General features: G+C 69.6%; 46 protein-coding genes, 1 pseudogene and 1 riboswitch (1 of these 48 running past the window's edge). Of the genes and pseudogenes, 23 read left to right on the forward strand and 24 right to left on the reverse strand.

All coding sequences use genetic code 11. The features are described 5' to 3' along the window. Positions 1–463: 463 nt before the first annotated feature. A complete protein-coding gene (locus tag ACFYO0_RS39705) occupies positions 464–865 on the reverse strand; it encodes a hypothetical protein (RefSeq protein ID WP_388686230.1) in 402 nt (133 codons plus the stop codon). Between the two features lie 669 nt (positions 866–1,534). Here ACFYO0_RS39705 and ACFYO0_RS39710 point away from each other — a divergent pair. The 3 genes from ACFYO0_RS39710 to ACFYO0_RS39720 all read left to right on the forward strand — a co-directional run bounded on the left by ACFYO0_RS39710 (position 1,535) and on the right by ACFYO0_RS39720 (position 3,803). After that, positions 1,535–2,365: a hypothetical protein gene (locus ACFYO0_RS39710; RefSeq protein WP_388686231.1), complete on the forward strand. Its 831-nt coding sequence runs from the start codon at positions 1,535–1,537 to the stop codon at positions 2,363–2,365. A gap of 365 nt (positions 2,366–2,730) precedes the next feature. After that, on the forward strand, positions 2,731–2,940 hold the full coding sequence (locus ACFYO0_RS39715; protein ID WP_388686232.1) for a hypothetical protein: 210 nt from the start codon (positions 2,731–2,733) through the stop codon (positions 2,938–2,940). A gap of 86 nt (positions 2,941–3,026) precedes the next feature. Beyond that, entirely contained in the window at positions 3,027–3,803 is a 777-nt protein-coding gene (locus ACFYO0_RS39720) for a hypothetical protein (protein WP_388686233.1), read from the forward strand. Between the two features lie 122 nt (positions 3,804–3,925). Here the strand turns inward: ACFYO0_RS39720 and ACFYO0_RS39725 are convergent, their stop codons facing one another. Then, positions 3,926–4,219, reverse strand: coding sequence for a hypothetical protein (locus ACFYO0_RS39725; protein ID WP_388686234.1), 294 nt, complete (start codon positions 4,217–4,219; stop codon positions 3,926–3,928). A 1,216-nt stretch (positions 4,220–5,435) separates the two neighbouring features. Here ACFYO0_RS39725 and ACFYO0_RS39730 point away from each other — a divergent pair. The 3 genes from ACFYO0_RS39730 to ACFYO0_RS39740 all read left to right on the forward strand — a co-directional run bounded on the left by ACFYO0_RS39730 (position 5,436) and on the right by ACFYO0_RS39740 (position 9,201). After that, on the forward strand, positions 5,436–5,675 hold the full coding sequence (locus tag ACFYO0_RS39730) for a hypothetical protein (RefSeq protein WP_388686236.1): 240 nt from the start codon (positions 5,436–5,438) through the stop codon (positions 5,673–5,675). A 462-nt stretch (positions 5,676–6,137) separates the two neighbouring features. Continuing rightward, positions 6,138–7,718 carry an AMP-binding protein gene (locus ACFYO0_RS39735; protein ID WP_388686237.1) on the forward strand — a complete coding sequence of 527 codons (1,581 nt, stop codon included), beginning with the start codon at positions 6,138–6,140 and terminating at the stop codon, positions 7,716–7,718. A gap of 376 nt (positions 7,719–8,094) precedes the next feature. Then, positions 8,095–9,201: an alpha/beta fold hydrolase gene (locus ACFYO0_RS39740; RefSeq protein ID WP_388686239.1), complete on the forward strand. Its 1,107-nt coding sequence runs from the start codon at positions 8,095–8,097 to the stop codon at positions 9,199–9,201. A gap of 607 nt (positions 9,202–9,808) precedes the next feature. On the opposite strand, the gene ACFYO0_RS39745 is transcribed toward ACFYO0_RS39740, so the two are convergent. Together ACFYO0_RS39745 and ACFYO0_RS39750 are read right to left on the reverse strand one after the other, a co-directional pair. Continuing rightward, the gene (locus ACFYO0_RS39745) at positions 9,809–10,273 is read right to left on the reverse strand and encodes a hypothetical protein (protein WP_388686241.1); all 465 of its coding nucleotides are present in this window, start codon (positions 10,271–10,273) and stop codon (positions 9,809–9,811) included. A gap of 169 nt (positions 10,274–10,442) precedes the next feature. Next, positions 10,443–10,700 carry a hypothetical protein gene (locus ACFYO0_RS39750; protein ID WP_388686242.1) on the reverse strand — a complete coding sequence of 86 codons (258 nt, stop codon included), beginning with the start codon at positions 10,698–10,700 and terminating at the stop codon, positions 10,443–10,445. Positions 10,701–10,928: 228 nt separating this feature from the next. Here ACFYO0_RS39750 and ACFYO0_RS39755 point away from each other — a divergent pair, with 228 nt between their 5' ends. Continuing rightward, the gene (locus ACFYO0_RS39755; protein ID WP_388686244.1) at positions 10,929–12,296 is read left to right on the forward strand and encodes an FAD-dependent monooxygenase; all 1,368 of its coding nucleotides are present in this window, start codon (positions 10,929–10,931) and stop codon (positions 12,294–12,296) included. A 56-nt stretch (positions 12,297–12,352) separates the two neighbouring features. Here the strand turns inward: ACFYO0_RS39755 and ACFYO0_RS39760 are convergent, their stop codons facing one another. Further along, positions 12,353–13,585 carry an alpha/beta fold hydrolase gene (locus tag ACFYO0_RS39760; RefSeq protein ID WP_388686246.1) on the reverse strand — a complete coding sequence of 411 codons (1,233 nt, stop codon included), beginning with the start codon at positions 13,583–13,585 and terminating at the stop codon, positions 12,353–12,355. A 124-nt stretch (positions 13,586–13,709) separates the two neighbouring features. On the opposite strand from ACFYO0_RS39760, the gene ACFYO0_RS39765 reads away from it, so the two are divergent. Beyond that, a complete protein-coding gene (locus tag ACFYO0_RS39765) occupies positions 13,710–13,934 on the forward strand; it encodes a hypothetical protein (protein ID WP_388686248.1) in 225 nt (74 codons plus the stop codon). 630 nt (positions 13,935–14,564) lie between these two features. Next, positions 14,565–16,088, forward strand: a complete 1,524-nt coding sequence (locus ACFYO0_RS39770) for a hypothetical protein (RefSeq protein ID WP_388686250.1) — start codon at positions 14,565–14,567, stop codon at positions 16,086–16,088. A gap of 214 nt (positions 16,089–16,302) precedes the next feature. Here the strand turns inward: ACFYO0_RS39770 and ACFYO0_RS39775 are convergent, their stop codons facing one another. Both ACFYO0_RS39775 and ACFYO0_RS39780 read right to left on the reverse strand, forming a co-directional pair. Then, a complete protein-coding gene (locus ACFYO0_RS39775) occupies positions 16,303–17,724 on the reverse strand; it encodes a sensor histidine kinase (protein WP_388686251.1) in 1,422 nt (473 codons plus the stop codon). Continuing rightward, entirely contained in the window at positions 17,721–18,437 is a 717-nt protein-coding gene (locus ACFYO0_RS39780) for a response regulator transcription factor (protein WP_388686253.1), read from the reverse strand. Before ACFYO0_RS39780 ends, ACFYO0_RS39775 begins: the two co-directional genes overlap by 4 nt. A 194-nt stretch (positions 18,438–18,631) precedes the next feature. On the opposite strand from ACFYO0_RS39780, the gene ACFYO0_RS39785 reads away from it, so the two are divergent. Both ACFYO0_RS39785 and ACFYO0_RS39790 read left to right on the forward strand, forming a co-directional pair. Next, on the forward strand, positions 18,632–19,171 hold the full coding sequence (locus ACFYO0_RS39785; protein WP_388686254.1) for a hypothetical protein: 540 nt from the start codon (positions 18,632–18,634) through the stop codon (positions 19,169–19,171). Positions 19,172–19,356: 185 nt separating this feature from the next. Beyond that, positions 19,357–19,740, forward strand: a pseudogene (locus ACFYO0_RS39790) (S8 family serine peptidase); the annotation flags it as partial. 138 nt (positions 19,741–19,878) lie between these two features. On the opposite strand, the gene ACFYO0_RS39795 reads toward ACFYO0_RS39790, so the two are convergent. From ACFYO0_RS39795 to ACFYO0_RS39810, 4 genes are read right to left on the reverse strand one after another with little or no spacing between them, the layout of a single operon-like run. Further along, complete coding sequence (locus ACFYO0_RS39795) at positions 19,879–20,529, reverse strand: thymidine kinase (RefSeq protein ID WP_388686255.1); 651 nt, start codon at positions 20,527–20,529, stop codon at positions 19,879–19,881. A 58-nt stretch (positions 20,530–20,587) separates the two neighbouring features. Beyond that, positions 20,588–21,781 carry an alkaline phosphatase family protein gene (locus ACFYO0_RS39800; protein WP_388686257.1) on the reverse strand — a complete coding sequence of 398 codons (1,194 nt, stop codon included), beginning with the start codon at positions 21,779–21,781 and terminating at the stop codon, positions 20,588–20,590. Beyond that, the gene (locus tag ACFYO0_RS39805) at positions 21,781–22,368 is read right to left on the reverse strand and encodes a DUF5998 family protein (protein ID WP_165339181.1); all 588 of its coding nucleotides are present in this window, start codon (positions 22,366–22,368) and stop codon (positions 21,781–21,783) included. The genes ACFYO0_RS39800 and ACFYO0_RS39805 overlap by 1 nt, the downstream gene beginning before the upstream one ends. Positions 22,369–22,409: 41 nt before the next feature. Further along, entirely contained in the window at positions 22,410–25,214 is a 2,805-nt protein-coding gene (locus ACFYO0_RS39810) for a GNAT family N-acetyltransferase (protein WP_388686259.1), read from the reverse strand. Positions 25,215–25,384: 170 nt separating this feature from the next. On the opposite strand from ACFYO0_RS39810, the gene ACFYO0_RS39815 reads away from it, so the two are divergent. Continuing rightward, positions 25,385–25,666, forward strand: coding sequence for an HPr family phosphocarrier protein (locus ACFYO0_RS39815; protein ID WP_189324765.1), 282 nt, complete (start codon positions 25,385–25,387; stop codon positions 25,664–25,666). A gap of 220 nt (positions 25,667–25,886) precedes the next feature. On the opposite strand, the gene ACFYO0_RS39820 is transcribed toward ACFYO0_RS39815, so the two are convergent. The 4 genes from ACFYO0_RS39820 to ACFYO0_RS39835 form a co-directional block, all read right to left on the reverse strand. Further along, positions 25,887–26,582: a GntR family transcriptional regulator gene (locus ACFYO0_RS39820; protein ID WP_388686260.1), complete on the reverse strand. Its 696-nt coding sequence runs from the start codon at positions 26,580–26,582 to the stop codon at positions 25,887–25,889. Positions 26,583–26,801: 219 nt separating this feature from the next. After that, positions 26,802–27,590, reverse strand: coding sequence for a M23 family metallopeptidase (locus ACFYO0_RS39825; protein ID WP_388686262.1), 789 nt, complete (start codon positions 27,588–27,590; stop codon positions 26,802–26,804). A gap of 12 nt (positions 27,591–27,602) precedes the next feature. Beyond that, positions 27,603–27,761: riboswitch (cyclic di-AMP (ydaO/yuaA leader) on the reverse strand. Positions 27,762–27,976: 215 nt separating this feature from the next. Beyond that, positions 27,977–29,368, reverse strand: a complete 1,392-nt coding sequence (locus ACFYO0_RS39830; RefSeq protein ID WP_388686263.1) for a M16 family metallopeptidase — start codon at positions 29,366–29,368, stop codon at positions 27,977–27,979. Further along, positions 29,365–30,708 carry a M16 family metallopeptidase gene (locus tag ACFYO0_RS39835; RefSeq protein ID WP_388686265.1) on the reverse strand — a complete coding sequence of 448 codons (1,344 nt, stop codon included), beginning with the start codon at positions 30,706–30,708 and terminating at the stop codon, positions 29,365–29,367. Before ACFYO0_RS39835 ends, ACFYO0_RS39830 begins: the two co-directional genes overlap by 4 nt. 236 nt (positions 30,709–30,944) lie before the next feature. On the opposite strand from ACFYO0_RS39835, the gene ACFYO0_RS39840 reads away from it, so the two are divergent. Beyond that, on the forward strand, positions 30,945–33,395 hold the full coding sequence (locus tag ACFYO0_RS39840; protein WP_388686267.1) for a DNA topoisomerase (ATP-hydrolyzing) subunit A: 2,451 nt from the start codon (positions 30,945–30,947) through the stop codon (positions 33,393–33,395). Positions 33,396–33,402: 7 nt separating this feature from the next. Here the strand turns inward: ACFYO0_RS39840 and ACFYO0_RS39845 are convergent, their stop codons facing one another. Then, positions 33,403–34,554: a CobW family GTP-binding protein gene (locus ACFYO0_RS39845; RefSeq protein ID WP_388686269.1), complete on the reverse strand. Its 1,152-nt coding sequence runs from the start codon at positions 34,552–34,554 to the stop codon at positions 33,403–33,405. Between the two features lie 325 nt (positions 34,555–34,879). Between ACFYO0_RS39845 and ACFYO0_RS39850 the strand changes: the two genes are divergently transcribed. From ACFYO0_RS39850 to ACFYO0_RS39880, 7 genes are all read left to right on the forward strand, one after another. Continuing rightward, positions 34,880–35,383: a DUF6082 family protein gene (locus ACFYO0_RS39850; protein WP_388686271.1), complete on the forward strand. Its 504-nt coding sequence runs from the start codon at positions 34,880–34,882 to the stop codon at positions 35,381–35,383. Positions 35,384–35,752: 369 nt separating this feature from the next. Beyond that, positions 35,753–35,989, forward strand: a complete 237-nt coding sequence (locus tag ACFYO0_RS39855) for a hypothetical protein (protein ID WP_388686273.1) — start codon at positions 35,753–35,755, stop codon at positions 35,987–35,989. A 218-nt stretch (positions 35,990–36,207) separates the two neighbouring features. Beyond that, complete coding sequence (locus tag ACFYO0_RS39860; protein ID WP_388686275.1) at positions 36,208–36,825, forward strand: DUF6082 family protein; 618 nt, start codon at positions 36,208–36,210, stop codon at positions 36,823–36,825. A gap of 66 nt (positions 36,826–36,891) precedes the next feature. Continuing rightward, positions 36,892–37,842 (forward strand): sucrase ferredoxin, encoded by a 951-nt coding sequence (locus ACFYO0_RS39865; protein WP_388686276.1) that lies wholly within the window; start codon positions 36,892–36,894, stop codon positions 37,840–37,842. A 71-nt stretch (positions 37,843–37,913) separates the two neighbouring features. Beyond that, complete coding sequence (locus tag ACFYO0_RS39870) at positions 37,914–39,620, forward strand: ATP-binding protein (RefSeq protein ID WP_388686277.1); 1,707 nt, start codon at positions 37,914–37,916, stop codon at positions 39,618–39,620. Further along, the gene (locus ACFYO0_RS39875; protein ID WP_386344779.1) at positions 39,617–40,297 is read left to right on the forward strand and encodes a response regulator; all 681 of its coding nucleotides are present in this window, start codon (positions 39,617–39,619) and stop codon (positions 40,295–40,297) included. The genes ACFYO0_RS39870 and ACFYO0_RS39875 overlap by 4 nt, the downstream gene beginning before the upstream one ends. Before the next feature lie 284 nt (positions 40,298–40,581). Beyond that, entirely contained in the window at positions 40,582–41,274 is a 693-nt protein-coding gene (locus ACFYO0_RS39880; RefSeq protein WP_388686279.1) for a response regulator, read from the forward strand. Between the two features lie 167 nt (positions 41,275–41,441). Here the strand turns inward: ACFYO0_RS39880 and ACFYO0_RS39885 are convergent, their stop codons facing one another. Then, positions 41,442–43,565 carry a type IIA DNA topoisomerase subunit B gene (locus ACFYO0_RS39885; protein ID WP_388686280.1) on the reverse strand — a complete coding sequence of 708 codons (2,124 nt, stop codon included), beginning with the start codon at positions 43,563–43,565 and terminating at the stop codon, positions 41,442–41,444. 444 nt (positions 43,566–44,009) lie between these two features. On the opposite strand from ACFYO0_RS39885, the gene ACFYO0_RS39890 reads away from it, so the two are divergent. Beyond that, the gene (locus ACFYO0_RS39890) at positions 44,010–44,240 is read left to right on the forward strand and encodes a hypothetical protein (protein ID WP_165255467.1); all 231 of its coding nucleotides are present in this window, start codon (positions 44,010–44,012) and stop codon (positions 44,238–44,240) included. A 189-nt stretch (positions 44,241–44,429) separates the two neighbouring features. On the opposite strand, the gene ACFYO0_RS39895 is transcribed toward ACFYO0_RS39890, so the two are convergent. The 6 genes from ACFYO0_RS39895 to ACFYO0_RS39920 all read right to left on the reverse strand — a co-directional run bounded on the left by ACFYO0_RS39895 (position 44,430) and on the right by ACFYO0_RS39920 (position 52,861). Then, complete coding sequence (locus tag ACFYO0_RS39895) at positions 44,430–45,248, reverse strand: S1 family serine peptidase (RefSeq protein WP_388686283.1); 819 nt, start codon at positions 45,246–45,248, stop codon at positions 44,430–44,432. Between the two features lie 131 nt (positions 45,249–45,379). Beyond that, positions 45,380–46,951, reverse strand: coding sequence for an RNA polymerase sigma factor (locus ACFYO0_RS39900; RefSeq protein ID WP_388686285.1), 1,572 nt, complete (start codon positions 46,949–46,951; stop codon positions 45,380–45,382). Between the two features lie 405 nt (positions 46,952–47,356). Further along, positions 47,357–48,244 (reverse strand): FadR/GntR family transcriptional regulator, encoded by an 888-nt coding sequence (locus ACFYO0_RS39905; protein ID WP_388686287.1) that lies wholly within the window; start codon positions 48,242–48,244, stop codon positions 47,357–47,359. 153 nt (positions 48,245–48,397) lie between these two features. Continuing rightward, positions 48,398–50,170 carry an ATP-binding cassette domain-containing protein gene (locus ACFYO0_RS39910; protein ID WP_388686289.1) on the reverse strand — a complete coding sequence of 591 codons (1,773 nt, stop codon included), beginning with the start codon at positions 50,168–50,170 and terminating at the stop codon, positions 48,398–48,400. 90 nt (positions 50,171–50,260) lie between these two features. Next, complete coding sequence (locus tag ACFYO0_RS39915; protein ID WP_165339202.1) at positions 50,261–51,019, reverse strand: NUDIX domain-containing protein; 759 nt, start codon at positions 51,017–51,019, stop codon at positions 50,261–50,263. A 267-nt stretch (positions 51,020–51,286) separates the two neighbouring features. Beyond that, positions 51,287–52,861, reverse strand: coding sequence for a DUF4192 domain-containing protein (locus ACFYO0_RS39920; RefSeq protein ID WP_388686291.1), 1,575 nt, complete (start codon positions 52,859–52,861; stop codon positions 51,287–51,289). Positions 52,862–53,493: 632 nt separating this feature from the next. Between ACFYO0_RS39920 and kstD the strand changes: the two genes are divergently transcribed. Then, the gene (gene kstD / locus ACFYO0_RS39925; RefSeq protein ID WP_388686293.1) at positions 53,494–55,293 is read left to right on the forward strand and encodes a 3-oxosteroid 1-dehydrogenase; all 1,800 of its coding nucleotides are present in this window, start codon (positions 53,494–53,496) and stop codon (positions 55,291–55,293) included. A 234-nt stretch (positions 55,294–55,527) separates the two neighbouring features. Here the strand turns inward: kstD and ACFYO0_RS39930 are convergent, their stop codons facing one another. Further along, a complete protein-coding gene (locus ACFYO0_RS39930; RefSeq protein WP_388686295.1) occupies positions 55,528–55,728 on the reverse strand; it encodes a hypothetical protein in 201 nt (66 codons plus the stop codon). A gap of 724 nt (positions 55,729–56,452) precedes the next feature. On the opposite strand from ACFYO0_RS39930, the gene ACFYO0_RS39935 reads away from it, so the two are divergent. After that, positions 56,453–57,671 carry the 5' portion of a RecQ family ATP-dependent DNA helicase gene (locus ACFYO0_RS39935; protein WP_388686297.1) on the forward strand. Its footprint extends 956 nt past the window's final position, so only the first 1,219 of its 2,175 coding nucleotides appear in the window; it begins with the start codon at positions 56,453–56,455; its stop codon lies beyond the right edge, outside the window.

The raw sequence follows: 57,671 nt of genomic DNA on the forward strand, positions 1-57,671 counted from the left end.
CGCAGGGCACCGGTGAGGGCGTCGGCGACCCGGTTGTCGTCCTCGACGAGAAGTATCCGCACACGGCCTCCCGGTTACTGAAATCCGGCGGGCCCCGGGGCCCGGCGGCAGGGGTGCCGAGGGAGCGCACAGGTCACAGCCGTTGCGATGAGCGTAGAAGTGACGGCCGTCACCGAACCCTAAACCTACGAACGTCGGCGCGGAGCCCAGGTGTGGCAGTCTTCCCGGCCGCAGCAGGACATCGCCTGGCCAGAATCCGGAAGTCTCCGCCCGTCCGGACTGTGCGGGTACCGCAGCCCGCCACCGGGCCGCTCACCTGGTCCGTCAGGGACCGGGGCCGGCGCGACGGGACCTGCTCCTGTTCAGCGGCAAGGACACCAAGAAGGGCGGCGAAGCGGAAACACAACGAGCCCGCCGAGCCGGACCGGAAGGCTGCTCGAGTCGCAGCCGTTCACAAGCTCGGCTACATGACCGAGCAGTTCCTCCAGACCGCGGCCAGGGCCACGGGAATCTGTGGGACATCGCCGCAGCCCTGCGGCCCACGGGGGAAACCGTCACTGGCGACGTAGCTCCAGTTCCCTGCGGACGTACTGCGGAAGTACTTCGTGGCACCGCCCTCGTCCTGCATGCTCACAAGTTCCTCGTACGTGGCACCAGGGGTGGACTCGAAACGGGTGGCGGCGTAGCGGACGCCGCCGCACTGGCCGTAGAAGAACTGCCCCGGCACCGGCTGGATATGGGCGAAGCGGGGAAAGCTGCGCTGGTATGCCGCCGTCACAGCGGCCTTCACCGCGTTGGGGGCGGTCAGGTTGTGGCAGCTGGAGCGGTCTGCGGAGGCAGCGGTTCCGGCGGGAGTGGGGGACATCGTCGCCCCGGCCGGGGCGGCAGAGGTGCGCGATGGCGTGGGCGTGGTGCCGGCAGATGCCGAGGGCGTGGTGTCGGCAGGGACGTGCGAAGAGGCGCCTGCCGAGGCAGAGGCATTCACGGAAGGCGACGTGGAGGGGGCCCCCGATCCGGCGTGCGAGCCTGACGAATCCTCGCAACCTGTCAGCACCAGGATGCCGCCCATCACCGCCATCACCGACACACCTCTGAGATCGAGCATGGCGAGTCCTCTTCTCCACAGATGAAGCCTCTGCCACGACCTGCGGCAGAGAGTGCGACCGCCGGGCGTCCGGCCACCACCCCGTTCCTGGACACGCTGGGCAGCTCTGGGGTTGCAGGAGATAGGGGCATACGATGGTCTCAATTCCGTATACGCGCCCTGGTCCACCTGTCGGCGACGCCGGGCACAGCATCGACTGGCACACCACCATCGGCTCCACCTCGATCCGCGCCTACCAGCACGCTGCCGGGGCCCTGAAGTCCCCGCCATCGACACCGTCCGATGCATCAAGAGAAGCCCCACAAAGGCCGGTTCAGGTACGCACGCACCTGGATATCGAGACGGATCCAGATTGTGAGAATGTGGCCCTTGGGTGAAGAGCGCATCGGCTCATGGTGAGGCGCGGGCACTGGTGGAGCGGGGGTAGTCGTGGGGTTGGCCATGTGCCCGTTGTGCAGCGACGACGAGGACATCGAGTTGGTGCGCACCCTCGATGACGGACGTCGGGTCGTCAAGCACCGGTGCGGTTACGAATGGGAGCACCGGCAGCCCACGCCCCCGACGAAAAGGCCGTCCCATTCCTTCAGCGACCTCAAGGCTCGTTTCCCGAAAGCCGAGGACGTCGAGCCCCAGTGGCTGGAACGGGCGGCTCGGCTCAAGTCGCAGTACCTTGCCACCAAGCCGGACTTCGACATTCACGTAGCGGCCTACTGGGCGAAGTACCAGAGGATCTTCTCCCCCGACGGGTTGCGGACGTGCCACCCGAGAGTGCTCAAGGACTTCGCCAACTCCGACGTCGGCGCCCGCCCCGGCAACCAGGCCACCTTCAACTCCGCGTGGAACGACATGGGCGACGCCGCTGCCGGGAAGGCGACCCGCGAGACGATCGCGTACCTCCTGTACGGACCTGATGACGTACCGCTCGAAGACCGGATGCAGCATCTGCTGGACGGCACCAAGCCGTTCGCCATGACCGGCTTCAAGGAAGCACTCCTCACGAGGGTTCTCTGCGTCATGCAGTCCGACCGGTTCCTGTCGATCCTCAAGTACACGACGGAGGCGGGCGGCAAGCGCGAGATCGCGCGGATGGTCTACGGACTGGAGCTGCCGGCGCCCGAGTCGGTGAACTGGACTCTCGGGCGGCTGATCCTGTGGAGCAACGACCTCCTCCACACGCTGGCCGGGGATGGCTTCGCCAACCAACAGCACTCCGCCGCGTTCCTATGGTGGGCAAAGGATCAACCCGGCGGGTTCCATTAGGCGAGACTCCGTCGGACGCCGCTGCGAACGGCCTGCCGAGGTTCCATGGGGCAACCCGCTTCGTGAGCACGGCCGGTCATGGGCCTCGCCCCGTCTCCTCAAGGACACTGAGGGGATGAGGAACCAACCCCTGCCGGCGCTGGTCCGGTTTGGGGGCAGGTCACGTTCGCGGGCGACCCGGCCGAAAACGCGGTCCTGGCCACCGGCAGGCTCTGCTTCGGCAGGATGTACCGCTCCGCGGCCTCGACCGGCCGGTGCCTCTCCGTCACCTGCGGCATGGGCGAACACCCCTTCCGTCATTCGCACTCCCGGCGGCGTGGTTCCCCGCCTGACAGTGTGACCGTCAGCGCCCGTACGCTCCCGCCATGAAGTCCGTCATCACGGCCATCGAAGCGGCATCGCCCGACAACGACCGCACGTGCAGCATGCACACTTCGCCGAGCCCCAACTGCAGCGGTCTGGTCGTGGCCGTCGTGACGTTCGACGACGCCGGGAGCAAGAACAATCACTGGAACGTGTGCCACTGGTGGGTCACCAACAACCCTGACGCAGTCGCCTTCCAACAACACCGGTAACCCGAAGCATGGGAGACAACTGTCCAGAGACTCAGCAGGCTCCGCAGACCTCTGGGTAGGGTCGTCGGCCGAGGAGACTGGACCGCATGTCCTCACTGTTCTCACGCCCCGCTGTCACGCCCGTCGAGCTGTCGGAACCGCCCGTCCTGGAGAGCTGGGACGCGACCGCACACCCGAGCCAGCAGCGTCTGCGCGGCTACCTGGACTCCGTCGCGGCCCTGTTCGGCCCCATCCTCGCCGAGGACACCACCCACCTGGCCTTGGCGCTCGATGTCGGCCTCGCCGACCACGTGGCGCTGACTCGCGGCGGCCACGACCTCGACAACTACCTGTTTCCCCTGGCACGCAGATTCGGGGCCGGGCGATTCGACGCCGTCTTCGCCCGCAAGCGCCATGACGCCTCCTCCACGATCGCCGTCGGACCGGCCCTGCGGCAGGGGCCGGACCGTGCCGCAGGGCCGCCCCTACTGTCCGTGCGCACCAGCGTGTCCGCCACCTCGGCCGCGTGGAAAGAAGCCATCCACCAGGCATGCCGGGCGGCGCACCCGGAACCGGCTCCGGAGGGGCCGCTGCAGGTCCAGCTCTGCTTCCGGGTGTCCGCCGGACGCAACTGGTCAACACTCTGGAAGCCGGCGATCGATGCATTGGGGCCGCTGCTCGGCATGCCGGATCCGGACCGTCCCTTCCGGCCCAGCGATGATCGAATCGTCGATCTCGCCCTGCATCGCAACGTCGATGACTCGCTGGGCCACGATGTCGTGATCGCCGTTTGGTGCAACCGCGTCACGCCATCCATCGCTCAGGTCGGGCAGGGTGAAGAGACCAACATGCACACCAGTGGTGGAAGCACACGCTCCAACTGATCCATTTCTTCGAGGAAGAAGATTGGTTTGTACTCCTCATCGTTGTGATCTTCCCGCTCACGGGGTCCTGGTGAGCTCACGGCAGGGCCTGGGCAAAGTGACGGGTTGTCTGGTTCGCCCGATTACAGGTGTTTTGCTTCGCACTCGGGCGGGAGGAATTTGCGCGAACGATGCGCCCCGTCCGGTAGGCGGAGAGCTTGGGCCTGGTCCGGGAGCGGCATGCGGGTGCGGACGTACTCCCTCGTCTGCGACGACACCTCGGGGCTGCAACACTGGGAGGCGAAGGAGTCGATGGGCGCGTCGGCCTGGTCACACCCCTTACCGCCGGTGGCGTAGCGGCCGCCGGCGCTCAGGGCGCCACCCCTCCCGCGCCCGAAGAGATGGGCCGTGCTGCCGTCGAGCTCGTTGCCCTGCATGAACACCGCGTGACCCGCCCCGGCTTGACCGGCCCCGCGGAGTTACCGCCGGGTCCATGGCCGAGGCGACGGTCACCGTCGCGACCGCCGCCGCCATGGGCCGGCGAACGGCAGTCCGGGATTGCTTCTCTGCGGGGCAGGGCTCCCGCGGCACAGCCCGAAGCGGCATTCCGGCCTTCCCGGCTGTCGATTCAGGTCAGCCGCGACCGTGGCTGCACGACCATGTCCGAAACCGATACCGACAGTACCGATGGTCGACCTGAGCGGTAATGACCTGCCAGCAGGCGAAGGCGCCGGGCTCATGCCACTCCACAGTCACCCTGCACCAGCGACTGGACGGCCCTCGCCGACACGAGCCGCTGACGTTCTTCGCCGACACGACCTGTTGGCCGAGTTTGCCCTCAGCTGCTCCTCAGAAAAGCCTCAGAGTTCCACCAAGCGGTGGCCTGGCGGCAGGCCCGACCATCGGAACACACGCGCTGCGACGGTCCTGGCAAACCGTTTCGCGCGGGCCGGCGCCGCCGGTCCGACAGGACACCGCTGACCGAGCCGGCAAGGTCCTGACAGACGTGACGGAATCCTGCCGGAAGACCCACAGGGGGACAACCAGATGATCACTCAACGCTACGGCGACCTGGAGATCGGATACACCACCCAATGGAACGGCTTGTTCCATGCCGGAATCGCTTCCCGGACCGGGAAATGGCGCACACTGGGAAGCCTCTACGGGGGCTTCGTCGTGTCGATTCGGCAGGGCAAGTACGGCGAGTTCGTGGTCGGGGACCGCTCTGCCGGCCAGGACCTGCTCAAGCCGCCCGCCGGCTTCCAGTTGGTGGGGCGTATCCCCACCCTCCCCGGCTTCCTTGACACCGTGGTGTGGCGTCCTGTCCCGCCGCCGGGTACGTGGCTCCGGGAGACGTGGCGACGGCGGTCGCCGCCGGGCAGATGGAGAAGCCCGGCACCTCCGCCCTGGGCATCGTGTGCGTGGAGAAGGAGCACAACGGACGCCCCTACGTACGCCGCGCGGAACTCGGACGCCTTCCCCTTCGGACGATCGACAACGGGAAGGGCCTCTGGGCCATCACGCCCCCGCTGTATCCGTTCGACGACACCGAGGAGCACCTGTTCCTGCCCGCCGGTACGTTCAGCTGCGGCCCCAACACGCCTGGTCACCAACGCGAACCTGAGGCTGAACGCCGGCGACTCCGGTTCCTACGTGGGCCGCACCTCCCCGGAGACCGCCCGCGGCAAGGTGTCCGTCGTCCGCAAGGTCTCCGACGAGGAGATCAAGGCCGCGGAGGAACTGGGTATCGACCCCCGAGATCCTGGCCGACGTCACCGAGATCACGCAGTAACCCCGCCCGGCGGCCGAGGGGGCACACCGGCCGACGCCCTGCCGGTGTGCCCCCTCGGCCGCCGCGTGGTGGAGGAGCGCGGGGCCACGCGGGCATCCTGATCGTCTTCGGCGCCGGTATCCGTCCCCGGCTCGCCAGCTGTTCGGCCTGGATCGGCTACCACGGCGAACTCCCTGTCATCGAGGGCAGGTTGATCCGGCTGAAGCCTGCGGATTCGGCCCGGAACGCACGTTCCGGATGGCCGAGCAGACACCGGGGCCCCGACGATACGTACTCCGAGGGGGCGGACCGCTGGGTGTGTGGCTGGTCGTCACCGTCCCACATCCACCTGCGGCCGGGCCGCCCACTCGTCGCAGATTCCGCGGCCCCTCGGATCGGCCCGTGGACCCCAGCCGGCTCACCCCGGCCCGGGTCCGCGCGGGTTCGGAAACCTCCGTCTGTACATGCCACCGAACCCGCACGACCAGGCCCCGGCAGACCGTTCGGCTCCCCAACCAGTGGTCGCCCGGACAGCGACCAGCGGCTGTTCCGACCGATGCAGCAGACCAAGAAGCGGAGATTCAATGATCTACAAGAGCAAGTACCCGGAAGTCGCCGTCGTCGATCGCCCCGTCCATGAATGGGTGCTCGGCGAGGCCGCACGACGCGCAACGCGGCCGGCCATGGTGGACGTGTCCAGCGGACGGACACTCACCTACGGGGAGTTGGCCGCGCTGGTCCGCCAACTGGCGGCGGGCCTTGCCGTCGAGGGCATCGGCAAGGGGGACGTGGTCGCGCTGCACTCGCCGAACACGATCCTGTTCCCCGTGGTCCTCTATGCCACCACCACGGCGGGCGGGACGGTGACCACGCTGTCGCCGCCGGCCACGCCGGCTGAGATCGCCAAGCAGTTGATCGACGCCGAGGCACGGCTGATGGTGAGTGTGTCCGCGCTGATCGAGAGCGCGCGGGCCGCGGTCGAACTGGTCCGGCGGCAGACCGGCCGGGACATCGAGATCCTGGTCTGTGACACGGCGGACGGTCACCGTTCGGTGCTGGGGTTGCTGAGGGACGGCGACGTGCCGGCGTTCGAGCTCGATCCGGCCGTGGATGTCGCCGTACTGCCGTATTCGAGCGGCACGACGGGTGTGCCCAAGGGCGTGATGCTGACCCACCGCAACCTGTGCACCAATCTCGAACAGATGAACGGTCTGCATCGGATAGACGAGAACGACCGCGTCATCGCGATCCTGCCCTTCTTCCACATCTTCGGGCTGACCGCGCTGGTCAACAACGCGCTGCACCGTGGTGCGACCGTGTACGTGCACTCCCGGTTCGACCTCGACGCGTTCCTGACCAGCCTGGAGCGCGACCGGATCACCCACGCCTACGTCGCCCCGCCGGTGATGCTGGTGCTGGCCAAGCACCCCGCGGTCGGAAACCTGGACCTGTCGCATCTGCGCCGCGTCATCTGCGCCGCGGCGCCACTCGACGCCGGACTGCAAGCGGCGGTGGCCGACCGGCTGGGCGTGGAGATCGGGCAGGCGTACGGAATGACCGAACTGTCCCCCGCCTCGCATCTCCATGCCGACGGCAACCTCGACGAGCCCGTCGCGTGCGTAGGGCACCTGCTCCCGTCGACTCGGGCGCGCCTGGTCGACCCGGTCACCGGGCTGGACGTGGCGGCAGGCCAACCGGGCGAAGTGTGGATCCAGGGACCGCAGGTGATGAAGGGCTACTTCGGCCGCCCGGAGGACACCGACGCGACGGTCGACGCCGACGGATGGCTGCACACCGGCGACATCGGTCGGGTCGACGAGAACGGGAACTGGTTCATCGTCGACCGGGTCAAGGAACTCATCAAGTACAAGGGCTACCAGGTGGCACCGGCCGAACTCGAAGCGATCCTGCTCAGCCACCCCCACATCGCCGACGCGGCGGTGATCGGCGTCAACGACGAGGAGAACAACGAGGTACCCAAGGCGTTCGTGGTGCTGGCGCCCGGTGCGTCGATCACCGCCGACGAGGTGATGGCCCACGTCGGGGGCCAGGTCGCCCCGTACAAGAAGATCCGCCGGGTCGAGTTCATCGAGGCGGTACCGAAGGCGGCCTCCGGCAAGATCCTGCGGCGGCAGCTGCGGGAGGGCGAGCCGGCGCGTCCCTGACTGGTGACCGCACCTGCCCGCGCCATGCGGAGAGCCTCCGCGGAACAAGTCCGGCGGGGATGCGGGCCCTTGGCCAGAAGGTGGCTCCTGCGCCCGGGGCGCGTTGACGAGTCGTCGCGGCCCCCGGCAGCTGGGTTCCTGGATTCCCGGCCGCCGGCCGAGTCGACCGCACCGGCACACTGATCTGCTGGCAGTGCCTGATCAACTCGGCCGAGCAACCATCGTGATCGGACGTTCGACGCCCGCAGAATCGAACAAACGCTATACAGTCGGAGTTGTGGGCGGCGCGGTTTACTCTTTCGGGCAGTACGAGTTGGACACGGATCGCCGTCGGCTCAGCCGTGACGGGCAGCCGGTCCCTACCGAACCTCAAGCCGTGGATCTGCTCTGCCACCTCGTCGAGCACCGCGACCGCGTTGTGCCCAAGGAGGAGCTTCTCCACACGGTGGGGCGCGGACGCCCGGTCGGCGAGGCCGCGCTCACCACCTGGCTACGCACCGCCCGCCTCGCGATCGGTGACAACGCCACGCGACAGCAGTTCATTCGCACGGTGCGCGAGCGCGGCTATCAGTTCGTCGCGCGCGCGACGGTGGTCTCCACCACTCTGCCCACCGTCCCCGCCGTTACGGCAGCGGCAGAGGCGGACCACGAGGTCATCCGGTTCTGCCGGTCCGCCGACGGCACCCGCATCGCCTACGCCACCACCGGCGAAGGCCCGCCGTTGGTGAAGACCGCCAACTGGCTGACCCACCTCGACCTCGACCGGACCACCCCGATGTGGGCGCACTGGTTCGACGGTCTCACCCGCGGCCGGCAGCTCATCCGCTACGACGAGCGGGGCTGCGGCCTCTCCGAATGGACCGTGCCCAGCTTCACCCTCGACGACCTGGTCGACGACCTCGACTCCGTGGTCGATGCCGCCGGCCTCGACCGCTTCCCCCTGCTCGGGGTGTCACAGGGCGGCGCGGTGGCGGTCGCCTACGCCGCGCGCCGTCCCGAGCGGGTCAGCCGGCTGGTCCTCACCGCGGCCTACGCCCGGGGACGGCAGATCCGAGCCGCCGACGACGCCGAGCGCGATGCCGCTCAGGTCGACCTGAACATCGCCCGCGCCGGATGGCGCTCCCATGACAGCAGTTTCCTGCGCTTCTTCGCCTCCCAGTTCCTCGCCGACGCCACACCCGCGGAATGGGACGCGTTCGCCGCCTACCAACGCCAGACGACCTCGCCTGCCAACGGTCTCCGCTTCCTGGAAGAGTTCACCCGCATCGACGTCTCCGGCATCGCCCACCAGGTGACCTGCCCCACGCTGATCATCCACTCCCGCGACGACGCGCGAGTCCCCGTCGCACAGGCCCTGGAACTGGCCACTCTCATCCCCGACAGCCGGCTGATCCTCCTCGAAAGCCGCAACCACCTGTTCACCGCCGCCGACCCGGCCTGGCCCACCTTCCTCTCCCACCTCGACAACTTCCTCTCCGAGTAGCCGGCAGACAGGACGCGTCCGACGACGGGAGGGTGCGCACCGGTCCCCGAACCGGTTGCGAGTGCATGTGCGCCAACAACCGATACCCGCTCCGGTAAGTGGAGTTCGCGCCCCGCAGGCGTGGGCGGCGGCGCGGTCGGTGGAGCGGCCGGCGCTTGGATTTCGCCAGTCGTACTCCGCGATCGTGCTCGACAGCCGGGAGAGGTACCACGGCGGCGCCGCGCGCAGGGGACGAGGCGAAGCCGAAGCCTTTCTGGAAAAGACGCTCAGGGGCATCAACGGGCTGGTGCACCAACCGTCTGCGACTGCCGGGGGCACCCATCGCGCCGCCTGCGGTAACGTCCCTGCCCGTGTGGAAGACTGGCGCGTCCTTGAGATCGCGCGCTGACGGATGGCGCGAAGGGCCGCCCGGCTTCCGGACGGCCCTTCAACAAGATCTTCAGTAGTCTTCTGGCAGGGCTCCCTCACGTCGGAAGGCCGTTCCGTCATGGTTGTCGACGGTCTTGCCGGGTCCGTGAGCCCGCGGACCTGCACGAATGGTTCGGGAAGAGCGCGTGTGACGCGGTCATCGTTCGCGCAGGTCACGGTTTGACGGAGCTCGGTCCGGCTAGCCGATGACGATGTCGCAGTCGGCCGTCCCGCGGGCGGCGATGGTGGCGAAGTCCGCCTGGATGAAGGGGTCGTACGCCTCCGCGGTGAGGGTGCGGGTCGACTTGCGGGGCACCCACTTCGTGCCGGTCGAGTGCCTGACGTCCGCCGCGTCCCACGACAGGTCGCAGATCCAGTGGACGTTGCGGCCCGCGGGGCGCGGGTTGGTCGCCTTCGCGTCGATCTTCCAGTTGCCGTCCGCGTGCACGGTGAACGTGATGTCGCCCCGCACGTCGTGGCTGCTGTCGCTCGTCTTGAACTGGACCGACTGGCCGTCCGACGCGACGTGCTTGGTGGTGGCGTTGGCGTGCGCGGGAATCGTTCCCAGCAGCAGGGAGCCCAGCCCGGCCCCCGTCGCGATCAGCAGCGCCAGCCCCCGCCGAGTCCGGATCTGGCCGGACGTCCTGGTGTTGTCGAGTCGCATGGTGTGTCCTTCTCTCTCGTGTCTCGCGTCTGAGGTGAAGGCCGGGCTGGGGTGCGATGTCCGTACGACTGCTCCTCGGCCCGGCACCGTTCAAGCATCGGGCCCGCCACCAGGCCAGGACTTGGTGGAGGTCTGAGGCTTCCCTGAGGGGGCTCTGAGGGCGCCGCCCTCAGAGCCGGCGGGCCGGATCGGCGAAGCGGTTCCCGTCCAAGGCGTTCAGGTGGTCGATCCGGGTCGGCTCGGGCCGGTCGCCGTGGTCATCGCGGCCGGCGGAGCTGGTGGCGTGCTCGTGCCCGGCCTGGTGGTGTGTGGGCTGCCGTTGATTGATGAACCGGGCCACGCCGACGGCTGTACGGCTGCGCACGTCGATGCCGGTGCGCGCCCACACACCGTCGTCTGTCGGCGTACACGCGAACGTCGCCGACATCGCCTCCCGTTCACTCCGGCCCCACGCCGGAAGCGCTGACCACTCCCGAGCTCGGCCTCGTGATCGCTTCACGATGGCTTTCGGGCCCGCCACGGGCCGGCTTCCGGCCGCCCTCAGCTCCCCCTCAGGAAAGCCTCAGATTTCCACCAAGTCCTGGCCGGTGACGGGCCCGATGATCGAACGGGCCCGGGGCCACCTTGGCCCGGGTTCGAGCCAGAGGGGTGAGAGATGAGGGAGCGTAACGGCACCACCGCCATAGTCATCGGAGCGGGCATGGCGGGTCTGGTGATCGCACGGGTCCTGAGTGACCATGTCGACCGGGTGACGGTACTGGAACGGGACCGCCTGCCACAGGACGCGGTCACGCGCAGGAGCGTTCCCCAGGGACGTCACGCCCATGTACTGCTGGCCCGCGGCCAGCGACTGCTGGACGGCTGGTTCCCGGGTCTCGTCGACGAACTGGTGCAGGCAGGTGCGGTCCCTCTCGACGCCAAGGACCTGGTGTGGCACCAGGCGGGCGCCTACCGGGTACGGACCGACCTCGGCTTTCTCGCGATGTCGATGAGCCGGCCCCTGCTGGAGAGCACGGTCCGCGAGCGGCTCTTGCGGCAACGGTCCAACGTGTCCCTCACCGACGAGGCCGCGGTGGACCGCTTGATCCTGGAGGGCGACCGCGTGGCCGGTGTCCGGGTCGACGGAACCGAGCACCGGGCCGACCTCGTGGTCGACTGCTCCGGCCGCAACACCCGTTTCCTCGACCAGCTGGCCAAAGCGGGATTCCCGGCACCCGAGGTCTCGGCCGTCCGCGTCGACACGGCCTACGGGACCCGGATCGTGCGGCGGCGACCGGACGATCTCGACGGCACCCTCGCCCTCGTGGTCGACGACCCGACCCGCGGCCACCGCATGGGCACGATGGTGCCGGTGGAGGGCGACCGGTGGATCATCACCGTGGGCTCGTTCCACGGTGATGTGCCCCCGACCGAGCCGGACGAGTACGAGGACTTCGCCCGCTCCCTGCCGTCGCCCGTGATCGCCGACGTCCTCGCCCGGGCCGATGCCTTCACGCCGGTCCTGAGCCATCGGATGCCCACCAGCCGGCGCCGCCGCGTGGAGCGGCTGGAGCGGACCCCGCCGGGGTTCGTGGTGCTGGGGGATGCCATCTGCAGCCTCAACCCCGTCCACTGGCAGGGAATGTCGTCGGCGGCCCTGCAGGCCCGGGCCCTGGGCCAGGCCGTCGAACGCCACGGCCCCGCCTCACCCGCCCTGGCGGGTGACTTCTACCGGCGGGCCGCCAAGGTGGTCGACGTGCCGTGGAAGATCGCAGCAGGGGCCGACTTCGCCGACCCGCGCACCAGCGGGCCCGAGCCGACCGGCACCGACCTCGTCAACCGCTACCTCGACAAGGTGCTCCGGGCCTGTCACACCTCCATCCCGGTGGCCCGCCAGACTCTACGGGTGCAGAACCTGCTGGCTCGACCGGAGTCACTGATGACCCCGGCCATGGTCCTCCGGGTGCTGCTGGCCGCCCGCCGCTCCCCAGCGGGGGTCGAAATGCCCGCCGCGCCCTCGGCCCGCAGGCGGCCTACGGCCTGACCCGGACCCGGACCCGGACCCGGACCCGGCAGCCGGCCGCTTGTCGGCCGCTGAGGTCACTCGGCCAGGAAGGCGTCGATGTGGGACAGGAACTCGTCCCAGGCCGGCTCGAACGCGGTGAGCAGGTGATTACGGCTCTTGAGCAGGACCAGCCGGCTGTCGGGAATGAGAGCGGCCAGCTCACTGGCCTGCGAGGCCGGCACCCGCCCGTCGTCACGTGAATGAATGATCAACGTCGGACACTCCACCCGGTGAGCGATGTCGGACACGTCGATCCGGGCGAACTCCTCCAGGAAGCGAACCCCGTTGGCCGGCGAGGTCGTCCGCCGCTGGAAGTCGCTGAACTCCTCCCAGTCCCCCGGCGTGCCCTCGGGCAGGAACTGGGAGGCGAAGACCCGCAGGAAGCTGGGGTCCTGGTGGATCCACCCCACCCGGGCCAGATCCAGGTCGAGGTCCGCCTCCTCGCGCTCGGTCTCGTCCTGCGCTCGCACCTGCCGTCCTCGGGCGTACGCCCCGGCGAGGATCAGCCGGCTGACCCGCTCGGGACGGCGCGCGGCATAGGCGACCGCCACCGCACCACCCTGGGACACCCCGAGCAGAGGGAAGCGATCGAGCCCCGCGGCCTCGACCACGCTCTCGAGGTCGTCGACCCAGTCGTCGAACGTGAAGCTGGGCACCGCCCAGTCCGAGAGGCCGCAACCCCGCTCGTCGTAGCGGATGAGTTGGCGGTTGCGGGCGAGACCGCCCAGCCAGTGCGACCACACCGGGCTCATCCACTCGAGGTCGAGATGGGTCAGCCAGTTGGCCGCCTTGAGCAACGGCGGGCCCGAGCCGACAGTGGCATAGGCGATGCGGGTACCGTCGTCGGCCCGGCAGAACCGGATGGTCTGACGTCCCGTGCCATCCGACCCACCCACTGTTGTCGCCTCAATGCCGGATCCCAGATCGGACCCGGCGGGCGGACCGGCCTCGACCACCGTCACCGGGGCCACGAACTGATATCCCCGCCGGTGCACCGTGCGGATCAGTCGCTGCTCGCTGCCGGTGTCGCCCACGGCCAACCGCACGGTCCGCAGCGCCGTGGTGAGGGCCCCCTCGCTGACAAAGCGGTCACCCCACACCTCGTCCAGCAGCTCGTTCTTCGACACCACCCGGTCCCGGCGCTCGACCAGGTGGCACAGCAGGTCCAGGGCCCGGGGCTCGACGTGGACCGGCTCGCCGGCCCGGCGGAGCTGATGACGAGCCGTGTCCAGCTCGTACTCCCCAAAGCGATATGTGTCCCCCTCCACCTTCGCAGCGTACAACTCCCTTCTGGTGGCGTACACATGAGCGATCCGCAGGCGTGTCGACACCCGGCCGGCAGGCGCTTCAGCCAGCTCGGCATCGCCCACCGGTGGGCTCCGCGAGAAGCGCATGAAGCGCCAGGCGAAGCTGATGCCGATGGTGCTGATCGACCGCCTGGCCACCACCATCAAGTCCCTGCACGACAAGCGCCTGATCGCCACTGTGCACTACTACGGCTACTGGCCCTTCAGCGTGAACATCGCGGACTCGACCCGATACGACGCCACGTCACGGAAGGACATGGCCAAGGCGTTCAAACTCATGCAGCGGCGCAACGCCGCAAGTCATATCTAAATGCCCACCCAGAGTGCGGTTCGTGAGGTGGTGTCCGTTTTCTTGGGCAGCCGACTTCTTCGGTCACGCCGGCTGATCCCGCAACCTCGAACGCCGCTCCGACGGCTGGCACCCCCGAGCCGACCGCGCCACGATGCTCGCCGTGATCGAGGAGTTGGCCGAAACCGCGTACAACCCTCAGTGGGTCACCCCCCCTTGACCCACCCTGGCCGTACGCGACCAGGACCGACCTCGCCGTCGTCGAGGACGCAGGCCACGGCGTACACCTGGCCCAGCCTCATCGCCCGCACGCGGCGATGGCCGAATTCCTCAACTCCCCTACAAGCGGCGGTAGTTGATCCACGGCGATGTGATCCACGTCACTGGCGAGACCTGCGGGAAGTGGTCCGCGAAGCCCCCGTAAGCCTGGCATGCTCATGCACGGCTACTGGGGGGTAACCTGCTTGTGCGCACTGTCCCGAGGACAGCTGTGTCGTCGCGGCACACCCTCCACCGCCAGATGTCATCACTCTCTCTGGCATCGATGACAGAGAGACCTGTGTCATCTCGCTTTGGCAGCTCCCGGTCATTTCTCGTCCCTTTCATCCCTCCTGAAGCGCACCCCCTGTCACCGTTCCCGAGGACTCACGCGTGCACAAGCTCAGAAGACATGCCCTGGTTTCGGCCCTGTCGGCAATCACCGTCGCGACCCTGCTGACCACCGGCTGCTCCGCCACCAACTCCCCTTCCACCGCCGACAAGGCGGTCGCCACGACGGCCGAGACCCCCGAGACCGGGGCGGCCGAGGAACAACTCGCCGTCGTGTCCGCCCCGGACGGCGATGCCACCCCCACCGCCGTGGCCGACGCGAACGCGGTCGACCAGGGCAAGGCCAAGAAGTCCGCGCTCAAGGTCGCGTCGTACGACAGGAAGAGCGGCCGGGCGGTCATCTCCGCACCGTCGTCCGCCTCGGACGCCGAACCGTCGGCGCCCCCGTCGGAGACGGCCTCCGAGGACCCGGGCACGGAGTCCGACGCGACCCCGGACGCGAACTCCGGCGCTTCGCGGGACGCGGACACCTCGCAGGACTCCGGCACGAAGCCGAAGGCCGCCGTCGCCGTCGGCGACGTCATAGCCAGCGCCCCGGCCCCCGGCGCCCCCGACGGCGTACTCGCCAAGGTCACGGAGGTCGTCGAGACGGCGGCCGACGGCGGTACCACGGTCGAGACGGAGCCGGCCGAACTCAACTCGGTCCTGGGTGAGAGCGAGGCGGACGGCACGGTCCCCGTCGACCCGTCCACCATGGAGGTCGACCCGCTCGTCCAGGGCGTGAAGGTCTCCTGGGCGAAGACCGGCGACCTCACCTTCGGCCCCGAGGGTGCGAAGCTCCCACTGGGCAGCCTGCGTATCGACGTGGGCGCCTCGGTGGAGACCGCGCCGGGCGCCTCCGCCTCGGCCGCCGCGTCCGTCGAGGGCTTCGTCCAGCTCGCCCCCGAGGTCGCCTTCTCATACGACGGTTCCGGATCCGGCTCGGGCTCCTCGCCCGGCGGCGCGTTCCTGGGCCTGACCGGCGACTGGGCCTCCCAGTGGTCCCTGAAGGGCCGCGCGGCCGGCTCGACCAACGGCAAGCCGATCCGTATTCCCTTCGCCGAACTGCACGCCGACCCCGTGATCCAGGTCGGCCCGGTCCCGATCGTCGTCAACCTGGACCTCGTCTGCTACTTCCAGGTGGACGCCGACGGCCGCGTGACGGTCGACGTCGAACAGGACCTCAAGGGCGACTTCAAGGTCGGTGGCAACTTCACCTGGGCCAAGGGCTGGCAAGGCGTGAGCGAGTCCCACATGACCGGTGAGCCGCTGAAGACGACGGTCACCGCCGCCGGCGACGTCAAGGCCGCGATGGGAGCCGAGGCGACGATCGGCCTCTACGGCACGGTCGGCGTCACGGCCGACGTCGCCCCGTACCTCCGCGCCGAGGCCGACGCGTCGGCTGAGGGCTCTGCGGACGGCACCGGCTCGGGCTCCGGCTCCTGGGCCCTGTACGGCGGCATCGACCTCACCGGAACCCTCAACCTCCAACTCTCCATCTTCGGCACGCCGATCTTCCAGACGAAGATCCCGCTCGGCGCGGTACACGAGGAGTGGCTGCTGACGAAGGGCGAGGCGAGAACGTAGGTGATCGCGTCCGTGCCCTGCCGGACGTCCTGATTGCCCGCAGGCCCTGCCCCGCCTCCAAGTGGGCAGGGCCTGCGGCGTCCGGCCGACCGGTGGCGCGTCCGAAGCGGCTGCGCCGCCGTCTCGGCCTTCCGGAGCAGCGCAGACGGTGACCGTGGAGCCGCCCCCGCTGTTGGGATCAGGTGATCACGCCACCTGGCATCCAGGCGCAAGGTCAGCGTCGTGTTCGGGGCGTGTCGGGGGCGCCGGTCTGGGCCTCCGGCGGGATGGTGTCGGGGCAGGGCGGCAGACGGACGGTGAAGCAGGCGCCGCCTTCGGGGGCGGGCCCATGGGCGGTGATCGTGCCGCCGAGCCGGGTGGTCAGGCGATGGGCTATGGCCAGGCCGAGGCCGCTGCCGACGGCCCGGATGCCGCTGTAGCGGTCAGTGAGGGCGCCGCGCTCGAAGGCGATGGCCATGTCCTCCTCGGTGAGGCCGGGACCGCCGTCGCGGACCTCCAACCGGGCTCCGGGGTCGTCCTGGTACAGGGCCAGTACGAGGGGGCGGCCCGCCGGGGTGACACGCAGGGCGTTCTCGGCGAGGCCGTCGATGAGCTGGCGTACCCGGAAGCCGTCGGTGGTGACCGGCAGGGGGTGCCGTGGGCGTTCGAGGCGGAAGTCGACGTCGTGGCGGGCGCAGCGGGCCGACCAGGCGGTCGCGGCCTCGGCGACCAGTGCGTTCAGGTCGACCTCGGTGTTGTCCAGCCGGAAGTCGTCGGCTTCGAGGCGGGCCAGGGCCAGCAGATCGCCCACGAACCGCTCCAGCCGCCGGATCTCGGAGCGCAGGATGTGACCGGCCTCGGGAACCTCGTCTCCCGTGATCACCTCGTCGGCCAGTGCCTCGGCGTATCCGCGTGCGGCGGTCAGCGGGGTGCGGATCTCGTGGGAGACGGACATCAGGAAGTCCCGCTGCCGGTTCTCGCTGTGGGCCAGCGCCGAGTCGAGGGAGTTGAGCGCGGCGGCCAGTTCGGCCACTTCGGCGGGTCCCTCCGTGGGGACGCGGAGTCCCCGCTCGCCCTCGGACAGCCGGTGGGCGGTGGCGGCTGCCGAGGTGAGCGGTCTGGCCAGACGCCTGGCCAGTAGCGCACCGGCCACGGCCGAGCCGGTCAGTCCCAGAGTGAGAGGGAGCACCAGGCCGCCGCGCATCCGGTCGGTGGCCTCGTCGACGGAACTCATCGGCTGCGCGAGGACCAGGCCGCCGCCGTCGCGTGCTGGAACCCCCTCGACCAGCACCTCATGACCGTCGAGGGTCGCGGTCGTGGACAGGCCGTCGCCCGCGAGCAGCGTCCGGCGCGCGTCGGTGCCCACGACCGCCGCGGCCGGACCATCCACCTTGCCGGAGGGCCGGACGAGGGCGAGCGCGGTGCCGCTCGGGCCGGCGATCCGCTGCTCGCGGCCCAGCCGCACGGAGGCCAGGGGAGGCGTTCGGGCCAGGATCTCGGCCTGACGGGAGAGCTGTTCGCGTCCCTGGGCCTCGGCGTTCGTACGGATCATCCGCCAGGCGAACAGCCCGGTGAGTACAACGGCCACCGCTGCCACAGAGGTGGTGAGCAGGACCAGGTTCACGCCCAGGGAGCCGTGGCGGCGTGCGGTGGTCATCGGCCGGTGTCGCTGACGCCGTACCCGACCCCGCGGACGGTACGGATCGGGCTGGCGTCGCCGAGCTTGGCCCGCAGCTGCGAGACGTAGACGTCCATCACGCGGGTGTCTCGGTAGCCCGCGTAGCCCCAGACCTGCGCGAGCAGCTGTTCTCGGGAGAACACCTGCTCGGGATGGCCCATCAGATAGGCGAGCAGGTTGAACTCGGTGGTCGTCAGCTCCACCGGGTCGTTGTCCACCTGCAGGGTGCGCCGACCGGTGTCGAGGGTGAGCCGCCCCAGCCTGCACACCGGGTTGCGCTGCGGGCCCTGGGCGCGGCGCAACAGGCTCTTGACGCGGGCGACGAGTTCATGGGGGGCAAAGGGCTTGGTGAGGTAGTCGTCGGCGCCGAGTTCCAGGCCGAGGATGCGGTCGGTCACCTCGTCGCGGGCGGTCACGAACACGACGGGGGTCCAGTCGCCCTCCTCACGCAGCCGACGGCAGACCTGGATGCCGTCCATGCCGGGCAGGGTGATGTCCAGCACGATCGCCACCGGGCGCATCCTGCGGGCGGCGGCCAGGGCGCCGTCGCCGTCGGTCTCGACGTGGACACCGAAACCCTCCCGGGCCAGGTAGCGGCGCTCCAGGTCGGCGATGTGCCGCTCGTCCTCGACGACCAGGACGAGCCCCCTGCTCTCAGGTCCTCTGCTCTCCGGGCCCGTGTTCTCCGGCATGTGCTTCTCTCCTCGCACCCCGGGGACGCGGGGGCCGTCCCGGGGCACCGGGGATGCCACCGATGCTACCGAGGGCCGCAGCGGCGGAGCACGCCCGCCGCCGATCCTTACAGCGCCCGAACATTCGCCGAACCTTCCGCTCGTACGCCGTCGGCAGGCTGGGGCCGAAATCCATGGAGGAACGGGAGGACCTCGTGAACAGCATCGCCACCGCCGTATCCCGCCGGACCCGGATGACCACGCTGGCCATCGCGACCGCCGCCGCAACGACTGCGCTGGTGTGGGCGGCGTCCTCGGGATCGACCAGCGCCACCTCGGCCACTGTGGACACCTCCACGGTCCTACTCGCCGGCGCGGATCCTCTCGCCCTTGCCGACGCCCAGCCGCGCCCCTTGCCCGGTTGGCTGCCGATGGAGCTGCGGGCCGACCTGCGACAACTGCGCACCATGGAGCCGCGGCAGCGGGGTGAGGCAGCGGAACGCATCTGGCGGGACGCGCTGGCCGGTGATTATGGCGCCCGGGTGCAGTTCCGGGCCGTCGAGGCCCAGCAGCGCTTCCAGACGTTGCCTGAGGAACTGCGCGACGACCTCAAGCAGTTGCGCGGACTTGAGGGCGACGCACTGCGGGACGCGCGCCATGAGATCCGCGACAAGGCGCTGGAAGGCGAGTACGGCGCCGAGGTCGAGCGCTGGTCCGAACGCCGGTCCGAGACGAGGAAGCAGGACGGAGCGTGACGCCGCAGCATCTTGGGGCAGGGTGGGTGGAACAGGGGCGTGCTTGCCTCCGCCGTGCTGCTCGCCGTGCTCGTCCCGGCGCGGGCCGTCGCCGCCAAAACCGACCCGCTGCGCCCAGCAGTAGGGACTGGAGCTGAGCGGCCTGGCCGCCGCGGACCAGACCGGGGCACAAGGGGGACGACGCGGTCGTCGCGGTGATCGACACCGGTGTCGACCTCGAGCACCCCGACCTCGTCGGCCGCCTGGTCCCCGGCCGGGACTTCGTCGACGGCAAGGCGCGGCCCGACGACGGCAACGGCCACGGCACCCACGTCGCCGGGATCATCGCCGCCACCTCCAGCAAGGGCCTGGGCAACGGCGGGGCTCCAAGCCGCCGCCAACCCGGCCCATCCTGGCCTTCCAGCCATACCGACCGAACCAGCACAAACTCAGCAACCGGAAACGCCGCCCGGATTCAACCATCGGGCGGAAACGCCCTGACCTGCACAAACACTGCGCCGCATCGCGCGAACCCAGAACTTGAACGTTCCGCCGCAACACACGACTCCGGGCAGCGAATCGCCCCCTGACTTGCGAAAACGCAGACCAGGGGGCATTCGAGGTGAAACTAAACGTTGAAGCGGAACTCCACCACATCCGCGTCATACAGCAACAACCATGACCAGCACGACCGAGAACGTGTCCACTGACGTCCCTCCGACAGGAAATCAGGCGGAGGTGACCGGCAATACGTCCGGCGACAACGCCCCTGCATGGGCAGCGGCGCTCGTCATCCGCCTGCGGTGATGACGTCGGCACAGCACCTCATACCCCACCTCCGCCGCCGAGCCGGCCACATCCCCCACCACCACCTGCTCGCCCTCGACCACCATCTCCCCAGCCAGCGTGCGCGCGTTATGGGTGGCTCGTGCACCGCACCAACACATCGCCTCGACCTGCAACGTCTCCACGCGGTCTGCAAGTTCGATCAAACGCTGCGAGCCGGGGAAGAGCTTGGTGCGGAAGTCCGTGGTGATGCCGAACGCGAAGACGTCCAAGTCGAGGTCGTCCACGATCCGGGCCAACTGGTCGATCTGCACCGGCGCGAGGAACTGCGCTTCATCCACGATCACGTAATCGACCTTGGCACCGTGCGACATCTGCTCCACCAGGTACCCGTACAGGTCCATGCCCGGAGCCGCCTCAACCGCGTCCGTGACCAAGCCCAAACGCGACGACAACTTACCCTCGCCGGCACGGTCATCCCGCGTGAAGATCACACCCTGCAGACCCCTCGCCGAACGGTTGTGCCCAATTTGAAGCGCCAAAGTCGACTTCCCACAGTCCATCGTCCCGGAGAAGAACACCAGCTCGGGCATGGCGAGTTGAACACCTTTCGGCGGAGGGCAGTTCAGGGGCGACTCGGGCGGCCGACGATCAGGAGCGTACTTCGAGCAGCGGGACCAGCTGCTCGGCGGGGGTCAGCGAACCGTGGTTGCCGAGCATCGACGACTCCTTCGGCTCCCGCTGTGAGGCGATGAGGAGGACGTCGTCGCGGGCCGCCGCGACCACGTCGCCGATACGGGCGTACACCCGCTCCTCGATCCGGTCGGGCCGCCCGAACCAGCCCGCAGCGATCGCCTCGTCCCGGGACGCCACCCAGAACTGCTCGCCGAGCACCTCACGCCAGCAGGTCAGGACGTCCGATTCGGCGCCGGGGACGGCGTACACATGCCGGGCGCGGCCCTCGCCGCCGAGCAGGGCGACGCCGGCGCGCAGCTCCCAGTCCTCGTCGAAGTCGATGCGATGCAGCTCGTCGAAGGGAATGTCGATCATGCCGTGGTCTGCGGTGATGTACAGGGCCGTGCGGGGCGGCAGTTGCTCGGCCAGGCGCTGGACCAAGCGGTCCACGTACATGAGCTGTCCGCGCCAGGGGTCCGAGTCGACGCCGAAGCGGTGGCCCTTGCCGTCCACCTCGGCGTAGTACGTATAGACCAACGAGCGGTCGCCGGCGGCCAGTTGCTCGGCGGCGAGGTCCATGCGCTCCTCGCCGGAGAGGCGCCCGTGGAATGTTCCGCCGCTCAGCGCGATCTTCGTCAGGGGCGTGTTCTGGAAGGTCGGCGAGGAGACCTGTGCGGTGTGCACGCCTGCCGCGTCGGCGAGCTGGAAGACGGTGGGGTACGGCTGCCAGACGTCCGGCGGTGTCCACGGGTTCCAGCGGAGCTGGTTCATCAGCTCGCCGGTCTCCGGATTGCGCACGGTGTAGCCGGGCAGGCCGTGGACGCCCGGCGGCAGCCCCGTACCGACCGTGGCGAGTGAGGTGGCGGTGGTCGCGGGGTAGGCGGCGGTGATCGGCCGGCCGGTGCCACCGCGGGAGCTGCCCAGGAGGGAGCTCATGAAGGGGGCCTCGTCGGGGTGCGCCTTCAGCTGCTCCCAGCCGAGGCCGTCGATCAGGAAGACGCAGTTCCGGTCGGCCGGAGTCAGGCCCGTGAGCGTGGCGGTCTGACTCGGTACGCCCATGCCCGCGGCGAGCGTGGGCAGCAGATCGGCAAGCGAACCGGAGCCGTACTCCGGCACGGGTGCGGACTCGACGGTGAGGGGTTCCGGGTGGTCCCAGAGGGGCTGCGCCATTACGGGGTGACGTCCGCGGTCGCCTCGGAGAGCGACTGGGCGAAGGCGAGCGTCTGACGCACGGCGTCCGGGCCGTCCCCGGCCTCGCTGACGCGCAGGCTGAGGTCGTCCGCCGTCGAGCTGCCCGTATAGCCGTGGTCCGCCTCGCAGTTGGGGTCCCCGCAGGCGGCCGGCTCCAGGTCGAGGCGGGAGACCGCGCCCCAGCCGATGGTGAGAACGACCTCTCGGGGCAGTGTCCCGGGCACGTACTTCTCCGGGTTGGCGACGACCCGGCTGAGAACGACCGACGAGATCCGGCCAAGCTTCACGGACTCGGTGGACGTCGTCGCGTACGGCGTCGGCGACGTACTGTCAGCGGCCTGCTCGTCGGTGTGGCTCACGATGAAGCGGTTGTCGGTGAGGACGAGCACCGTCACATGCCGACGCACCTCGTTGGCGTCGAACGTCGTCTCCTGGTGGACCAGAAACGACCGGATGGCCTCGCCGCCGACAGCGGCCTCCACCGCCTCGGCCACGAGGGCCGGGTAGTAGCCGCTGCGCTCGATCGCCGCTCGCAGCCCCTGGGTCGATGTACTGGTCTTGGCCATGGCGCCCATCCTACGGGGGCGCACTGACTGCGAGGGACCGATCAGTACACAGGAAGTGTGCGCGGACCGAGGTCGCCACGGGCGGGCGGGGGCGCGAGCCGCACGGAGGCACCGAGCGCCGACAGCCCGCGCGGGGCGACGACCACGGGCTCCAGGGTGACGGAGACGACCTCCGGGTGGTCGTCCACAAGGCGCGACAGGCGCAACAGCAGCTCCTCCAGCGCCGCCGTGTCCGCCGGTGCCGAGCCCCGCCAGCCGAAGAGGAGCGGTGCCGTCCGGATTGATCGGACCAGCGAGGCCGCATCCCGGTCGGTGACCGGAATCAACCTGTGCGCGGTGTCGCCGAGCAGCTCCGAGGCGGCTCCGGCGAGCCCGAACGAGAGCACCGCTCCGGCCGCCGGGTCGATCACGGCGCGGACGACGGTGTCGACGCCGCGGGGCGCCATGCTCTGCACCACCGGGCGCAGTTCGGCGGGCTTCCCGAAGAGTTCGGTCAATTCGGCGTACGCCCGCCGCAGTTGCTCCTCGTCCGCCAGATCCAGTCGTACGCCGCCCAGATCGGCGCGGTGCCGCAGGTGCGGGGCGGTGGCCTTCAGCGCCACGGGGTAGCCGGAGCGCTCGGCCGCCGCGACGGCTTCGTCGGGCGTCGGGGCGGGCAGGGCACGGCGTACGTCGATGCCATACCGGCCGAGCAGCGTGCAGGTGTCGTCGAGGCCGAGCATGAGCCCGGCCGGGTCGCCCTTCGCCAGCAGAGCGTCGATCTGCTCGGCGGCCCCCTTCTCGTCGATGTCCTCGAACTCGGGCACCCGGCCGGGCTCGGCGGCGTCCCGGCGCCACTGCCCGTACCTGACGGCTTCGGCGAGGGCGCGGACGGCACGTTCGGCCGCGGGGTAGGCGGGGATGAGACGGGATTCGTCCGCGGGGGCCTGTGCCGCTGGGCGTTCGACGGGCGGCGGCACCTGGGGCTCGACGGCATGGGGCGCGGTGCTGGCGGCGGCGGAGAGCGCTTCGGCAAGCCCGCCGAGCTCCACATGGACCACGAGCACCGGCTTCGCCGGGGACGCCGCCGCGGCCGAGCGGAGCGCCTCGGCGAGGGGTGCGTCGGCCGCGGACGTCTCACCGACCGCTGGTATGGCCGTGACCACGACGGCGTCACAGGCGTCATCGGCCAGCGCATGTGAGAGCGCCGCATGGAAATCATCCGCGGATGCCGCCGTGGTCAGATCCAGCGGCGGCAACGGCCGAAGTCCTTCGGCGAGACAGGCGTCGTAGGTGAGCAGCCCCAGCGACTCGGAGTTTCCGAGGATCGCCACACGGGGCCCGGCGGGCAGGGGCTGGCGTGCCAGCAACAGGCCGGCGTCGACGAGCTCGGTGATCGTGTCCACCCGGATGACCCCGGCCTGCCGCAGCAGCGCGGAGACGGTCGCGTGCGGCAGCCGTGTGGCCCGTACGGCATGTCCCGGAGGTGCGGCCCCGCCGTGCCGCGCGCCCTGGACGACGACGAGCGGCTTGGCCGCGGCGGTCCGCCGCGCGAGGCGCGTGAACTTCCGTGGGTTGCCGATGGATTCGAGGTACATGAGCGCGACATCGGTGTCGGGGTCGTCGTACCAGTACTGCAGTACGTCGTTGCCGGACACGTCCGCGCGGTTGCCCGAGGAGATGAACGTCGACACTCCCGTCACGCCCGTGACGCCCCCGCCGCGCCGCTGCAGCCGGGACAGCAGCGCGATCCCGATGGCACCGGACTGCGCGAACAGACCGATGCGTCCGGCCCGCGGCATCTCGGGCGCGAGCGAGGCGTTGAGCCGTACATCCGGTGCGGTGTTGATGACCCCGAAGGCGTTGGGTCCGATGATGCGCATGCCGTACGCGCGCGCGTGACGCACGAGTTCACGCTGGCGCTCCCGCCCTTCGGGGCCGCTGTCGGCGTACCCCGCGGAGATCACGACGAGCCCCTGCACGCCGTGCTCACCGCAGTCGGCGACGGCCTGGGGGACGTGCTCGGCCGGGACGGCGACCACGGCGAGATCGACGGGGCCGGGGATGTCGCGGACCGAGCGGTACGCCGCGACCCCGCCGAGCTCCTTCTCCTGCAGGGCCCTGTTCACCGCGTACAGACGTCCGCTGAACCCGGCCCCGCGGAGGTTGTCGAGGACGCTGCGCCCCACTCCCCCGGGTGCGCGGCCCGCCCCGATGACGGCGACCGAACCAGGCGTGAGGAGCCGGGCCACGGACCGCGCCTCGGCCCGCTGCTCCCGGGCCCACTGCACCGCGCGTGAACGGTCGGTGGGCTCCAGGTCGAACTCCAGGCGCACGACGCCGTCTTCGAAGCTGCGCTGCTGCTGGTAGCCGGCGTCCGTGAACACCTTGATCATCTTGCTGTTGGCGGGCAGCACCTCGGCGGCGAACCGGCGGATGCCGCGCTCTCGGGCCACCGCGGCGATGTGCTCCAGCAGCGCGGAGGCCACGCCGCGGCCCTGGTGGGCGTCCTGCACGAGGAAGGCGACCTCGGCCTCGTCGGCAGGAGCAGACGCGGACAGACCCTCGGCGTTGATGCGGTCGTAGCGTACGGTGGCGATGAACTCGCCGCCGACCGTGGCCGCGAGTCCCACCCGGTCCACAAAGTCGTGGTGCGTGAAGCGGTGGACATCCTTTGCGGACAGGCGCGGGTACGGCGCGAAGAAGCGGTAGTACTTCGACTCGTCGGACACCTGCTCGTAGAAGCTGACCAGGCGGTCGGCGTCGTCGGCCGTGATCGGCCGGATGCGCGCGGTGCCGCCGTCGCGCAGCACGACGTCGGCCTCCCAGTGGGCGGGATACTCGTGCCGGTCCGACGAGGTCTGCATGGGCCCCAGAGTACGGCTCGTGTCCGACAATGGCGCGAGCCCGTGCGGGTGCCCGACTCGGGCCCCCGCACGGGCTCCTGGCCTCCGACGGGCTCGACACCCTCTCGGGGACGCTTCACGGTATGGGATAGTGGTCTAGACAACCTGAGACACCTGAAGGGCAGCATCACATGGCTGAGCGCCGCGTCAACGTCGGCTGGGCCGAGGGCCTCCACGCCCGCCCCGCCTCCATCTTCGTCCGCGCGGCCACGGCCGCCGGCGTCCCCGTGACGATCGCCAAGGCGGACGGCAACCCCGTCAACGCCGCTTCCATGCTCGCGGTGCTCGGCCTGGGCGCCAAGGGCGGCGAGGAGATCGTCCTGGCCTCCGACGCCGAGGGCGCGGACGCCGCGCTCGACCGCCTGGCCAAGCTGGTCGCGGAGGGACTTGAGGAGCTGCCGGAAACCGTGTGAGACCCCTTTGCGCCTGAACCGGCGCGCTCTCGCGGACCTGGTTGCGCGCCGTCGGGGTTCCTCAATTGATGGTCGCTGCGGTCGTCGCATCAAAAACGCCGTCCCGCACATGCACCAAAAGGGCTCGCCCAAAATACCGGGCGGGCCCTTTACAATTCCAGATTACAGGCAGCAAAAATAATGCCCCGCGAATTACTCCCCTTTGTATACGGCGCCACTGTTAATGCCGCACGCTCGCCGTGTTTACGGGGTGTTGCGAAGTCCTCACACGCTCCACGCGATCACCGCGCTCGGGAAAGCGCAGCCGGTGCGCGGCCGTCGCCCGCTCGGTGTGCAGGGCCGTGATGGCCCGGGCCCGCTCGCTGTCGCCGCGCGCGACGGCGTCCACGATGCCGCCGTGCTCCGACCAGGACTCGGCGGGATGGGCCGGCGCCTCGACCGAGTACATCCAGGCGATCTTGTGCCGCAGCTGGGTGAGCATCGAGGTCAGCGCGGGGCTGCCGGAGGCCTGCGCGAGCGTCTCGTGGAACCAGCCGCCCAGCGAGCGCAGATCCTCGCCCTGGCCCCTCCTGGCCCGCTCCTGCCCCAGCCTGACGAGGCCTCGCAGCACCTTGAGGTGCGCCTCCGTCCGCCGCTGCGCGGCGCGCGCGGCGCCCAGCGGCTCCAGGAGCATGCGCATCTCCAGGAGGTCGGCGGCCTCCTGCTCGGTGGGTTCCGCGACGCACGCGCCCGCGTGGCGGCGCGTGACGACGAAGCCCTCCGCCTCCAGCGTGCGCAGCGCCTCCCGCACGGGGACCCGCGAGACGCCGTAGCGACGCGCGAGCAGTTCCTCGGTGAGCCGGCTGCCGCGTTCGTAGACACCCGCGACGATGTCGTCACGGATCGCCGTGCATACCGAGTGCGCGGGAATACGCATGACCGGACCTCCGCCTTAATCCCCGCGAAACGCGGTTGATTGACGCTCGTTCGGTGACTCTATTGCAGAGAGCCGGAAATTCCGATGGCGGGCCGGAATCCATGGAGTTTTTTTGGACACATAGTCGCGCAGAACAGGCAGTCGTCCCGTCGGCATGCACGAAAGCCCCGGCTCGGTGAGCCGGGGCCTTAGGGAGGGTGCGGTGGAGCTCCCGAGCCGTCAGACGTTCACGCCGTGCGACCGGAGGTAGGCGAGGGGGTCCATGTCCGAGCCGTACTCCTGGGACGTACGCGCCTCGAAGTGGAGGTGTGCTCCGGTGACGTTGCCGGTCGCCCCGGAGAGGCCTATCTGCTGGCCCGGGGTGACGCTCTGGCCGACGGAGACGGAGAGGGACGACATGTGGGCGTACTGCGTGTACGTGCCGTCGTTCATCTTGATGACGACCTGGTTGCCGTACGAGCCCTCGAAGCCGGCCTCTACGACGGTACCGGCACCCACGGCGCGGACGGTGGTGCCGCTGGCGGCGTGGAAGTCGATGCCGGTGTGACTGCCGGAGGACCAGACGGAGCCGCCGGCCTTGTAGCCGGTGGAGACGTACGAGTCGCTGATCGGCGAGACGAAGGAGTTGAGCAGGCGCTTGCGCTCGGCCTCGCGGGCGGCGCGCTCCTTGGCCTCGCGCTCCGCCTTGGCCTTCGCCTCGGCCCGGGCCTTCTGCTCGGCGGCCCGCTTCCTGGCGGCCTCCTCGGCCGCCTCGCGGGCGGCGGCCTCCTCGGCGGCCTGCCGCTGGGCGTGGGCCTGGGCGTCGATCTGGTCGGCGACCGAGTCGCCCATGGTGACGGCCTGGGTCAGCCCTGTCTGCTTGACCGAGGCCGGGCCGGCGAACGCCGGGGCGGCCAGGGTGCCGATGACACCGGTGGTGGCGAGCGTCGCGACGCCCACGGTCCTCGAGGACGTGCGCTTCGTACGGCTCGGGCGACGGTGCTTCCCGGTGGCGCGGGTGAACGCCATGAAGTGGCTGGTCCTTTCCTTCCTTCTCGCCTACCGGGTTAGCTGACGGGTTCGGAGCAGGAAGGTCTCCTACGGACTCCCTCCAGGAGGGCGCCCGATTCACCCCAGGGACTGCGGTGGGTCCCCGGCTCCCCTGGCTCGCGCCGTACGGGGACTCGGCGATGACTGTCCGGTGCCGCGGATGCGGCGCACTGCCTGACGAACAGCCGGACCGACGCTAAGCGGGCCATCTCTCAAACAACAAACGGATGACGGCTTTTGTAGCGCACGCCACAGGGCAGACACACAACCTCCATACCAACTCCCAACCAATCCAATCAATTTGGACAAAGAAGGACCCTGGAGGCCCATAAGCCTCCAGGGTCCCCGGAGATGTGGGGGCGGCTCTACTCGGCCGGGACCACACTCACCTCACCGATTCCGAGGGCCTTGACGGGCTCCTCGATCTGGGCAGCGTCCCCGACGAGGACGGTCACCAGACGGTCCACCGGGAAGGCGCTCACGGCGGCCGCGGTGGCCTCCACGGTGCCCGTCGCGGCGAGTTGGCGGTACAGCGTCGCCTGGAAGTCGTCCGGCAGGTGCTGCTCGACCTGGTCGGCGAGCGTGCCGGCGACGGCGGCTGCGGTCTCGTACTTGAGCGGCGCCACGCCCACGAGGTTCTGTACGGCGATGTCGCGCTCGGTGTCCGTCAGGCCCTCGGCCGCGAGCGTACGCAGCACCTTCCAGAGGTCGTCGAGCGCCGGGCCGGTGTTCGGCGTGTCCACCGAGCCACTGATGGCGAGCATCGCGGCGCCCGTGCCGTCCGGGGCGGAGCGCAGCACCTGGCCGAACGCCCGCACACCGTAGGTGTAGCCCTTTTCCTCGCGTAGGACGCGGTCAAGACGCGAGGTGAGGGTGCCGCCGAGGCAGTACGTGCCGAGCACCTGGGCGGGCCACACACGGTCGTGCCGGTCGGCGCCGACGCGGCCGATGAGCAGCTGTGTCTGGACGGCTCCGGGACGGTCGACGATGACCACGCGGCCGGTGTCGTCGGCGGTCACCGGAGGCACGGGACGCGCCTCGGCCGGCGAGCCGGTCCAGGCGCCGAGCGTCTCGCCGAGCATCGCGTCGAGGTCGACACCGGTGAGGTCGCCGACGACGACCGCGGTGGTGGTGGCGGGGCGTACATGCTTCTCGTAGAAGGCGCGTACGGCCGCCGAGTCGATGCTCGCAACCGTCTCCTCGGTGCCCTGGCGCGGGCGCGACATGCGCGAGGTCGCCGGGAAGAGCTCCTTGGAGAGCTCCTTGGCGGCGCGGCGGGCCGGGTTGGCGGTCTCGTGCGGAATCTCGTCGAGCCGGTTGCGGACGAGGCGTTCGACCTCGCTGTCCGCGAAGGCGGGCGCCCTGAGGGCGTCGGCGAGCAGGCCGAGCGCCTTCTGGAGCCGCGACACGGGGACTTCGAGGCTCAGGCGTACGCCCGGGTGGTCGGCGTGCGCGTCCAGCGTGGCGCCGCAGCGCTCCAGCTCGGCGGCGAACTCCTCGGCGGAGTGCTTGTCGGTGCCTTCGGAGAAGGCACGCGCCATGATCGTGGCGATACCGTCCAGGCCCTTCGGCTCAGCCTCAAGCGGTGCGTTCAGGAGGACTTCCACGGCGACGACCTGCTGGCCGGGGCGGTGGCAGCGCAGCAGCGTCAGGCCGTTGCCGAGCGCACCGCGCTCGGGCGCCGGGAAGGCCCACGGTTTGGCCTCGCCGGCCTGGGGCTGGGGGTGGAAGTCCATGGTCACGGTGGCCTCGGTCACTGGGCGCTCTCCTCGTCGGTGGCGGTCTCCTCGTCGGTGGCGATCGGCTCGTACACGAGCACCGCGCGGTTGTCGGGGCGCAGGCGGGACTTGGCGGCCTCCTGGACCTCTTCGGCCGTGACGTCGAGCACGCGCTGTACGGCGGTCAGGGCAAGCTGCGGGTCGCCGAACAGGACGGCGTACCGGCACAGTTCGTCGGCGCGGCCGGCGACCGTACCGAGCCGGTCCAGCCACTCGCGCTCCAACTGGGCCTGGGCACGCTCCATTTCCTCGGCCGTGGGGCCCTCCTCGGCGAACCGGGCGAGCTCCTCGTCGACGGCCGCCTCGATGACGGGGACCTCGACATCCCCGGAGGTCTTCACATCGAGCCAGCCCAGGGAGGGCGCTCCGGCCAGGCGCAGCAGACCGAAACCGGCAGCCACAGCCGTACGGTCCCGGCGCACGAGGCGGTTGTAGAGGCGGGACGACTCACCGCCGCCGAGGACGGTCAGGGCGAGGTCGGCCGCGTCGCACGCGCGCGTGCCGTCCTCCGGGAGCCGGTAGGCGGCCATCAGCGCGCGCGCCGGGACCTCCTCCTCGACGACCTCACGCAGCTGCTCCCCGATGGTGTCCGGCAGGGAGCCGTCGCGCGGGGCGGGCTTGCCGTCGTGCCCCGGGATGGAGCCGAAGTACTTCTCGACCCAGGCGAGCGTCGCCTCCGGGTCGATGTCGCCGACGATCGACAGGACGGCGTTGTTGGGCGCGTAGTAGGTGCGGAAGAAGGCGCGCGCGTCCTCCAGCGTCGCCGCGTCCAGGTCGGCCATCGACCCGATCGGGGTGTGGTGGTAGGGGTGGCCCTCCGGGTACGCGAGGGCGGTCAGCTTCTCGAAAGCGGTGCCGTAGGGGACGTTGTCATAGCGCTGGCGGCGCTCGTTCTTGACGACGTCCCGCTGGTTCTCCATCGACTCGTCGTCGAGCGCGGTGAGCAGCGAGCCCATACGGTCGGCCTCCAGCCAGAGGGCGAGCTCCAGCTGGTGGGCGGGCATGGTCTCGAAGTAGTTGGTGCGCTCGAAACTGGTCGTGCCGTTGAGCGAACCGCCCGCGCCCTGCACCAGTTCGAAGTGGCCGTTGCCCTTCACCTGGCCCGAGCCCTGGAACATCAGATGCTCGAAGAGGTGGGCAAGTCCGGTGCGTCCCTTGACCTCGTGGCGTGAGCCGACGTCGTACCAGAGGCACACCGCCGCGACCGGGGTCAGATGATCTTCGGAGAGCACCACGCGCAGGCCGTTGGCCAGGCGGTGCTCGGTCGCTGTCAGCCCGCCGGAGCCGGCCTCGGCGGTGGCCGTGTGACCCATGGGCATGTACGTCCCTTCGATCGCGGAAAACTGCTGAATTCCTGCTAGTCATGCCACTGTATGCAAGCGCGCTGACAGCTGGCGAAGTTCCCGGAACGGCTACGCCGAGAGCGAGCGGGCCGGTGCCCGCCCGGACCCCTGTGCATGGGGCGTGGTCCGGGTTGTCAGTGCGGCGGTCCACAATGGAGCTCGTCAGAACCCGTTCATGCCCCGGCAGACACTGTGAAGGAGTCGCAGCAGCGATGGCCCGCCGCAGCACGAAGACCCCGCCGCCAGACGACTTCGAGGAGCGCATCCTCGACATCGACGTCGTCGACGAGATGCAGGGCTCCTTCCTCGAGTACGCGTACTCGGTGATCTATTCCAGGGCCCTGCCGGACGCCCGTGACGGTCTCAAGCCGGTGCACCGCCGCATCGTCTACCAGATGAACGAGATGGGGCTGCGCCCCGACCGCGGCTATGTGAAGTGCGCCCGCGTCGTCGGCGAGGTCATGGGTAAGTTGCACCCCCACGGCGACGCGTCGATCTACGACGCCCTGGTGCGCCTGGCTCAGCCCTTCTCGATGCGCCTGCCCCTGGTGGACGGCCACGGCAACTTCGGCTCGCTGGGCAACGACGACCCGCCGGCCGCCATGCGGTACACCGAGTGCCGGATGGCCGACGCGACCTCCCTGATGACGGAGTCGATCGACGAGAACACGGTCGACTTCGCCCCGAACTACGACGGCCAGGAGCAGGAACCTGGCGTCCTCCCGGCCGCATATCCGAACCTGCTGGTGAACGGCGCGTCGGGCATCGCGGTCGGTATGGCCACGAACATGCCGCCGCACAACCTCGGCGAGGTGATCGCCGCCGCCCGGCATCTGATCCGGTACCCGGGCGCCGATCTCGAGACGCTCATGAAGCACATCCCGGGGCCCGACCTGCCCACGGGCGGAAAGATCGTCGGCCTCTCCGGGATCAGGGACGCGTACGAGTCGGGCCGCGGCAGCTTCAAGATCCGCGCGACGGTGTCGGTGGAGAACGTGACGGCGCGCAGGAAGGGCATCGTCGTCACGGAGCTCCCCTTCACCGTGGGCCCGGAGAAGGTGATCGCCAAGATCAAGGACCTGGTCGGCGCCAAGAAGCTGCAGGGCATCGCCGACGTCAAGGACCTCACCGACCGCGCGCACGGCCTGCGCCTGGTCATCGAGATCAAGAACGGTTTCGTGCCGGAGGCCGTCCTGGAGCAGCTCTACAAGCTGACTCCCATGGAGGAGTCCTTCGGCATCAACAACGTCGCGCTGGTGGACGGCCAGCCCCTCACGCTCGGCCTCAAGGAGCTTCTGGAGGTCTACCTCGACCACCGCTTCGAGGTCGTGCGGCGGAGGTCGGAGTTCCGCCGCGGCAAGAAGCGGGACCGGCTGCATCTGGTCGAGGGGCTGCTGGTCGCTCTCCTGGACATCGACGAGGTCATCCGCATCATCCGCTCCAGCGACAACTCCGCACAGGCCAAGGAGCGCCTGATCGAGCACTTCTCGCTGAGCGAGGTCCAGACGCAGTACATCCTGGACACCCCGCTGCGCCGGCTCACCAGGTTCGACCGCATCGAGCTGGAGTCGGAGCGCGACCGGCTCAAGAGCGAGATCGAGGAACTGACCCGCATCCTGGAGTCGGACGCCGAGCTGCGCAAGCTGGTGTCGGGCGAACTGGCCGCGGTGGCCAAGAAGTTCGGCACCCCGCGGCGTACGGTGCTGCTCGAGTCCTCGGGGGCCACCGCCGCGGCCGTACCGCTGCAGGTGGCCGACGATCCGTGCCGGGTACTGCTGTCGTCGACGGGACTTCTCGCACGTACGGCGAACGGTGACCCCTTCGGAGAGAGCGACGGCAAGCGCGCCAAGCACGATCTGATCGTCTCGGCCGTCCCGGCGACGGCCCAGGGCGAGGTGGGCGCGGTCACGTCGGCCGGACGGCTGCTGCGCATCAACGTCATCGACCTTCCACAACTGCCCGAGACGACCGCGGCACCCAACCTCGCCGGGGGAGCCCCGATCGCGGAGTTCCTCACCCTGGAGGGCGACGAGGAGGTCGTCTGCCTGACCACGCTCGACGAGTCCTCGCCGGGTCTGGCGCTCGGCACACAGCAAGGTGTGGTCAAGCGTGTGGTGCCCGACTACCCGTCCAACAAGGAGGAGTTGGAGGTCATCACGCTCAAGGAGGGCGACCGGATCGTCGGCGCGGCCGAGCTACGCACGGGCGAGGAGGACCTCGTCTTCATCACCGACGACGCACAGCTACTGCGCTACCAGGCCTCCCAGGTCCGCCCGCAGGGCCGGCCCGCCGGCGGCGTGGCGGGCATCAAGCTCACCGAAGGGGCCAAGGTGATCTCCTTCACGGCCGTCGACCCGGCCGCGGACGCGGTGGTCTTCACGGTGGCGGGCTCGCGTGGCACCCTCGACGACTCGGTCCAGACGACCGCGAAACTGACGCCCTTCGACCAGTACCCGCGCAAGGGCCGCGCCACGGGCGGTGTGCGCTGCCAGCGGTTCCTGAAGGGCGAGGACTGCCTCAGCCTGGCCTGGGCCGGCCCTGCTCCGGCCCGGGCCGCGCAGAAGAACGGCACGCCGGCCGACCTGCCGGAGATGGACCCGCGCCGCGACGGCTCGGGCGTCTCACTGCCGAAGACGGTGTCGGTGGTGGCGGGACCGGTCTGATCAGGCCTCAGGCTTCGGGGCTCGGTTCCACGGGCTCCGGGCTCCTGGCCTGTACGTCGAGGTCCTGTACATCGGGGTCCTGTACATCGGGGTCCTGTACGTAGCGGAGAACGCCCCACATGCTGTGCTCGTCGGCGTGCGGGGCGTCTTCCTTGCACGCCTCCAACTCCTTGCCGAGAGCAGGGGCGTTGATGCCGGAGCCGATGAGGACGAGCTGGGTGAGGCGTTCCCCGCCGGGCGCCCAGGCCTCCGGGTAGAACCGCAGGAACCGGCCCACGGCATGCACGACATACCGGTTGCGGATGTCTGCCGCGCCGAAATCGACGTGTCCCTTGATGCGGTAGAGACCCTCCGGCCTGCCGTCGAGGAAGTCCATCAACCGGCGCGGGCTGAGGGGCACTTCGGAGGTGAAGGCGAGGGATTCGTAGGCGGAGTGCAGGTGTCCGGCATGCCGGCTACCGTCCTCGTGGCCCTCGCCATGGCTGTGCCCGGGGCCGTGCTCAGGGCCGTCCTCATACAGGTCGTCGAAGGACAACTGCCCGATCCGCTCCGTGGACGGCTTGCAGTCGAAGAGGAGCGCCGGGTCGATCCGCCCATACGTGGCGGGGACGACGGCGGCGCGATCATTCAGCGTCCGGACGAGTCGGTGTACACGCTCGGGGTCCTCTGCCCGGTCCGCCTTGTTGACGACGACGAGATCGGCGAGGCCGAGGTGCCGGTCGATCTCGGGATGCTTCTGCCTCGTGTCGTCGAACTCGGCGGCGTCGACGACCTCCACGAGCCCGCCGTAGACGACGCGAGGGTTCTCACTGGCGAGGAGCATCCGCACCAGCTCCTGCGGCTCGGCGAGGCCGCTCGCCTCGATGACGATGACGTCGATACCGGCCGAGGGCTGGGCGAGCCGATCCAGGTAGACGTCGAGTTCGCTTGCGTCGACCGCGCAGCACAGACACCCGTTCCCGAGGGAGACGGTCGAGTCCCCCAACGCCCCGGCAACCGCCATCGCGTCGATCTCGATCGCCCCGAAGTCATTGACGACGGCCCCGATACGGCTGCCTCCGCTGCTGTGCAGGAGGTGGTTGAGCAGCGTGGTCTTACCGGAGCCGAGGAAGCCCGCGAGGACGACGACCGGGATCTGCTGGGGGCTCGCAGGACTCAACACACGACCTCTCTCACACCGATGCGTGCACCGGCTCGTGTTCCGGCTCTCGTTACGAGGATTGAATGCCGACTCAGGATACGAGCCGGTGGAAACCCCGCGAAGTGAACGATTGTTAGCGGCGCTCGCGGGGCACACGTTGGGCATGGCGCCAGGAAACGCGACCCGCGCTTCCCTCTGTGCGCCCTCTTCGCCGCCTCCCAGCCGATCAGAGCCGCTCGGCACTCTGGAGGGCGGCAAGCGCGCCACCCACCCGCTCGCCGGTCCGTTCCCTGTCGACCCGCACCCGACGACCGGCGGACGGGCGCCTGATTCGGGGGTTGACATGGCCACACAGAGTATGTTGAAGGGGTGGCTTTCTGCCGCCCGGGGGAGGCTCGCGTCCGCGGCCGGGTTCGTCGCAGAGGCGGGGACCCGGCACCGCAGGCGTGCCGCACTGACCGAACAGCACCGGCTCCATTTCGACCTGCTCTGCAAGGCCATGGTCGACCCTGCCCTCGCCGCGGTCCTCAACACGTACGAGGTCGACCTCGCCCCTGAGAAGCAGCGGCAGTACCTCTTCGCGAACGCTCTCTATACCAACGCTCTGTACTTTCACCGGATCGGTGCCCTGACCCGACAAGAGCTCCACGGACACCTCCGCATCATGTGCCAGAACAGGATCTTCCAGGAGTACTGGGCGGCGACCCAGCATCACCGAGAGAGCCTGCCCGACTCGTCCGAAGAGGCCCAATTGGGCCAGATGATGGACGACTTGATGCAGGAGCAGGCCGATTCCGACACCGACGAATGGTGGGTCGTGGGGGCGCCGCCCGAAGAATCCCTTTGATTCCACTCCGTCGCGGATCCCCTCGCTGCTCTTGGCTTCCGCATGCCACCGCGCACCGTGGGCCACCAAACATCCCTGATGTCGCTTATCACCCAAACACCGCACACCGTCAAGCGGCTCAGTAAGATTCACTCCGCCGGAGCATCGGTTTTGAGTCCCACCAGCAACAGAAACCAAATAGTGTGTCACCTGCCCGCTCTGTGGGCATACTCCGGCGAACACCCATGCTCGGAGACTCACATCTCCGACGAACACCCCCCGCTCGGAGATCGCCACGCTCCGACAAAGACCCCTGCTTGGAGACCGCTCCGACCCACCTGTAACTCGGGCGACGTCCATCACTCCGAGTTATAAGGCTGGTACCTATCCGTGAAGATCGTGCGACGCGTCGGGGCTACACCACGCGAGCGAGGCAGCGTCACTGGTCAGTCATGCCCCGACATCTTCGAGCTCAGTGATGGCCGCTTCGCCGTCATCGGGACCGAGGCCACAGCTGAGCTCGACAGCGAGCTTCCGCCCGACGCCGCACGGGCCGACTACGAGCGGATCGTGGTGATCACACGCGAGACTCTCGTACGCGCGAAAGCAGACATCCCGGACGCCTGAGATCAGGAATCCCGCGCACACGGTTGAGACGCTTTCGGCCCGGCATCGACACAATGCCGGGCCTTTCGCATAGCCAGCGAGGGCTGCCCGGTTTTCCGCACCCCGTACCGGGAAGTATTTGGCGGACTCCGGGAGGGATCGTGGCGAGAAATGCTGCATGGCGTTCGGCGGCACGCATCTCCGCCTGGTTGGCCACAGCCGTAGCCGGGCTCGTCCTCGTGGGCGCCGCTTCCATCATCGTCAGCGGCTGGCTGATCGACGGCGTCGAGCGGGTGAACGGCAGTCAGCGGAACGCAGCTGAACGCAGCGATCTGGGCGACTACTTCGGCGCCGCGAGCGCGGTCTTCTCGGGCATGGCGCTGCTCCTGCTTGTCACAACGCTCCTCTTCCAGCAGCGAGAACTCCAGCTCCAGCGTAAGGAACTGTCCCTCCAACGCGATGAGTTGGCCGCATCTCGTGCCGAACTCCGCAGGAGCGCCGCGGCGGATATGCGCAGCCTGCACGTTCAGCTCACGCACATGTCGATGGACGACCCCTCTCTCTCTGAAATTTGGAACGATTATCCGGGCCAACCCCACTCCGTGTTACGGCAACACCTCTTCGCCAACCTCATCTTCAGCCACTACGTGCTCGTCTACGGGTGGGGAGACATCACAGAGGCCGAACTACTTGCTCATGCGCGGGCACTGGTCCAGAGTCCCGCGTTCCGCCGCTATTGGAGCGCGTCTCGGGCCGCGAAGGCGTCCCTGCCTCCAGACAGCGACGAGGGGCGGCTCTTCCGGATCTTCGAGCGAGCGATCAACGAAGCAGCGTTGGGCGGAGCACCTCAGCCATAGACCTTCATCACTCTGAGCCCACAAGCACCGGAGCCACTGCAGGTAACTCAGGTTAGGCTTACCTCCGTGAGTACGTGCACGAAGGTCTCCCGGGACCTGGACGAGCCCCTTGCGGGGACCGCCGCCCCCGCGAGGACGTGGCTGCTGCTGGAACAGCCCGGCCCCTGGGGTGCCAAAGCGCTGACCTCGAGCCATCTGGATCCCGACCTCGGCCGCACTCTGGAGAAGGCCACGGAGGGCACAGGCGTACGCATCGCGCTGATCCGCCGCCCTGGGCGGCACGCCGACTGCCACGCGGTTGCCGAGCGCCAGGTGTACGCGGCCCACACCGCTCCTGGAAACGTATGGCTGCGCAGCGCCACAACGTCAGACCCCGAGCAGCTGCTCAAACTTGACTTCGCCGCACTGGGCGGAGGCGCATCCGGCACCTTCGACACGGTTCTCGACGGCCGCCCCCACACCGGCGACCCCCTCGCCCTCGTCTGCACCAACGGCAAGCGCGACCGCTGCTGCGCCCTCCTCGGCCGCCCCCTCGCTGCCGAGCTCGCCGCCTCCGGAGTGGACGGCGCATGGGAAGTCACCCACCTGGGAGGCCACCGCTTCTCACCCACATTCCTCGTGCTCCCGTTCGGCTACGCGTACGGGCGTGCGGAGGCCCCTGCCGTCAAGGAGATACTCCAGGGCGTACGGGAAGGGCGTGTGGTCACCGAAGGGTGCCGCGGGAGCTCCGCCTGGGAGCGCCCCGGCCAGGCGGCCGAGCTCGCGGTGCGCACGGCGACCGGCGAGGAGGCCGCGGACACGCTCACCGTCGTCCGCACGGACGGCACGGCGCCGCGCTGGGACGTGACCGTCGCCCACACCGACGGCCGCATCTGGCGCGTCACCGTCGCCCAGGGCGCCTCGCTGCCGCCCCGCCAGGAAAGCTGCGGCTCTGCCCTCGGCTCCCCGGCCCGGATGGACGTACTCGCGGTGCGTGAACTGGCCCGTCCGGCTGCGGCAAGTCTCGTAGCCCGCTGATCACGCCGCACTCCAGAGATCCACGCCACACCCCTACGGCTCGGCGCGCCCACCCCCGTACCGTCATAGGCATGAGTCCCACTCCCCCTGCCCGTCGGCTCCGCCTCGGCATGCCGAAACGGATGTTTTCGCAGGTGCTGCTGATGCAGGTGGCGATCGCCGCCGGAGTCGCCGTGCTCGCGACCGGCCTGTTCCTCGCTCCGCTCAGCGACCAGCTGGACGACCAGGCGATGCGCCGCGCCCTGGCGATCGCGCAGACCACGGCCGCGCGGCCGCAGCTCGCCGAGGAGCTGACATCGACGCGACCCGCGGCCGATGGGCCCGTACAGACCGAGGCGGAGCGGATCCGGAAGGCCAGCGGGGCCGAGTACGTCGTGGTGATGAACACGGACGGCGTGCGCTGGTCGCATACCGACCCCGAACGGATCGGCAGCGTCGTCTCGACCGACCCCGGGCAGGCCCTGGCCGGCCACGAGGTCATGGAGATCGACAGCGGGACGCTGGGCCGCTCGGCGCGCGGCAAGGTGCCGTTGCGCGGCGCCGACGGCGACATCGTGGGAGCGGTCTCCGTCGGCATCGAGTACGACAGCGTGCGCGCCCGGCTCCTCAACGCGATCCCGGGCCTCTTCGCGTACGCGGGCGGGGCCCTGGCCGTCGGCGCCCTTGCCGCATATCTGATCTCCAGGCGAGTCCAGAGGCAGACCCGCGACCTGGCCTTCTCGGACATCGCCGCGCTACTCGCGGAACGCGAGGCGATGCTGCACGGCATCAGGGAGGGCGTCGTCGCCCTGGACCGCGGCGGCAGGATCCGGCTCCTCAACGACGAGGCACAGCGCCTGCTGGGCATCGGCGACGAGGTGGTCGGGCAGCCGCTCGACGAGGCCCTCGGTGAGGGACGTACGACCGATGTACTGGCAGGACGTTTCACCGGCACCGATCTGCTCACCGTCCGCGGTCAGCGCGTCCTGGTCGCCAACCGGATGCCCACCGACGACGGCGGCGCCGTCGCCACGCTGCGCGACCGCACCGAACTGGAGCAGCTCGGGCGCGAACTCGACTCCACCCGCGGCCTGATCGACGCCCTGCGTGCCCAGGACCACGAGCACGCCAACCGCATGCACACGCTTCTCGGCCTGCTGGAGCTGGAGATGTACGAGGACGCCGTGGAGTTCGTCGGAGAGGTGGTCGGCGATCACAGGGCCACCGCGGAACAGGTCACGGAGAAGATCCACGATCCGCTGCTCGCCGCCCTGTTGGTCGGCAAGGCCACTGTCGCGGCGGAGCGTGGCGTGGCGCTGTGGATCTCGGACAGAACGCTGTTCCCCGACGAGCTGATCGATCCGCGTGGACTGGTCACGATTGTGGGCAACCTGGTCGACAACGCGCTCGACGCCGTCGCCGGCAAGCAGCACGCGCGCGTGGAGGTCGAATTGCGCGCGGAGGGACGTACGGCGGTACTCAGGGTGCGGGACACCGGGCCCGGAGTCCCCGCCGAGCAGCGTGAGTTGATCTTCACCGACGGATGGTCCACCAAGAGGCCTCCGGCTCACGGCAAGCGCGGGATCGGCCTCTCCTTGGTGCGGCGGCTCGCCGAGCGGCAGGGCGGCAGTGCTCAGGTCGCGGAGGCGGACGGCGGGGGTGCGGAGTTCACCATCGTGCTGCCGGAGACGCTGGCGGAGCCGGGACTCGCCCCGGAGCCCGGGCGGGCCGGCGTCAGATACGAGGCGCGGGAAGCCGCCGTGGCAGGCACCACGACCACCAAGGAGGAGTCGCGATGATCGAGGTGCTGGTCGTGGACGACGACACCCGGGTCGCCCGGGTCAACGCCGCCTACGTGGAGAAGGTCGCGGGCTTTCATGTCGCGGGCGAGGCGCACTCCGCGGCCGAGGCGTTGCGGCAGGTGGAGGCGCTGCCGCAGTTGGATCTGGTGCTCCTCGACCACTATCTGCCCGACGAGACGGGCCTCGCGGTCGTCCAGGAGATGCGGCGGCGCGGCCACCAGACCGACGTGATCATGGTGACCGCGGCCCGTGACGTCTCCACGGTCCAGGCCGCGATGCGGCACGGCGCGCTCCAGTACTTGGTCAAGCCGTTCGCCTTCGCCGGACTGCGCGCCAAGCTGGAGGCGTACGCGGCGCTGCGCCGGACCCTCGACGGCGGAGGCGAGGCCGAACAGGCCGAGGTCGACCGGATCTTCGGCGCTCTCTCCGCGGGTTCGGAGCCGAATCTGCCCAAGGGGCACTCCCCCACCACCGCGCAGGCCGTACGCCAGGCGCTGCTCAGTGCCGAAGGCCCCCTGTCGGCCCAGGAGATCGCGGACCGGACGGGGCTCAGCCGACAGACCGCCCAGCGCTATCTGAAGCTCCTGGAACGCACCGGGAGGGCGACGCTGAGCCTCAGGTACGGCGACGCGGGCCGCCCGGAGCACCGTTACGTCTGGGCGACCCGCGCCTGAGGGCACGGTCGAAGTACGGGAATCGCAACCGCGCCCACCTCTGCACGGCTGTCAGGGGAGGCCAGCCGTGCGAGGAAACTCAGCCCGCAGCCTGTTTGTTCGCCAACTCTGGGTCTGCGTACATGCCTTGCGACCGTAGAGGTGCCGTGTGCAAGAGCAGCAGTCTTGTGAGCGCAAGGCCTTCTTCTGCTTACAAAAGCGTGTTGTGCTCGTTTTGCTCGCGCTACAACACTGGAGCCGGAGCACGGGCTCGACGCAGGCTCGGGCTCGGGAAGTGAGGCCCGATGATTGACGTCCTGGTCGTGGACGACGACTTCCGTGTCGCCGAGATCAACGCCCAGTACGTGGGCAAAGTGCCCGGCTTCCGGGTCACAGCCCGCGCGCACACCGCGGCTCAGGCCCTGGCCACCGTGGCCCGCGAACCCGTCGACTTGGTGCTGCTCGACCACTACCTGCCCGACCGGACGGGTCTCGAACTCGTCCAGCGGATGCGGGAACTCGGCCACGACTGCGACGTCATCATGATCACGGCGGCCGGTGATGTGGAGACCGTGCGGGCCGCGATGCGCCTCGGCGCCCTGCACTATCTGGTCAAGCCGTTCACCTTCGCCGCTCTGCGCACCCGCCTCGATTCGTACGCCGCCCTGCACCGCACCGTCGAGCGGGTGGAGGGCCAGGGCGTGTCGGGCCAGGAGCAGGTCGACCGGATCTTCGGCGCGCTGCGTACGACGCCCACGGCCTCCTCGCCCGGCCTGCCCAGCGGACACTCGGAACCCACCACGGATCTGATCTGCAAAATCCTGCACGAGGCCGACCATCCGCTGTCGGCCCACGAGGTCGCCGCCCGGACCGGGCTCAGCCGCTCCACCGCCCAGCGCTATCTCCGCCACCTGGAACAGGCCGGACGGCTGCGGCTCACCCTCAAGTACGGGGACACGGGACGCCCCGAGCACCGCTACGCGTGGGTGGCGCCCTGAGGCACTTGGTCGCTTCGGCCGCTTGGGATGCCCAGGCGGCTTCGTGAAGGCCGGTGCGATATCGCGCCCCGTAAGGGGCGCGGGGCTGTGACATTTGCGGCTCCGCCGCGGGGCGCGACCAGCCCCCACCGGCCCGCAGGTCCATCACCGTGCTTCTAGCGGAGCGCTCAGGCGTCGATGCGCGAACGGTCCAGGGTCGCCGCCGAGTTGGAGATGAACTCCTTGCGCGGTGCCACCTCGTTCCCCATCAGCAGGTCGAAGACCTGCTCGGAGGCCTCCAGGTCGGAGATGTTGATGCGGCGCAGGGTGCGGTGGCGGGGGTCCATCGTGGTCTCGGCCAGCTGGTCGGCGTCCATCTCACCGAGGCCCTTGTAGCGCTGGATGGAGTCCTTGTACCGGATGCCCTTGCTCTGGAACTCCAGCAGCTTGTCGCGCAGTTCGCGGTCCGAGTATGTGTAGACGTACTTGTCCTGGCCCTTCTTCGGCTGGGTCAGCTCAATGCGGTGCAGCGGCGGAACCGCGGCGAACACCCGGCCCGCCTCGACCATCGGTCGCATATAGCGCTGGAAGAGCGTGAGGAGCAGGATGCGGATGTGCGCGCCGTCGACGTCGGCGTCGACAAGAAGGATGATCTTGCCGTAGCGGGCCGCGTCGATGTCGAAGGTCCGGCCGGACCCGGCTCCTATGACCTGGATGATCGCGCCGCACTCGGCGTTCTTGAGCATGTCCGAGATGGACGCCTTCTGGACGTTGAGGATCTTGCCGCGGATCGGCAGCAGCGCCTGGAACTCGGAGTTCCGCGCGAGCTTCGCGGTGCCGAGCGCGGAGTCTCCCTCGACGATGAACAGCTCGCTGCGCTCCACGTCATCACTACGGCAGTCGGCGAGCTTGGCGGGCAGCGAGGAGGACTCCAGGGCGGTCTTCCTGCGCTGGGCGTCCTTGTGCTGGCGGGCCGCGATGCGCGTACGGGCGGCGGCGACAGCCTTCTCCAGGACGACGCGGGCCTGGGCGGCGGCGTCACGCTTCGTGGTGGTCAGGAACGCCTTGAGCTCCTGCGAGACGACGTTCGTCACGATGCGACGGGCCGCCGAGGTGCCGAGCACCTCCTTGGTCTGGCCCTCGAACTGCGGCTCGGCGAGGCGCACCGTCACCACCGCGGTGAGGCCCTCCAGGGCGTCGTCCTTGACGATGTCGTCCTCGGCGACGCGCAGCATCTTCTTCGTACGCAGCACTTCGTTGACCGTCTTGGTGACGGCCTGCTCGAAGCCCGCGACGTGGGTGCCGCCCTTGGGAGTGGCGATGATGTTGACGAACGACTTGAGCGTCGTGTCGTAACCGGTGCCCCAGCGCAGCGCGACGTCGACACCGAGTTCACGGGTGACCTCGGTGGGCGTCATCTGGCCGTGGTCGTCCAGAACCGGGACCGTCTCCTTGAAGCTGCCCTGGCCGGAGAAGCGGAGGACGTCGCAGACGGGCTTGTCACTCGCCAGGTACTCGCAGAACTCACTGATGCCTCCGTCGAAACGGAAGGATTCCTCGCCCTTGCTGCCGCCCTCGCCGAGTCCGTACTCGTCGCGGACGACGATGGTCAGTCCGGGCACCAGGAAGGCGGTCTGGCGGGCGCGCTGGTGCAGCGTGTCCAGGGAGAGCTTGGCGTCTTTGAGGAAGATCTGGCGGTCGGCCCAATAGCGCACGCGTGTGCCGGTGCGGGTCTTGGGGATCCTCTTGAGCTTGCGCAGACCGGCCGAGGCGTCGAAGGCCGCGTCCGGCCCGGCCCCCTTGAAGGCACCGGGCGTACCGCGCCGGAAGCTGACGGAGTGCGTGTGTCCTCCGCGGTCCACCTCGACATCCAGGCGGGCCGACAGCGCGTTCACTACGGAGGCACCCACGCCGTGCAGGCCGCCGGAAGCCGCGTACGAGCCGCCGCCGAACTTGCCGCCGGCGTGCAGCTTGGTCATCACGACCTCGACACCGGAGAGACCGGTCTTGGGCTCCACGTCGACCGGGATGCCGCGGCCGTTGTCCCGGACCTCCACCGATGCGTCGTCGTGCAGGATCACGTCGATGTGGTCGCAGTACCCGCCCAGGGCCTCGTCCACGGAGTTGTCGATGATCTCCCAGAGGCAGTGGAGCAGACCGCGGCTGTCGGTCGACCCGATGTACATGCCCGGGCGCTTCCGCACGGCCTCGAGCCCCTCAAGGACGAGCAGGTGCCGCGCGGTGTAGTTGGAACCGTCCCGGTCTGCTCCGGTCAGCAGCGCTGTGGACGGCACGGACGTCTCGGCGGTCACGCGGTTCGCTCCTCGCTGAATTTCAAGTGGGGCCCTTTAGGGTAAGGACCGGCTTCGGTCGCCGGTCCGAGGGTACAGAGGCCTGGTAGAGCCGTTGTAACACCACCCTCGTCTGGGACTCAGGGTAGTCCAGCGTCGCATGCCTGTTCGATCCCTCGATTGAGTGAAGTACATATCACGTTCCCTTCCAGGCATGAACCATTTAGGCTCCGGGCACGTCCTCATGAACAACCGGCAACCCAGCCGGGAGGACTTGACCCTGACAGACAGCGCGAACCCGTAAAGATACAAAGACACGCAATACGGCTCATTCGCCGCCAACCGGCAGCAGACAGCCGACTCGGATCGAGATTTTTCCGAGGCAGAGTCCCGAGCGGGAACGTTTTGGGCCTGGTTGGATGTTGACCCTGGTACGACAGCTCGTCGAGCTAGAGAAGAGGCGACGTGACTACTGTTCTGACCCCCGCGAGCCCACTGACGGCCGCTGACCGCTGCGACCGTTGCGGCGCCCAGGCATATCTGCGCGTCGTCCTCCTCAGCGGTGGTGAACTGCTCTTTTGCGCCCACCACGGACGCAAGTTCGAGCCGGAACTCAAGAAGATCGCCGCTGAGATACAGGACGAGACGGAGCGGCTGACGGCCGCCCCGGCAAGCGCCAACGAAGAAGAGCGCTGACACTTCGCATCCACGACGAGCCAGCACGGCACAGGCCGGTGACCGGGCGGCTGTCCCTGGCAGCAGGGGCGGCCGCCCGTCGTCATGCCTGGTGGCCCGCACAACCAGCGGGCCACCACGCCTGTGCACATCCCAGCCGGCGACCATGCCTGTACGTCCCTGTCATCAGCCGTGACCGGCACGTACTCCTCAGTTGCCCACGCCCGGCTCCCTGACGACGCCTGAGACCCGCGCATAAACGCCTGGGCTCTCAGCCTGTCCGCAGCCGCTCCCCCAGGACACAAGGCCGATCAGCCGCCCCTGGGCGACCAGCGGCCCCCCGCTGTCCCCCTGGCAGGCGTCCCGGCCACCAGCCAGCTCCCCCGCGCACAGCATGGAGTCGGCCAGATACTTCCCCTCCGCACTGCCCGGATACGCCTCCTCGCAGATGGCGTCGGACAGCACCCGCACCCGTGTGGCCCGCAGCGCGTGTGCGAAGTCACCCCCGCCCGTCGTATCGCCCCAGCCGTAGACCACAGCGTCCGTACCGGGCCGGTAGGCCGTGTCACCGGAGCCCGCCATGCGAATCACCGAGCTCGCGGGCAGCGGCTCTGTGAGAGTGAGCACAGCGACGTCACCGGCGTTCGTATAGCTGTCGTACGCCGGGTTGACCCGGACCGCGCGCACCGGGATCTCCCTGCCCTCGTCCCCCAGCAGGTCCCCGCGCCCGGCGATCACCTTCAGATCGCGGACCTGCCCCAGGGGTGCGCCCAGCGCCGCCTCGCCCAGACAGTGGGCCGCGGTCAGCACGGTCGACCGGCCGATCACCGCACCCCCGCAGAACTGCCCGGCCCGCGTACCCCCGAAGCGGTCACGACTCGCCAGTGCCACCGTCCAGGGGCTCTCGGAGATCTCGACGGGATAGCCGCCGATGACGACGCTGTCGGCCGCCGCGGGGGCGGGGGATGCCAGCGGTATCACGGCCGCTACAGCCGCGAGAGCCAGCGCTCGTACAAAGGGCCGACGCATACGCGCTCCTCACTCTGAGGTGGTCATGAGAAACCCAGAGTGATTCACGAGGCGGTGGTGCGCACTCCACACACGCCGAGGGCCCGGCTCCCTGTGAGGGGGACCGGGCCCTGGTGACGTACGGCCGGGATCTAGTCGAGGTAGTCGCGCAGGACCTGCGAGCGCGACGGGTGACGCAGCTTCGACATCGTCTTGGACTCGATCTGGCGGATGCGCTCACGCGTGACGCCGTACACCTTGCCGATCTCGTCGAGGGTCTTCGGCTGACCGTCGGTGAGACCGAAGCGCATGGACACGACGCCCGCCTCGCGCTCGGACAAGGTGTCGAGGACGGAGTGCAGCTGCTCCTGGAGGAGCGTGAAGCTGACCGCGTCGGCCGGGACGACGGCCTCGGAGTCCTCGATGAGGTCGCCGAACTCGCTGTCGCCGTCCTCACCCAGGGGAGTGTGGAGGGAGATCGGCTCGCGGCCGTACTTCTGGACCTCGATGACCTTCTCCGGGGTCATGTCGAGCTCCTTGGCCAGCTCCTCCGGGGTGGGCTCGCGACCCAGGTCCTGGAGCATCTGACGCTGCACGCGCGCGAGCTTGTTGATGACCTCGACCATGTGCACCGGGATACGGATGGTGCGCGCCTGGTCGGCCATCGCGCGGGTGATCGCCTGACGGATCCACCAGGTGGCGTACGTGGAGAACTTGTAGCCCTTGGTGTAGTCGAACTTCTCGACCGCGCGGATCAGACCGAGGTTGCCCTCCTGGATGAGGTCCAGGAAGAGCATGCCGCGGCCGGTGTAGCGCTTGGCCAGGGAGACCACCAGACGGAGGTTGGCCTCCAGGAGGTGGTTCTTGGCGCGGCGGCCGTCCTCGGCGATGATCTCCAGCTCGCGCTTGAGCTTGGGGGCGAGCTTGTCGGCGTTGGCCAGCTTGTCCTCGGCGAACAGACCGGCCTCGATGCGCTTGGCGAGTTCGACCTCCTGCTCGGCGTTGAGGAGCGGGACCTTGCCGATCTGCTTGAGGTAGTCCTTGACCGGGTCGGCCGTGGCACCGGCCGCGGCGACCTGCTGCGCGGGCGCGTCGTCCTCGTCCTCGTCCGAGAGGACGAAGCCCTGGGCGCCGTCCTCGGCGGGTTCTTCGGCACCGGCCTTGCCGGTACCCGGGGTCTCCTCGACCGCCTCTTCGTCGATCGCCTCGACGTCATCCTTCTTGGCGGCGGTCTTCTTGGCCGGCGCCTTCTTGGCAACGGCTTTCTTAGCGACGGCCTTCTTGGCGGTCGCCTTCTTGGCAGCGGCCTTCTTGGCGGGAGCGTCCTCGGCGGGAGCGTCCTCGGCGGGAGCGTCCTCGGCGGGAGCTTCGACGGCAGGCATCGCCGGAGCGGCGGTGGCGGTGGCCTGCTCGGCCGTCGCCGTCTTCGCCGCGACGGTCTTGGTGGCGGTGCGCTTGGCCGGACTCTTCGCTGCGACGCTCTTCCGGGTGCGCTTGGGCTCCGCGGCACTGACCATCAGCGTCACACCCTCTTCCTCGAGGATCTGGTTGAGGCTGCGCAGTACGTTCTTCCACTGAGTGGCCGGAATCTGGTCAGCTTCGAAGGCCCGACGCACGTCATCGCCGGCGATCTGCCCCTCAGCCTTTCCCCGCTCAATGAGCGCCATGACAGAGACGGACTCGGCGATCTCCGGCGGGAGCGTACGGGATGTGCTGGCCGACACGAACAACCTCTCGGAACGTTGGAAAACGGCTTCCGGCCCCGTCCAGTGTGGACCGGAGCCGACGACCGTCGACTGGGGGATGAGCCAACGGCGCGGGCGGGGGCCGCCAAGATACACAGCGCCATGAACGGCGTCCGTATTCCCTCGTCGGCTGTCACCTCTTAGGTCATCGCGCTGTTCCGAGGAGTGTTACGCCCAATCTGCGTGGCCCGAGTCACACCCCGTAAGCGTCCAAATGCGGCCAGATACGGTCAAAGATGGTCAACCCGTGGGCGCAAGGCTTCCTCACACCGCCGGACTCTGCCGGATCCCAGAGGGGATCCGGCAGAGTCCGGCGACGGATCGTTCGCCGACCACGCGATGCCGCGCGAGGGTACGTGTCCCCGACTGCGCCCCGGCGCGTGGTCAGTGCTCGCGCGGGGCGGGCACCACGCGCTCCACCTCGGGGTGGACGGTGAGCAGTTGACGCATGGCGGCCTCGGCCGCCGCTCCATCACCGGCGGCGAGGGCGTCGACGATCCTGGCGTGGTGGGCGAGCGAGATCTCGTTCGGCCGGTCGCAGCCGGCGACCGGGCCGCCGGAGACCTGGAGGGCGGCCGACACGATCCCGGAGAGGTGCTCCAGCATGCGGTTGCCCGCGACCTGGATGAGGAGCGAGTGGAACTCCGCATCGGCGCGCGAGAAGGTGAGCGCGTCGCCCTGCGCCATGGAGTGCCCCATGATCTCGACCATGTCGGCGAGCCGCTGCTGCACCTCCTCGCGTCCGTGTCCGGCGGCGAGGCGGGCGGCCAGGGGCTCGATCGTCCAGCGCAGCTCGCTCAGCTCGCGCCGCTGGTCGTCACGCTGCGGACCGTAGGCCCGCCACTCGATGATGTCCGGGTCGAGGAGGTTCCAGTCGCTCACGGGCCGTACCCGTGTGCCGACATTGGGGCGGGCACTGACCAGGCCCTTGGCCTCGAGGACGCGGAGTGACTCACGGACGACGGTACGGGAGACCTCGAACCGCTGGCCGATCTCCTCGGGGACGAGCGGGCGGTCCGCTCCGAGGTCTCCGGAAACGATCATCTGGCCGAGCTGTTGGACGAGTTGGCCGTGCAGGCCGCGGCCGCGGGAGCCCCCGGCCCGCCTGCCCACGCGGCCCAGCTCCTGGTCCGTGCCCTCCCACGCGGGGACGCCGACGCGATCGACGCCGGGGGCCTCCGCGTAGGGATAGCGGTCGATTTCGCCCGGGCCGGCGAGGCCGGAGTCTGCGGAGCGGGCGGCGGTCATCATGGTGTGCGCAAGGGTAGTCACGCATCCTTTGTCGGCGCCGCCCCCAACTGCCTTGAGGGCTTTGGTGAAAAGCACACGAAAGGGTGATCGCTCACCCCGTCGCAATTGACGCCTTATCGGAAAGAAATGGGCGTTCCCCGATGAGTTGTGCGCGTCGGGGAACGCGTGTGCCGCTCACAACCGCCACCGGACCCTGCTTCGCAGGGTCGTGAGCAGGTACGTGCAGATGAGGACGGTGAGCGACAACACCAGCGCACCGCCCACGGGTTGAGTGATCACATGTGCTCCGGCGGCCAGAAATCTCTCGCCGCCGAAGGGCCACTGCGCCAGCACGAACTCACGTAGTCGCATCGAAAACCCGGTCGCGGTCCGCACGGACGGCCCCGCCAAGACCTCGTGCACGAGGGGTACGACGACGATCGGCACGGCGAGAACGGCCGCGAGTCCGGCGGTCGTCGACCGGAAGACGCCCGCGGCCAGCACGCCGGCCCAGGCGCAGCCCACCACGAGGCCGATCCAACTGGCACCCAGCGAAGGCCAGTCGGCGGGGACACCGGCGACCTCCCGTCCGTAGACGATGTAGAGCAGTTCGGCGTCCACGCCGACCGTGAGGATGGCCAGGATCAGCGCGGTGGCGGCGGCAACGAGGAGTTTGGCGGCGAGCAGTCCCAGGCGGCGGGGGACGGTGCCGCGGTCCGCGGCCAGGGCGGGGTGGCGGAACTCGTCGCCGAAGGCGACGGCGCCGAGCAGCCCCGCGCCGAGCGCCGCGGGCGGCAGCGGGAATTGCTGCGGCCACGCGGCGAGCAGCCGCGGCTGTGGCGTGTGTCCCACCCGTGCCAGGAGTACGGAAGTGACGGCGGAGGTGGCGAGCACGGCTGCCGCGGTGAGGTAACCGGTGCCGACTCCTGCCGCGCGGCGCAGTTCGTAGCGCAGGGGACGCAGCGGATTGCGGCTCTGGCGGACGGTAATGGGGGGCGGGAGGTGGGACGGGACATCCGCGTTCTCCGGCTCGACAGGCCTCGGGGACGCCTCGGCCTCCTGAGAGTCATCCGCGGGCGGCCGGCCTGCCGTTGGCCCCATGTCGCCGATTTCGTCGGCCAGTTGATGTACGAGGATGCCGTGGCGGTACGCGGTGTCACCGACGTCGGCACACGTGCTTCCGTACACCGAGAGTCGGCTGCCGTCCTCTCGCACGACCTCGACGGAACGCCGTGTCGTGCGAGCCTCCTTGGTGAGGAGGGCGGCGAGCCGGGCGGCGTGAGGGCTGCGGACGGCGACGCGAGGCCGGAGCCGGGTGCGGGCGAAGTCCGCGACCTCCTGGTCCGCTACGAGCTTGCCCTCCTCGATCGTGACGACCCGGTCGGCGGTCCGCGCGGCCTCCTTCGGGTCGTCCGTGGTGAACAGCACGGTGCCGCCCCCGGCGGCATACGCGCGCAGAACTCCGTGCAGCCAGCGGCTTTCACGGACCGAGAGCCCGTCGGCAGGGTTATCGAGAACGAGCGTGTGCGGGTCGGCCAACAGCGCGCAAGCAAGGCCCAGCCGACGGTCCATGCCCCGCGAGAGCGTGCCGAGGCGCTCGTCGCGGAGGCTGACGAGACCCACCGCTTCGAGGACTTCGTCGGCGCGACGGACGGGCACGCCCACGGCGGCGCACAGCATGCGAAGTTGACCGCGGACCGTGCGCGCCGGATGCCCCGGAACCTCTCCGAGGAGCACACCCACTTCGTGTGCGGGATGGGGGATGCGGTGCAGCGGACGGCCTCTGAAGTGGGTGATTCCGCGGCCCTGTTGGAGCTCGAGCATGAGCCTCAGCGTTGTCGTCTTGCCTGCGCCCGGGGCTCCGAGGAGCGCCGTGACGCGTCCCGCGTGCGCCTCGAAGGACACGTCGTCGACGGCGGGCGGAAGCTCCTTGCGAGGGTTGCTGGTCAGTCCGATGGCCTGGATCACCCAAGGCAAGATAGCGCGATATGTACGGTTTTTCGGGCACCCTGACCCCACCCCGGAACGGCCCTCGTACCCGTCGAGCCGAGTCCTGTGTCAGACCTCGGGGCGCAGCATCGGCGGATTGAGCAGTGTGGCGCCGCCCGCGCGGAAGAGCTGGGCGGGGCGGCCGCCCTGCCGGGTGGTCGTACCTCCGGTGGGCACAAGGAAGCCGGGAGTGCCGGTCACCTTGCGGTGGAAATTGCGGGGGTCGAGCGCCACTCCCCACACCGCCTCGTACACGCGACGCAACTCGCCCACGGTGAACTCGGTCGGGCAGAAGGCAGTGGCCAGGGATGAGTACTCGATCTTGGAGCGGGCGCGCTCCACCCCGTCGGCCAGGATCTGCGCGTGGTCGAAGGCGAGCGGTGCCGCCTGTTCGCCGTCGCGGCCGTACCCGCCCCGCTGGAGCAGTTCCTCGACGGGGGCCCAGCGCGCGCTGTTCGCGTCACCGCCGGCCCTGGGCGCGGGCAGATCGGGGGCTAGCGCGAGGTGGGCGACGCTGACGACCCTCATCCTCGGGTCGCGCTTGGGGTCGCCGTAGGTGGCGAGCTGCTCCAAGTGCGCGCCGTTGTCCTGCGCGGGGGCGTCCGGGTCGTGGGCGCACAGCCCGGTCTCCTCGACCAGTTCCCGCGCGGCGGCCTGCGCCAGGTCCTCGTCGGGCCGCACGAACCCGCCGGGCAGCGCCCACCGCCCCTGGAACGGGGGCTCGCCCCTCCGTACCGCCAACGCGCACAGGGCATCGCGGCGCACGGTCAATACGACCAGGTCAACGGTGACGGCAAAGGGCGGGAAGGCTGACGGGTCGTAGGGCATGTCGCGATCATAGTCGTCTGCCTGACGATAAGCACTCCTTTCCCCGGTCACCGGGACGGCTGATCCACTCCGCCCCGGTATGGACGTCATAGGAGGCCGCCGACTCTTGATCCCTTCGGTCCCGGGGTTGCCATACGCGCCGACATCCGGCAGAGGAAACGAGCAGCACCCGCCCGAGCCCGGCCCAGCCCCGGAACGTCACCGACAGCAGCAGAATCCAACCCCACAGCCAGGCCACCCCCATCTCTCCGTATCGCTCCCCCACCCTCACGTGTCGCTCCGTGTTTCGCGACGTCCGACACCTCGCCGGGACCGAGAAGCACTGTCCGTGCTGTCGCCGGCACGGCCGCGCTCTTCCGCCGCGATGGAGCCCTCGACGGCAGGCCGGGGACGGCGCGTGCCTCCCTCCGGCCCGGCCGAGCGTCGGCTCGGATGGCTGCTGCCGGGGCTGCGCGTGGACCGCGTCCTGCGTCGGCGACGAGGAGTCGTCCGTGTCGACGGTTTCGTGGTGTGACCGGACGGCCCGTCGGCCCCGGCCCGCGACGCCGAGGAAACGCCCGCCTCGGACCCCGCCACCGCGCCGCCGCGATCCGCGCGTTCCTTCCGAAGGCACCGGCGAATCGACTCTGGATCCAGGCCCTCGTTGCACGCCTGATGCAGAAGGCGGGCGAAGAGATACCCGGGATCCGCGCCGAGCGCCATGGCGAGGGCTTCGCGAGCCTCCAGCTCGTCGCCGGAGGACCAGGCGACCCATCCCGCGAGGGTCAGCGGCGCCGCCGCATGCTCCCCGTACGCTCCCACACAGCGGCGGGCGAGGGCGCGCCACAGGCGCAACGCCGGACCCGCCTCGTCGCCCTCCATCCACTCCGCCGCCCTGTCACGCGTCGTGCGGTCCTGGAGGCCGAGGATCAGAGTGGCGGCCTCGTCGTGGGCCAGTAGCTCGTCATCGCGGAGATCGACCGGAAGCGTGCCGGACAGGGGTGGGACGTCGGCGAACCGGCGCATGAGCCGGTCGGCCAGTTCCAGAGTCTGGTCCGCGACGTCCGCACGGCTCTCGTCGTCCAGGATCCTGGGAATGAGAGCCATGCTCACGGCGTTCAGCGCGGACTCCTGCTCCAGCGCCGCCGCAGTCTCCCAGGGGCTGAGCCTTGCCCTCAACTCCCGTAGCGAACCCCGTACTTGGAGACCGGCGTACGTCGCCGCGGCGGCCAGGACCGAGGTGCCGGGCAGGCCCATGGGCGTACCGCCGGAAGGGCAGCACTCTTCACTGGGGCAGACATACGACCACCAGCGGTTGTCCGAGATGCACAGTGCCTCGACCACGGGAACGTCGAGAGCGCCGCATGCCGTGCGCAGCAACTGCGCCAGCGGGCGCAGGCGTCCCATGACCTCCTGCCCCGACTCGCCGCTCTCGGGGTCCTGGCAGAGGAAGGCGACCATGCTCTCGACCGGTGCGCCCCTGCGTTCGCTTCCCTTGACGAGGCCCTGCGCCAACTGCTCGGTCACGGCCGGCCAGTCGTCCGCGCTGCCAGGGATGCCGAGCCGTGCTCGTCCGCCGAACCGGCCCCGCCCGTCCCGGTCGTGCAGGGCGACGAGCACGATGCTGTCCTCGGGCCGGTATCCGAGCAAGTAAGGCAGAGCATCGGCCAGTTCAGCCGGAGTGCGGAGCGTGACCTGGTGCTCTGCGCACGGGACACCGCCCGCCCCGCGCCCCGCACCGTCGGCACCTCCACCCGCGCGACCTTCGCCATGGCCGCCACGCTCGCCCCCTTCCCCGTGCGCGTCGTGCCCGCTGATGTCACCGTTGCCGGAAGCCCCGGCCGCTTCGCTGTGATTCGTCATGTGGCGACCATCCCGCGGATCCTGAGATTCCGCTTTACCCTGTGGATAACCGCGATCATGACCGCGTCAGAAGTTGTCCACAGCCCGGCGAACGCGTTCGCGCGATGTCCGACCCATCGGGTTGCATGGGGCCATGACCAACGAAAACCTGCGCACTGCGGCCGATACCGTTCTCGCTGGCCTCGTCGGCGCCCGGGCGGACGACGCCCCGGCTGCGCGAGGATCAGTGGCGAGCCATCGAAGCACTCGTCGCCGACAAACGCAGAGCCCTGGTCGTGCAGCGTACGGGCTGGGGCAAGTCCGCGGCGCACTTCGTCGCGACCGCGCTGCTGCGCGAGCAGGGCGCGAGCCCCACGGCCCCCCAACACACAGCACGCCCGTCGGCTATGGATTCAGCGGCCGGACAGCACCCGAGGATGCGCACGGGGAACGGCAACGGGTGAAGCGGTCGTACGGGAGGAACACCGGGCTCCGCATGGCGTACGCCGCTCGGGGTGGCGTACCCCTTGACTTCACCCCGGTTCCCGCGCCACATTCCTGACTCTGCATCAGAAACGGGCGCCGGGGCCCTTTCGTGTCCCCGGCAGCACAGCACGGCCTCCCTTTCCCTGACCAGACTGGAGAGACCTGCCATGTCCACCCACGCTGATCCCGTCAGACGTACGTCGCTCTCCGCCCCTTCGCGCCGCCGTGTGATCGGTGCCGCCGGCGCCGGCCTCGCCCTCGCCGGCGGCATGCCGTATCCCGGCGGCCCTTACGCCGACGCCGCCGACCTGCCCCTCCTCGGCACGTACGACGTCGTGGTCATCGGCTCCGGAGCCGCCGGTATGACGGCCGCGCTCACCGCCGCCAAGCAGGGCCTGACGTGCGTCGTCGTGGAGAAGGCGGCCACCTTCGGCGGCTCGGCGGCCCGTTCCGGCGCGGGCATCTGGATCCCGAACAACTCCGTCATCCTGGCCGCCGGGGTGCCCGACACCCCGGCGAAGGCCGCCACCTACCTCGCGGCCGTGGTCGGCGACGACGTCCCGGTCGACCGGCAGAATGCCTTCCTCGACCATGGGCCCGCCATGCTCTCCTTCGTCATGGCCAACAGCCCGCTGCGCTTCCGGTGGATGGAGGGCTACAGCGACTACTACCCGGAGTTGCCCGGCGGGCTGGCGCAGGGCCGTTCCATCGAGCCCGACCAGCTCGACGGGAACATCCTGGGTGCGGAGCTGGCCCGCCTGAACCCGTCGTACATGACGGTCCCGGCCGGCATGGTCGTCTTCAGCGCCGACTACAAGTGGCTCGTCCTTTCCGCGGTCAGCGCGAAGGGGCTCGCCGTGGCCACCGAGTGCCTGGCCCGGGGGACGAAGGCGGCGCTGCTTGGCCAGAAGCCACTCACCATGGGGCAATCGCTGGCGGCGGGGCTGCGCGCCGGGCTGCTCAAGGCCGACGTGCCCGTGTGGCTGAACACGCCGCTGACCGATCTGCACAGGGAGAACGGCGCCGTCACCGGCGCGGTCGTCACCAGGAACGGCGCACCCGGACTGCTGCGCGCCCGCCGTGGCGTCATCGTCGGCTCGGGCGGCTTCGAGCACAACGCGGCCATGCGCGAGCGGTACCAGGAGCAGCCGATCGGCACCCAGTGGACGGTCGGCGCCAAGGAGAACACCGGCGACGGTATCCGAGCCGGTGAACGGGCAGGCGCGGCGCTGGGATTGATGGACGACGCGTGGTGGGGTCCTGCGATCCCGCTCCCTGACCAGCCGTACTTCTGCCTCGCCGAACGCACTCTGCCCGGCGGGCTCCTCGTCAACGCGGCCGGAGCGCGCTTCGTCAACGAGGCCGCCCCGTACGGCGATGTCGTCCACACCATGTACGACCGCGACACCCCGACAGCCCCGCACATCCCCGCCTGGCTGATCGTCGACCAGAACTACCGCAACCGCTACCTCTTCAAGGACGTAGCGCCGACCTTCGTGTTCCCCAACGCCTGGTACGAGTCGGGCGCCGTCCACAAGGCGTGGTCACTGGACTCGCTGGCCGCCTCGATCGGCGTACCCGCGGCCGCTCTGCGCGCCACCGTCGACCGCTTCAACTCCCTTGCGAGGAATGGCGAGGACAGCGACTTCGGGCGCGGCGACAGCGCGTACGACCACTACTACACGGACCCCTCCGTCCGCCCCAACTCCTGCCTGGCACCGCTGTGGTCGGCCCCCTACTACGCCTTCCGGATCGTTCCGGGCGACCTCGGCACCAAGGGCGGCCTGCTCACCGACGCCCGGGCGCGGGTGCTCAGCCCGGACGGCTCGGTGATCCCCGGGCTGTACGCGGCGGGAAACGCCAGCGCCGCCGTCATGGGCCGCAGTTACGCGGGCGCGGGCTCGACGATCGGACCCGCGATGGCGTTCGGGTACATCGCGGCACGGGACATCGCGGCGCGGAGGTGAGTCGTCAACCGCTTCAGGTACCTTCTCCAGCCTCTGATACTGGTCTGCGGACTCCCATGGTGTCCCTCGAGGATCGCTCTGTCCCTCGAAGCCCGGCCTGCTGGTGATGGCACCGGGACCCGTGCGGCCACTGGGTGAACGTCCCGTTCTCGCGCTCCACCAACAGCGGCCGGCCCTGTGCGAGCACTCCGCGTGGCCGTAGGCCGGTCAGGCTCGCGGCCGTCTGGGCGGCGCTCAGGCTCGCGAGGTCTGGACGATGCCGAAGCTGAACAGGGACCGGGTCTCGGCGATGGCCTCATGGTCGCCCGCCCGGATGGCGACCCGCAGATCGGGGGCGACGGCCCGTGCGGCCACGGCCACCGCGATGTTGTCCAGGGCGTCGGAGACGACGGCGGCCATGGCCTGGGCCGTGTCGAGGCCGAACCTGCCCGGCACGAACCTGTACGGGGCTTCGGCGACGACGACGGGGATGCCGACTGCCTCGCCGGCCGGAGGTTGGGGGCCGCCGGGTTGCGTTCCACCTCGATCGCACCGAGGCCGAGCCCCTGCAACCGGGTGCACAGCCGGAGCACGACCTGTCCGAATCCGACGACCAGCACGTGGCCCGCCCGGGGGAGTGCCCTGGGGCCCGCCATGCCGATCGAGCGCGGGGCCAGCAGACGGTCGACCATTCCGGCGGTGAAGGCGCCGGTGAACACGACGGTGATCAGCATGGCGATGCTGGTGAACAACCGTCTTGCCCGACCTCAACGCGATCTGGACTGCTTCCTCGCGAAACTCCGGCGAGTACTTACTGGGTGGCGCCACTTCTCCGCTCAGCGCATCGGCCCCGCCCCAGGACTCGAACCTGCGGCCGAGCGACATCGGCCTACCGATTCAACTGGACGACCGTCCGGATCACCTGGCGCCCATACCGCGACTTCTCTCGGTCCCATGCTCCGTACGGGCCGCCGGGGACTCGAACCTGCGCAACATCGTCCAGTCAGGATGGCGTCCTCCCACAATGGGCCCATGGGATGGGCCTCGCGGTACCGACGGGCTGACCGCCTGCACGCATTGCGAAAACATCGCGGCTCGTTGCTGTTTTTCCGTGATGCACGAAGCCTTGGAGAGGTGGCTTGTTCCCAGGTGTGTCGGACCCGTCCTGTTGTATGGAGGCATGGAGCACACGAGCAACGCAGATCTTCGTACGGCGGCTGACATCGTCCTCGCCCGACTCGTCGGGGACGCGACTGGCCGTGCACGACTGCGCGAGGACCAGTGGCGGGCGATAGAAGCCCTCGTCGCAGACAAACGCCGGGCCCTGGTCGTGCAGCGCACGGGCTGGGGCAAGTCCGCCGTGTACTTCGTCGCGACCGCGCTGCTGCGCGAGTGGGGCTCCGGGCCCACCGTCATCGTCTCCCCGCTCCTCGCACTCATGCGCAACCAGATCGAGGCCGCGGCCCGGGCCGGCATCAGCGCCCGGACCATCAACTCCTCCAACACCGAGGAATGGGACACCGTCCAGGCCGAGGTCGCCGCGGGCGAGGTCGACGTGCTCCTGGTCAGCCCGGAGCGGCTCAACAACCCCGACTTCCGCGACAACGTCCTGCCGAAGCTGGCCGCCGCCACCGGCCTCCTGGTCGTCGATGAGGCACACTGCATCTCCGACTGGGGCCACGACTTCCGCCCCGACTACCGGCGGCTGCGCACCATGCTCACCGAACTGCCGCCCAACGTGCCGGTCCTTGCCACCACGGCCACCGCCAACACCCGCGTCACCACCGACGTCGCCGAGCAACTGGGCACCGGGGGCAGCTCCGACGCCCTGGTGCTGCGCGGCCCACTGAACCGCGAAAGCCTCAGCCTGAACGTGCTGGACCTGCCGGACGCCGCCCACCGCCTGGCCTGGCTCGCCGAGCACCTGAACAACCTGCCAGGCTCCGGGATCATCTACACCCTCACCGTCGCAGCCGCCGAAGAGGTCACCGCCTTCCTGCGTACCCGCGGGCACACCGTCGCCTCCTACACCGGAAAGACCGAGAACGCCGACCGCCAGCAAGCCGAAGAGGACCTGCTCACCAACAAGGTCAAGGCCCTGGTCGCCACCTCAGCCCTTGGCATGGGCTTCGACAAGCCCGACCTCGGATTCGTCGTGCACCTGGGGTCGCCCTCCTCCCCCATCGCGTACTACCAGCAGGTCGGGCGCGCGGGCCGTGGCGTGGAGCACGCGGAAGTACTGCTGCTGCCGGGCCGGGAGGACGCAGCGATCTGGGAATACTTCGCCTCCCTGGCCTTCCCCTCCGAGGAGCTCGTCCGCCGCACCCTCGACGTGCTCGCCCACTCTCCAAAGCCGCTGTCGCTGCCCGCCCTGGAGCCACTGGTCGAGCTGCGCCGCT

The sequence above is a fragment of the Streptomyces sp. NPDC006365 genome, assembly GCF_042870755.1.
In the GTDB taxonomy this organism is placed as follows: Bacteria; Actinomycetota; Actinomycetes; order Streptomycetales; family Streptomycetaceae; genus Streptomyces; species Streptomyces xiangluensis.

Coding starts and splice junctions, on each gene's coding strand:
- ACFYO0_RS39705 (WP_388686230.1), bottom strand. CDS start 865: ATGTCCCCCACTCCCGCCGGAACCGCTGCCTCCGCAGACCGCTCCAGC.
- ACFYO0_RS39715 (WP_388686232.1), top strand. CDS start 2,731: ATGAAGTCCGTCATCACGGCCATCGAAGCGGCATCGCCCGACAACGAC.
- ACFYO0_RS39720 (WP_388686233.1), top strand. CDS start 3,027: ATGTCCTCACTGTTCTCACGCCCCGCTGTCACGCCCGTCGAGCTGTCG.
- ACFYO0_RS39725 (WP_388686234.1), bottom strand. CDS start 4,219: ATGCAGGGCAACGAGCTCGACGGCAGCACGGCCCATCTCTTCGGGCGC.
- ACFYO0_RS39735 (WP_388686237.1), top strand. CDS start 6,138: ATGATCTACAAGAGCAAGTACCCGGAAGTCGCCGTCGTCGATCGCCCC.
- ACFYO0_RS39745 (WP_388686241.1), bottom strand. CDS start 10,273: ATGCGACTCGACAACACCAGGACGTCCGGCCAGATCCGGACTCGGCGG.
- ACFYO0_RS39750 (WP_388686242.1), bottom strand. CDS start 10,700: ATGTCGGCGACGTTCGCGTGTACGCCGACAGACGACGGTGTGTGGGCG.
- ACFYO0_RS39755 (WP_388686244.1), top strand. CDS start 10,929: ATGAGGGAGCGTAACGGCACCACCGCCATAGTCATCGGAGCGGGCATG.
- ACFYO0_RS39765 (WP_388686248.1), top strand. CDS start 13,710: ATGAAGCGCCAGGCGAAGCTGATGCCGATGGTGCTGATCGACCGCCTG.
- ACFYO0_RS39775 (WP_388686251.1), bottom strand. CDS start 17,724: ATGACCACCGCACGCCGCCACGGCTCCCTGGGCGTGAACCTGGTCCTG.
- ACFYO0_RS39780 (WP_388686253.1), bottom strand. CDS start 18,437: ATGCCGGAGAACACGGGCCCGGAGAGCAGAGGACCTGAGAGCAGGGGG.
- ACFYO0_RS39795 (WP_388686255.1), bottom strand. CDS start 20,529: ATGCCCGAGCTGGTGTTCTTCTCCGGGACGATGGACTGTGGGAAGTCG.
- ACFYO0_RS39800 (WP_388686257.1), bottom strand. CDS start 21,781: ATGGCGCAGCCCCTCTGGGACCACCCGGAACCCCTCACCGTCGAGTCC.
- ACFYO0_RS39805 (WP_165339181.1), bottom strand. CDS start 22,368: ATGGCCAAGACCAGTACATCGACCCAGGGGCTGCGAGCGGCGATCGAG.
- ACFYO0_RS39810 (WP_388686259.1), bottom strand. CDS start 25,214: ATGCAGACCTCGTCGGACCGGCACGAGTATCCCGCCCACTGGGAGGCC.
- ACFYO0_RS39815 (WP_189324765.1), top strand. CDS start 25,385: ATGGCTGAGCGCCGCGTCAACGTCGGCTGGGCCGAGGGCCTCCACGCC.
- ACFYO0_RS39820 (WP_388686260.1), bottom strand. CDS start 26,582: ATGCGTATTCCCGCGCACTCGGTATGCACGGCGATCCGTGACGACATC.
- ACFYO0_RS39825 (WP_388686262.1), bottom strand. CDS start 27,590: ATGGCGTTCACCCGCGCCACCGGGAAGCACCGTCGCCCGAGCCGTACG.
- ACFYO0_RS39835 (WP_388686265.1), bottom strand. CDS start 30,708: ATGCCCATGGGTCACACGGCCACCGCCGAGGCCGGCTCCGGCGGGCTG.
- ACFYO0_RS39840 (WP_388686267.1), top strand. CDS start 30,945: ATGGCCCGCCGCAGCACGAAGACCCCGCCGCCAGACGACTTCGAGGAG.
- ACFYO0_RS39850 (WP_388686271.1), top strand. CDS start 34,880: ATGGCCACACAGAGTATGTTGAAGGGGTGGCTTTCTGCCGCCCGGGGG.
- ACFYO0_RS39870 (WP_388686277.1), top strand. CDS start 37,914: ATGAGTCCCACTCCCCCTGCCCGTCGGCTCCGCCTCGGCATGCCGAAA.
- ACFYO0_RS39875 (WP_386344779.1), top strand. CDS start 39,617: ATGATCGAGGTGCTGGTCGTGGACGACGACACCCGGGTCGCCCGGGTC.
- ACFYO0_RS39880 (WP_388686279.1), top strand. CDS start 40,582: ATGATTGACGTCCTGGTCGTGGACGACGACTTCCGTGTCGCCGAGATC.
- ACFYO0_RS39895 (WP_388686283.1), bottom strand. CDS start 45,248: ATGCGTCGGCCCTTTGTACGAGCGCTGGCTCTCGCGGCTGTAGCGGCC.
- ACFYO0_RS39915 (WP_165339202.1), bottom strand. CDS start 51,019: ATGCCCTACGACCCGTCAGCCTTCCCGCCCTTTGCCGTCACCGTTGAC.
- ACFYO0_RS39920 (WP_388686291.1), bottom strand. CDS start 52,861: ATGACGAATCACAGCGAAGCGGCCGGGGCTTCCGGCAACGGTGACATC.
- kstD (WP_388686293.1), top strand. CDS start 53,494: ATGTCCACCCACGCTGATCCCGTCAGACGTACGTCGCTCTCCGCCCCT.